The organism is Streptomyces sp. NPDC004838 (genome assembly GCF_053600955.1).
In genome coordinates this window covers 1-54,332 of sequence record NZ_JBSGAW010000044.1, presented here as the reverse complement: position 1 = coordinate 54,332, position 54,332 = coordinate 1, and the positions used below count along the sequence as shown (strand labels likewise).

At 71.9% G+C, this 54,332-nt stretch carries 45 protein-coding genes and 1 pseudogene; 24 read left to right on the top strand and 22 right to left on the bottom strand.

What is annotated here, in order from left to right; genetic code table 11:
* Positions 1–629: 629 nt before the first annotated feature.
* The 3 genes and pseudogenes from ACWEFL_RS33800 to ACWEFL_RS33790 all read right to left on the bottom strand — a co-directional run.
* Positions 630–818, bottom strand: a pseudogene (locus ACWEFL_RS33800) (IclR family transcriptional regulator domain-containing protein); the annotation flags it as partial.
* Between the two features lie 107 nt (positions 819–925).
* Positions 926–1,732: an NUDIX hydrolase gene (locus tag ACWEFL_RS33795; protein WP_451720385.1), complete on the bottom strand. Its 807-nt coding sequence runs from the start codon at positions 1,730–1,732 to the stop codon at positions 926–928.
* A 30-nt stretch (positions 1,733–1,762) separates the two neighbouring features.
* Positions 1,763–3,298, bottom strand: coding sequence for a hypothetical protein (locus tag ACWEFL_RS33790; protein ID WP_451720383.1), 1,536 nt, complete (start codon positions 3,296–3,298; stop codon positions 1,763–1,765).
* A 751-nt stretch (positions 3,299–4,049) separates the two neighbouring features.
* Here ACWEFL_RS33790 and ACWEFL_RS33785 point away from each other — a divergent pair.
* The 4 genes from ACWEFL_RS33785 to ACWEFL_RS33770 all read left to right on the top strand — a co-directional run bounded on the left by ACWEFL_RS33785 (position 4,050) and on the right by ACWEFL_RS33770 (position 7,222).
* Positions 4,050–4,595, top strand: coding sequence for a hypothetical protein (locus tag ACWEFL_RS33785; protein WP_451720380.1), 546 nt, complete (start codon positions 4,050–4,052; stop codon positions 4,593–4,595).
* On the top strand, positions 4,579–5,247 hold the full coding sequence (locus ACWEFL_RS33780; RefSeq protein ID WP_451720378.1) for a dienelactone hydrolase family protein: 669 nt from the start codon (positions 4,579–4,581) through the stop codon (positions 5,245–5,247). Before ACWEFL_RS33785 ends, ACWEFL_RS33780 begins: the two co-directional genes overlap by 17 nt.
* 232 nt (positions 5,248–5,479) lie before the next feature.
* Positions 5,480–5,872, top strand: coding sequence for a MerR family DNA-binding transcriptional regulator (locus ACWEFL_RS33775; protein WP_451720375.1), 393 nt, complete (start codon positions 5,480–5,482; stop codon positions 5,870–5,872).
* A 192-nt stretch (positions 5,873–6,064) separates the two neighbouring features.
* Positions 6,065–7,222: an MFS transporter gene (locus ACWEFL_RS33770; protein ID WP_451720372.1), complete on the top strand. Its 1,158-nt coding sequence runs from the start codon at positions 6,065–6,067 to the stop codon at positions 7,220–7,222.
* A 435-nt stretch (positions 7,223–7,657) separates the two neighbouring features.
* On the opposite strand, the gene ACWEFL_RS33765 is transcribed toward ACWEFL_RS33770, so the two are convergent.
* Both ACWEFL_RS33765 and ACWEFL_RS33760 read right to left on the bottom strand, forming a co-directional pair.
* Complete coding sequence (locus ACWEFL_RS33765) at positions 7,658–7,846, bottom strand: hypothetical protein (RefSeq protein WP_451720370.1); 189 nt, start codon at positions 7,844–7,846, stop codon at positions 7,658–7,660.
* 174 nt (positions 7,847–8,020) lie between these two features.
* A complete protein-coding gene (locus ACWEFL_RS33760; protein ID WP_451720368.1) occupies positions 8,021–8,959 on the bottom strand; it encodes an alpha/beta fold hydrolase in 939 nt (312 codons plus the stop codon).
* A gap of 124 nt (positions 8,960–9,083) precedes the next feature.
* Between ACWEFL_RS33760 and ACWEFL_RS33755 the strand changes: the two genes are divergently transcribed.
* Both ACWEFL_RS33755 and ACWEFL_RS33750 read left to right on the top strand, forming a co-directional pair.
* Positions 9,084–9,716 (top strand): TetR/AcrR family transcriptional regulator, encoded by a 633-nt coding sequence (locus tag ACWEFL_RS33755; protein ID WP_451720365.1) that lies wholly within the window; start codon positions 9,084–9,086, stop codon positions 9,714–9,716.
* A gap of 313 nt (positions 9,717–10,029) precedes the next feature.
* Entirely contained in the window at positions 10,030–11,511 is a 1,482-nt protein-coding gene (locus ACWEFL_RS33750; RefSeq protein ID WP_451720362.1) for an amidohydrolase family protein, read from the top strand.
* 271 nt (positions 11,512–11,782) lie between these two features.
* Here ACWEFL_RS33750 and ACWEFL_RS33745 read toward each other — a convergent pair whose 3' ends face one another.
* On the bottom strand, positions 11,783–12,010 hold the full coding sequence (locus tag ACWEFL_RS33745; protein WP_451720359.1) for an MbtH family protein: 228 nt from the start codon (positions 12,008–12,010) through the stop codon (positions 11,783–11,785).
* On the opposite strand from ACWEFL_RS33745, the gene ACWEFL_RS33740 reads away from it, so the two are divergent.
* Complete coding sequence (locus tag ACWEFL_RS33740) at positions 11,936–12,562, top strand: adenylyl-sulfate kinase (protein ID WP_451720356.1); 627 nt, start codon at positions 11,936–11,938, stop codon at positions 12,560–12,562. The two genes, ACWEFL_RS33745 and ACWEFL_RS33740, sit on opposite strands and share 75 nt — an antisense overlap.
* Here ACWEFL_RS33740 and ACWEFL_RS33735 read toward each other — a convergent pair.
* A complete protein-coding gene (locus tag ACWEFL_RS33735; protein ID WP_451720353.1) occupies positions 12,504–12,635 on the bottom strand; it encodes a hypothetical protein in 132 nt (43 codons plus the stop codon). The genes ACWEFL_RS33740 and ACWEFL_RS33735 overlap by 59 nt on opposite strands.
* Before the next feature lie 75 nt (positions 12,636–12,710).
* On the opposite strand from ACWEFL_RS33735, the gene ACWEFL_RS33730 reads away from it, so the two are divergent.
* Positions 12,711–13,121 (top strand): DUF6027 family protein, encoded by a 411-nt coding sequence (locus tag ACWEFL_RS33730; RefSeq protein ID WP_451720351.1) that lies wholly within the window; start codon positions 12,711–12,713, stop codon positions 13,119–13,121.
* Between the two features lie 19 nt (positions 13,122–13,140).
* On the opposite strand, the gene ACWEFL_RS33725 is transcribed toward ACWEFL_RS33730, so the two are convergent.
* The 7 genes from ACWEFL_RS33725 to ACWEFL_RS33695 are packed head-to-tail and all read right to left on the bottom strand — an operon-like array spanning position 13,141 to position 21,169.
* Positions 13,141–14,094 (bottom strand): dimethylarginine dimethylaminohydrolase family protein, encoded by a 954-nt coding sequence (locus tag ACWEFL_RS33725; protein ID WP_451720348.1) that lies wholly within the window; start codon positions 14,092–14,094, stop codon positions 13,141–13,143.
* Positions 14,069–15,322 carry a sulfotransferase family protein gene (locus ACWEFL_RS33720; RefSeq protein ID WP_451720345.1) on the bottom strand — a complete coding sequence of 418 codons (1,254 nt, stop codon included), beginning with the start codon at positions 15,320–15,322 and terminating at the stop codon, positions 14,069–14,071. Before ACWEFL_RS33720 ends, ACWEFL_RS33725 begins: the two co-directional genes overlap by 26 nt.
* Entirely contained in the window at positions 15,315–17,246 is a 1,932-nt protein-coding gene (locus tag ACWEFL_RS33715) for a methyltransferase domain-containing protein (protein WP_451720342.1), read from the bottom strand. Before ACWEFL_RS33715 ends, ACWEFL_RS33720 begins: the two co-directional genes overlap by 8 nt.
* A complete protein-coding gene (locus ACWEFL_RS33710) occupies positions 17,243–17,728 on the bottom strand; it encodes a rubrerythrin family protein (RefSeq protein WP_451720339.1) in 486 nt (161 codons plus the stop codon). Before ACWEFL_RS33710 ends, ACWEFL_RS33715 begins: the two co-directional genes overlap by 4 nt.
* 1 nt (position 17,729) lies before the next feature.
* Positions 17,730–18,473, bottom strand: coding sequence for a class I SAM-dependent methyltransferase (locus ACWEFL_RS33705; protein ID WP_451720337.1), 744 nt, complete (start codon positions 18,471–18,473; stop codon positions 17,730–17,732).
* Positions 18,470–19,501: a sulfotransferase family protein gene (locus ACWEFL_RS33700; RefSeq protein WP_451720334.1), complete on the bottom strand. Its 1,032-nt coding sequence runs from the start codon at positions 19,499–19,501 to the stop codon at positions 18,470–18,472. The genes ACWEFL_RS33705 and ACWEFL_RS33700 overlap by 4 nt, the downstream gene beginning before the upstream one ends.
* A 3-nt stretch (positions 19,502–19,504) precedes the next feature.
* Complete coding sequence (locus ACWEFL_RS33695) at positions 19,505–21,169, bottom strand: B12-binding domain-containing radical SAM protein (protein ID WP_451720331.1); 1,665 nt, start codon at positions 21,167–21,169, stop codon at positions 19,505–19,507.
* 186 nt (positions 21,170–21,355) lie between these two features.
* On the opposite strand from ACWEFL_RS33695, the gene ACWEFL_RS33690 reads away from it, so the two are divergent.
* Entirely contained in the window at positions 21,356–22,510 is a 1,155-nt protein-coding gene (locus ACWEFL_RS33690; protein WP_451720328.1) for a sulfatase, read from the top strand.
* Entirely contained in the window at positions 22,507–23,862 is a 1,356-nt protein-coding gene (locus ACWEFL_RS33685; RefSeq protein WP_451720325.1) for an MFS transporter, read from the top strand. The genes ACWEFL_RS33690 and ACWEFL_RS33685 overlap by 4 nt, the downstream gene beginning before the upstream one ends.
* Here ACWEFL_RS33685 and ACWEFL_RS33680 read toward each other — a convergent pair.
* Positions 23,770–24,822 (bottom strand): transcriptional regulator, encoded by a 1,053-nt coding sequence (locus tag ACWEFL_RS33680; protein ID WP_451720323.1) that lies wholly within the window; start codon positions 24,820–24,822, stop codon positions 23,770–23,772. The two genes, ACWEFL_RS33685 and ACWEFL_RS33680, sit on opposite strands and share 93 nt — an antisense overlap.
* A 344-nt stretch (positions 24,823–25,166) precedes the next feature.
* On the opposite strand from ACWEFL_RS33680, the gene ACWEFL_RS33675 reads away from it, so the two are divergent.
* From ACWEFL_RS33675 to ACWEFL_RS33650, 6 genes are read left to right on the top strand one after another with little or no spacing between them, the layout of a single operon-like run.
* On the top strand, positions 25,167–26,846 hold the full coding sequence (locus ACWEFL_RS33675) for a non-ribosomal peptide synthetase (protein WP_451720387.1): 1,680 nt from the start codon (positions 25,167–25,169) through the stop codon (positions 26,844–26,846).
* On the top strand, positions 26,843–28,111 hold the full coding sequence (locus tag ACWEFL_RS33670; RefSeq protein WP_451720320.1) for an FAD-dependent oxidoreductase: 1,269 nt from the start codon (positions 26,843–26,845) through the stop codon (positions 28,109–28,111). The genes ACWEFL_RS33675 and ACWEFL_RS33670 overlap by 4 nt, the downstream gene beginning before the upstream one ends.
* Positions 28,105–28,677 (top strand): DUF6875 domain-containing protein, encoded by a 573-nt coding sequence (locus tag ACWEFL_RS33665; RefSeq protein WP_451720318.1) that lies wholly within the window; start codon positions 28,105–28,107, stop codon positions 28,675–28,677. Before ACWEFL_RS33670 ends, ACWEFL_RS33665 begins: the two co-directional genes overlap by 7 nt.
* Complete coding sequence (locus tag ACWEFL_RS33660) at positions 28,674–36,011, top strand: amino acid adenylation domain-containing protein (protein WP_451720315.1); 7,338 nt, start codon at positions 28,674–28,676, stop codon at positions 36,009–36,011. Before ACWEFL_RS33665 ends, ACWEFL_RS33660 begins: the two co-directional genes overlap by 4 nt.
* 2 nt (positions 36,012–36,013) lie before the next feature.
* Complete coding sequence (locus ACWEFL_RS33655; protein ID WP_451720313.1) at positions 36,014–36,997, top strand: methyltransferase; 984 nt, start codon at positions 36,014–36,016, stop codon at positions 36,995–36,997.
* Positions 36,994–38,157, top strand: a complete 1,164-nt coding sequence (locus tag ACWEFL_RS33650; protein ID WP_451720310.1) for a cytochrome P450 family protein — start codon at positions 36,994–36,996, stop codon at positions 38,155–38,157. Before ACWEFL_RS33655 ends, ACWEFL_RS33650 begins: the two co-directional genes overlap by 4 nt.
* A 213-nt stretch (positions 38,158–38,370) precedes the next feature.
* On the opposite strand, the gene ACWEFL_RS33645 is transcribed toward ACWEFL_RS33650, so the two are convergent.
* From ACWEFL_RS33645 to ACWEFL_RS33635, 3 genes are all read right to left on the bottom strand, one after another.
* Positions 38,371–38,784 (bottom strand): hypothetical protein, encoded by a 414-nt coding sequence (locus tag ACWEFL_RS33645; protein WP_451720307.1) that lies wholly within the window; start codon positions 38,782–38,784, stop codon positions 38,371–38,373.
* Between the two features lie 12 nt (positions 38,785–38,796).
* The gene (locus tag ACWEFL_RS33640; protein ID WP_451720305.1) at positions 38,797–39,252 is read right to left on the bottom strand and encodes a hypothetical protein; all 456 of its coding nucleotides are present in this window, start codon (positions 39,250–39,252) and stop codon (positions 38,797–38,799) included.
* 505 nt (positions 39,253–39,757) lie between these two features.
* Positions 39,758–41,134: an aminotransferase-like domain-containing protein gene (locus ACWEFL_RS33635; protein WP_451720302.1), complete on the bottom strand. Its 1,377-nt coding sequence runs from the start codon at positions 41,132–41,134 to the stop codon at positions 39,758–39,760.
* Positions 41,135–41,263: 129 nt separating this feature from the next.
* On the opposite strand from ACWEFL_RS33635, the gene ACWEFL_RS33630 reads away from it, so the two are divergent.
* Positions 41,264–41,716: an N-acetyltransferase family protein gene (locus ACWEFL_RS33630; RefSeq protein WP_451720300.1), complete on the top strand. Its 453-nt coding sequence runs from the start codon at positions 41,264–41,266 to the stop codon at positions 41,714–41,716.
* A 287-nt stretch (positions 41,717–42,003) separates the two neighbouring features.
* Here ACWEFL_RS33630 and ACWEFL_RS33625 read toward each other — a convergent pair whose 3' ends face one another.
* The 3 genes from ACWEFL_RS33625 to ACWEFL_RS33615 form a co-directional block, all read right to left on the bottom strand.
* Positions 42,004–43,365 carry a serine hydrolase domain-containing protein gene (locus ACWEFL_RS33625; RefSeq protein ID WP_451720298.1) on the bottom strand — a complete coding sequence of 454 codons (1,362 nt, stop codon included), beginning with the start codon at positions 43,363–43,365 and terminating at the stop codon, positions 42,004–42,006.
* A gap of 311 nt (positions 43,366–43,676) precedes the next feature.
* Positions 43,677–46,118: an FtsX-like permease family protein gene (locus ACWEFL_RS33620; protein WP_451720295.1), complete on the bottom strand. Its 2,442-nt coding sequence runs from the start codon at positions 46,116–46,118 to the stop codon at positions 43,677–43,679.
* Entirely contained in the window at positions 46,115–46,840 is a 726-nt protein-coding gene (locus ACWEFL_RS33615; protein WP_451720292.1) for an ABC transporter ATP-binding protein, read from the bottom strand. Before ACWEFL_RS33615 ends, ACWEFL_RS33620 begins: the two co-directional genes overlap by 4 nt.
* Before the next feature lie 181 nt (positions 46,841–47,021).
* Here ACWEFL_RS33615 and ACWEFL_RS33610 point away from each other — a divergent pair, with 181 nt between their 5' ends.
* The 4 genes from ACWEFL_RS33610 to ACWEFL_RS33595 all read left to right on the top strand — a co-directional run bounded on the left by ACWEFL_RS33610 (position 47,022) and on the right by ACWEFL_RS33595 (position 50,494).
* The gene (locus ACWEFL_RS33610; protein WP_451720286.1) at positions 47,022–48,236 is read left to right on the top strand and encodes a sensor histidine kinase; all 1,215 of its coding nucleotides are present in this window, start codon (positions 47,022–47,024) and stop codon (positions 48,234–48,236) included.
* A complete protein-coding gene (locus ACWEFL_RS33605; RefSeq protein ID WP_451720284.1) occupies positions 48,224–48,859 on the top strand; it encodes a LuxR C-terminal-related transcriptional regulator in 636 nt (211 codons plus the stop codon). Before ACWEFL_RS33610 ends, ACWEFL_RS33605 begins: the two co-directional genes overlap by 13 nt.
* 195 nt (positions 48,860–49,054) lie before the next feature.
* Positions 49,055–49,228, top strand: a complete 174-nt coding sequence (locus tag ACWEFL_RS33600) for a hypothetical protein (RefSeq protein ID WP_451720282.1) — start codon at positions 49,055–49,057, stop codon at positions 49,226–49,228.
* Positions 49,229–49,402: 174 nt separating this feature from the next.
* The gene (locus tag ACWEFL_RS33595) at positions 49,403–50,494 is read left to right on the top strand and encodes an IS630 family transposase (RefSeq protein ID WP_451720279.1); all 1,092 of its coding nucleotides are present in this window, start codon (positions 49,403–49,405) and stop codon (positions 50,492–50,494) included.
* Here the strand turns inward: ACWEFL_RS33595 and ACWEFL_RS33590 are convergent.
* Positions 50,491–51,441: an RNA polymerase sigma-70 factor gene (locus ACWEFL_RS33590; protein ID WP_451720277.1), complete on the bottom strand. Its 951-nt coding sequence runs from the start codon at positions 51,439–51,441 to the stop codon at positions 50,491–50,493. The genes ACWEFL_RS33595 and ACWEFL_RS33590 overlap by 4 nt on opposite strands.
* Positions 51,442–51,622: 181 nt before the next feature.
* Here ACWEFL_RS33590 and ACWEFL_RS33585 point away from each other — a divergent pair, with 181 nt between their 5' ends.
* The 3 genes from ACWEFL_RS33585 to ACWEFL_RS33575 all read left to right on the top strand — a co-directional run bounded on the left by ACWEFL_RS33585 (position 51,623) and on the right by ACWEFL_RS33575 (position 53,557).
* Positions 51,623–52,102, top strand: coding sequence for a carboxymuconolactone decarboxylase family protein (locus ACWEFL_RS33585; RefSeq protein WP_451720274.1), 480 nt, complete (start codon positions 51,623–51,625; stop codon positions 52,100–52,102).
* A 385-nt stretch (positions 52,103–52,487) separates the two neighbouring features.
* Complete coding sequence (locus ACWEFL_RS33580) at positions 52,488–52,808, top strand: hypothetical protein (protein WP_451720271.1); 321 nt, start codon at positions 52,488–52,490, stop codon at positions 52,806–52,808.
* Positions 52,809–52,849: 41 nt separating this feature from the next.
* Positions 52,850–53,557 (top strand): GNAT family N-acetyltransferase, encoded by a 708-nt coding sequence (locus ACWEFL_RS33575; protein ID WP_451720268.1) that lies wholly within the window; start codon positions 52,850–52,852, stop codon positions 53,555–53,557.
* Positions 53,558–54,332: the final 775 nt, after the last annotated feature.

The following is a 54,332-nucleotide window of genomic DNA, read 5'->3' as shown; positions in this document are numbered from 1 at the left end:
ACGCGGTTGACCAGTTGTCCGAGCTCGTTGCGGGCCTGCACGAGCGGGTATGTCTCGTCCATGCTCAAACAGTACACACCTGCGGGTCCGTACGGCACGACTTCCACCCAGGATGCTGAAACCGAGGCGAATCACCCCGCGCCACGAATGCAGCACCGCGCGGTCACGCGGCGCCGGCCGCGTGGGGAGCTGGCCACGGAAGGCAAACGGCGCACGGCTGGCCGAGGCAGTCGGTCCACCTTCGCAGCCCCGCCCCTGACCGGGCTCGACCCGCGTCATCAGTACGTCGGAGAACGGCTTCCTCGTCGCGGGCCGACACAGCTCAGCCGGCCCTGGCCAACGCTCCGGAAAGCCAGGCGCTGCTCCTGCCGCCGCCACGCAGACACGGCCCGCCAGCCCCTTGACCAGCACAGACCAAACCACCTGAACCACGCAACGATAGAGAAATCCCACGCCGATCAATACATTCCAAGACGATCACTGAATCTGCGCTCCAGAACCCCTCCGGCTTCCGCACCTCTGCGGAAAACCCAGCTCAGAGACGCACCACACCACAGCAAAAAATCCTGAAACGATCACCAGATGCCCAGGCCAGCGCATCACTCATCCAGTGATCACTAACGGATATGTCACAGGGCGCGCGACAGGCCCAGTGCCGCGGTGCGCACCGCGGGGGCAAGCCGGGTCCGGTGGTACCGGTCCACGGGGACGGCGACTGACAGTGCGGCGATCGCGGTCCCGCTGCCGGCGGAGACGGAGGCGGCGACGCGGCTCACACCGGGTACGGCCTCCTGCTCCTCGTACGCCATAGCCGACACCAGGTCCAGGAGCACTTCCACGCCCCGGAAGCGCTGGAAGTAGACGGCGATGCCTTCGTTACGTGTGGCAGACGGGAGCGCCGGACCGTCGGCCGTACGCCTCGCGGTCAGCCGTCCGTCCGGGTGAGCACCCCGGCCAGCCGCGCCCGCGTGAACGCGGCGATGGTGAACCCGTCGGTGATCTCTCCCGACGCGATCATCCGTTCCACCTCGCCCCAGGGCCGGGCGACCGCGCGGCGGATGCCCTCGACGACGTCCAGCGCTCCGACACCGGCGATTCGGGCCGCGTACATCTCGACACCGCCGCTGATCAGACCCGTGTCGGCGTGGACCGTCCCGAGGGGGATCAACTCGATGTCCAGCGCGCCGAGTTCCTCCCACAGCTCGCGCCGCGCGCTGTCCGCGCCGGAGCCGTCCCCCGGCGCCCCCATGCCCCGGGGCGCCTCCCAGTGCCAGCGGCGGGTGGCGTGCCGGTAGTGCTCGATCAGGACGATCCGCTGTTCTCCGGAACCGCAGCCCCCGGGGCCGGCATCGGATTCGCGCCCGGTCCCGGCCCTGGTCTCCGTCCCGGCTCCGGTTTCCGTCCCGGTCCCGGTTTCCGTCCCTGCCTCGCCGTCCGCCGTACCCCGAGCACCCCCGGCAACGATCGGCAGGATCACCGCACCCGCGCCGGCGCCCTTGTGCACCAGGCGTATGTACAGCCCCAGCTCCCCGCCCGGAAAGCGCACCGCGTCCCTGAGAAGGGTGACGAACCGGTCCTCGTACACCACCCCGACCGGTTCGTCCGTGCCCACGGCACGGCGCGCCGCCTCGATCTCGCCGGGCTCGAAGAGGATGTCGATCCCGTCCGCGCCGACGGTCTCGTTGCCGAACAACTCGGGTCGCTCGGCTCGTAGTCGCTCGTAGTCCGTCATGTCTCCCCCACTGGAGTCCGGCCGCGGGGCTCAGTACTCCGGGATCCGGTCGTTCTCCTGAATGGTCGCCGAACTGGTCGCGGTCGCCGTGCCGCCCGTCTCCGCGTATCCGGGCAGCGCTCTGACCATCGACAGGAACTGATCCCACTCCCGTGCGGAGTCGAAACGGACCGTGGCCATCTCCCGCGCGAACTTCTGTTCGCGCTTCCCCTCGCGCCGGTTGCGCAGCACCAGTTGCACGGAGCCGCCGTACTTGCTCGCCGCAGCGCCGAGCGCGCCCGTCAGCGACCAGATCTCGTCGCCGGTCATCGCGGTGAAGACCGCGCCGCCGACGGTGACCACCGTCTCGACGACGGGCATCCACTTGTTGGCGTCCACCTCGCCCCCGCGCGGCCGGGAGCCGGTGATCCGGATCAGCTCGGAGTTGAGCCGCACATAGCGGTCGAAGACCAGGCCCACCCGCTCGTGGAAGGAGACGGGGTCGGCGATCAGCTCGTCGAACGCCGCCATGTAGGAGTGCCAGGGGTCGCTCTGGCGCAGGTTCCAGATGTCCTCCAGGCTCAGGGAGTCGACGGCTGCGAGGGTGAGCCGGTCCTGGACCGCGGAGAACGCCTGCCGCCGCAGGAACAGCAGCAGTTCCTCGGGATCCGTGATGATCCGGCCCGCCGAGGCCGTACGGATATCGCGCCACTCCTGGAGGGCGACGCGTCGCAGGCTGCCGTTCGGGGTCAGCGGATACATGCCGAGGGCATCGGCGAGATTGACGCTGTAGATGAGATCGAGAAGCTGCTTGATCTCACCCGAGAACGGTTTATCCCGGTCGTACCGCCCGTCGGACACCGGCGTACCGGGAACGGTGACAAATTGCTCGTAGAGTCCGGCCCGGACGACGTTCTCATTCCGTGTCCGCTTCTCATTGCTGAACTGGACGACTTCACCGATCCGGGCCGCGAAAGCATCCAGCCTGTTCTCCGGAACCCCCACCTGGGAGCCCAGCAGCGGAATGTCCTTCGCGGTCAGCGCCTGCACTCTGGCGGCGAAGGGATTGAAGAGCGCGTTTCTTGTGTCGGTGCGGTTGTCGTCGTCGTTCCACGACATGCGTAAGCAGGTCAGCCGCTCGGTGGAGCGCATCCGGCCGACCGTCTCCTGCCATGCGGTGAACGCCTCCTGATCGAAGTCGATCCACTCCGGCGGGTGCTCGGTGGGCTCCTTCTCGTTGAGCAGAAAGGGTACGAGCGTGCCGTCCGCCAGCAGTTTCTGGTGGGCCCGGCGGGCCGCACCGCCCTCGACGAGATCCCGGCTGACGGCCCGGTTGTTGTAGAAGAAGACCCGGTTGGCCACGAGCTGCCGGGTGTTGATGAGACTACGGAAGTACTCGGCGCGGACTTCGCCGCTGCGCTCCTCTTCCACGTCCTGGAGGGACTTTCCCTGCTCGATCATCGTCCGGGTCATTTCCGTGCTGACCCACTGATTGTCAAGGGACTGGGCGATCACCGCACCCTTTTTGAGTCCCGAAGGCCGGATCCGCTTTATCGCCTCGTCGTTCTCACCGGTCTCGGACGGCATGCTTCTCCCTCAAGTGCTTTCAGCCCGGGCGTCTACGGAGTGGCAAGGCTAGCCGCAACAGGGTTGCGTCCGGGCGGGATTACCGGGGATGGGTACGGCGACGGGAAAGGAGTGACGCAAGGGAATTCGGTGACTGCCGGGGTGGCGGGTGATCGGGGAGAACGGACCCCCGGCAGGGGTGCGCGGCCCGGCGGGAGCGCCCGGCGGACGCGGGCGCGCGGTCCACCGGGCGTACGGCCACGCCATCGGCACCGGCGCACGGCCGCGGCCCCGGATGCGCGCCGGAGCGGCCCGGCCGACCGCGACTGCACGCCCTCGCCACGGCGCACCGCACCGGCCTCCGGGGCGTCGCGGGGGCTGGACCGCCTCACCGCGCGCCACCGGCACCCCGCCCGCCTCGGGCACCGGGCCACGCCACACATCCCCGCCCGTCCCCGCCCGTCTGCGTCGGGCGGGGCGACCTGGACGGGGCCGGCGGTGTTGACGCGCGTGCGCGGGATGCGGAGCAGACCGTCCGGTGGGTGCACGTCGTCGGTGTCCTCGAGAACGTGAGCGAGCGCGGCTGAACCCGTACGGCGGCGAGCCGGCCGGGCCGGCGCGCCGCCGTCACCCGAGCGGCCCCGTCCAGCGGCGGCGGGCATGCGGGACGGGGGCCCCGCGCCTAACGTCGACAACGCACACCAGTGGCGGTGTCCTGGACGGCTCTCACGCCGTTCGAGGATGCCGGTTCGGCGTGGGAGGCCGGTCAGCCATGAGACTCACCGAAGCACGCCGCCGAGGCCGGGACCGGGACCGCCCTCTGCTCGTCACCAGATGGCGTGAGACGGCGGACCGGCATCTGACGCCGCTGCAACGGTCGTTGCTGATCACGTGGATCTCCTTCGGGGTCACCTTCGGCACCGTCCGCGTCATCACGCACGGCATCCGGGGCGGGTGGCTGCCGTGGGGCAACATCTCCGCCGGTGGCGAACACCTGCACCACTACAACATCGGCATCGCCACCCTCGCGGGCGTGGGCCTGATCGCCGTACGCGGTGACGAGCGCGCGGTGGGACACCCCGGCGTCGCGGCCGCGTACGGCTGCGGCACCGCGCTCATCTGCGACGAGTTCGCACTCCTGCTGGACCTGCAGGACGTCTACTGGGCCAAGCAGGGCCGGATCAGCGTCGACGTCTCCCTCGGAGTTCTCTCCACGCTGGGGGCCTATCTGACGGCGAAGCCGTTCTGGCACGAGATCGGCCGTGTCACCCGCCACCACATCGTGGCCGCGGCCACGCGCCATGGCGCCACCGCCTGATTCACCCACCCGCCTCATTCCCGCACGCCCAACCGGACCCGAGGGGATGGGGCTCAGCGATGTCGAGCGCCGGCGGGCCGGGGCTCTGGCCGAGCTGGGGTACGTGGCGCTGGCCTTCGACCTCCACGGCGGACGCTATGTGGAAGACCCAGAGGAAATGTTGGCCCGTTGCATGCCGCTGCTCGCCGATCCCGACCGCATGCGAGGAATCGGTCACGCCGCGCTCAACGTGTTGCGTGCCGAGCCACGGGCCGATCCCGACCGTATCGCCGCCGTCGGCTACGGCACCGGGGGCGCGGTCGCACTGGAACTCGGTCGCGATGGCGTCGGCCTGCGCGCGATTGGGACAGTCAACGCACTGACCACGGGCCGACCGGGCGAGGCGGCACGCATTCGCTGCCCGGTATGGGCCGGGGTCGGGTCGGAAGACCCGATCATGCCGCCCGGGCAACGGGAGGCGTTCACCGCGGAGATGCAGGCCGCGGGCGTCGACTGGCGCCTCGTGGTCTACGGCGGCGCCTTGCACGCCTTCCACCACCCGCCGGTCGACCACACCGTGCCTCCCGGCGTCGGCTACCACCCACGGCACGCACAGCGAGCCTGGCGTGACATCGTCGCCCTGCTCGCCGAGTGCCTGCCCGTCACGGATTGATCCGATCGGCTCCTGACACTCACTCCTGCCCGCCGTCGTCGTCTTCGTCCGGCTCTGGGGCGTCCGGGTCGCGCAGCGGGCGCAGGGTCTGTCCAATCAACCGGCTGATCTTGGTTGTCGAGGTGTCAGTGGGTGGTGGGGGTGAGGCGTCCTTCGAAGGCGATCCGGAAGGCGCTCAGCTATGTGCTGCGGAGTTGGCTCCGGGCCGGAGGGCGTCGGTAGAGTCGGAGTGGTGGATAGCAACGAGACTGTAGGAATCGGCAGGCTGGCCGAGCGTATCGGTGTGACTCCTCGTGCTCTGCGCCACTATGAACAGCAGGGGCTCATCGTTCCGATCCGCAAGCCGAATGGCTATCGGGCCTATGACCGTCGCATGGCGATTCGCGCGGCCAATATCAAGTCGCTGCTCGACCTCGGGCTGAGCAGCGATGACATCCGTCCTCAGATCGAAGAGGGCTGCCTTGACGAGCCGTTGGCTGACAGACCCCATTGTCAGGCGGAACTGACACCGATCCAGGCGCGGCTGGACACCTTGAACGAACTCATCGCCCGTCTTGAGCGCACGCGTGATCGTCTGCACGCGCATTCGACAGAGGTTGCCGCCTCCCTGGGAAACGAGGCGTAACCCGCAGCGGGCCACCCGTCGGCTGACAAGGGCACGGTCGAGGGGAGCTGCGGCTTGACCTTGACGCTAGCGGCAGGTTTCTACCGTCGCGGGATCAGTGCATCTCGTTCGACGGAGGCCCGCTCGTCTATGTCCGCCCCTCACTCCACATCTGCCGCCGGCCCGTCGATGGCGTGGCTGCCCGGTCTGCTGATGGCGGCATTCGTCATCGGCACCGATGACTTCATCATCGCTGGCATCCTGCCCGAGCTGGCCACCGCGTTCGAGGTCAGCGAGGCCGTCGCCGGGCAACTGGTCACGGTGTTCTCGCTGGTCTATGCGGTGGCCGCTCCGGTCATGGCGCTACTGACCGCACGGCTGTCCAGGCGAGCGCTGATCGTCGGCGGGCTCGCGGTGTTCGCCGTGGTCAACATCGCCACGGTGTTCGCCCCGAACTATGCGGCACTGATGGGCCTGCGGATCGCGGCCGCCGTCGTGGGTGCGGCGATCACCCCGGCGGCGTTCGCCATGGCGGGATCGCTCGCGCCGTCTGATCGCACCGGCCGCGCGGTCGGTGTGGTAGCCGCCGGGCTCACGGTCTCCCTGGTGATCGGCGTGCCGCTGGGTTCCTGGATCGGCGGGGTCTTCGGCTGGCAGGCGACATTCCTCCTGGTGGCGGCACTGACGCTGCTGGCGGTGCTTGTCACGGCGCTCACTGTGCCGCGGATTCCTGCCGGGCCGTCGGTCGGCGTGCGCGACCGGCTCGTGCTGCTGCGCCGTCCGGCGGTGCTCAGTTGCGTCGTCGGCACCGTCATCGGTGCGACAGCGGGCTTCATGCCCTACACCTTCATCGCCCCCGTCCTCACCGATGTCACCGGTGCTGACCGGTGGCTGGTGCCGGTGGCTATCGGCGTGATCGGGATCGCCGGAGCAGTCGGCACCGTGATCGGCGGACGTCTCAACGACCGCTGGGGCGCTGATCGCACGATCCTGATCTTCCTGTCGGTCATCGCTGGTGCGACCATTCTGCTGGCGCTCCTCGGCCCGGCGTTCGGTGGTCAGGCTCCGTTCTGGGTCGTCGCTGTGCTCCTGGCTGTGTGGGGTACTGCGGTCTGGGGGTACAACCCGCCGATGAACACCCGTGCCCTGCGCGTGGCCAGAGCGGCGGGTACTGAGGCAGTCGCTCTGAATACCAGCGGCCTGTACGTCGGAATCGCCGCCGCAGGAGGCATGGGAGGCGTCGCGCTCTCCCTCGGCGGTGGGCCCGCGTTGCTCGCGGCGGCGGCTGTGGTGATCGTGCTGGGGCTAGGGTTCATGGCGCTGGCAGTTCGTCATTACCCCAGCGGGGCGACCGAAGAGCAGGCAACATGACAGCCCCGGCCACCTGTCCTGCGGGAGATGCCGAGAGCGCAAGCGCAGCGAGAACCCCAAGCCGATCGCCGCGGAACCTTGCCCTCTCCAGGTACATCGGGGAATGAGCGTTACGGTCGGGAACCCTATGGGGAGAGAACCTGCATCGAGGCCGTTGAACGCGCGAACCAAGGTCTACAGGCGCATGGTCGCGCCTGTAGTCCATAGTTGCGTGAGGCTGGTGCGCTCCCATGCCTGCCAGCAGGTCCGAGAGGAGGGCGCAGGCCACGATGACAGCTTCTCGCTTGTCGGCGACGATGGCGGCGAGATCGGCTTCGGTCTGCACGGGAGTCGCTGGGATCGGCATCACGGGTCCGTGCTGGAAGGCGCTCTCCGACACGACCAGCCGCACGGGATCGTCGCTGCCGTCGAAGTCGTGGAGCGCGGCGGCAAGCATCACGGGCAGCTTCCGGCTGGGGGTGCACCGACGAGGACCAGCTCCGCCAGATCGCCGCCGAAGCCCTGGGCGAGGCATACTTCCGCGACAACGGCCGCCGCGCCCACACCCTCGAAATCGAACTCACCGGCCTCCTCGACCTCCAGTTCGAACTGGAGGCACCGCGGACCCCCACCTGACGGCCGCACACGGCGTCGAGGACGCGGACCGGTGTTGCGGGAGCGGTTGCCGCCCCGAAGGGCGGACGAAGACGAGCGGCCCGGGCGGACGGGTCGCGTACCAGGCGGTTGAAGAGCCGGATCCGGTGATGACGAGGAGGTCGGTCCGCAAGCCTTGACGTCGGCGCCGGTGTCCCTCCAGTCCTACGCGTCGGTTGTGGCAGGGGTCGGGAAATCGACGTCTTCCATGAAGCCGAGCATCCGGGCGTTGACGACCTCGGGGTGGTCGATCTGCGGTCCGTGGCCCGTTGCGGCGATGATCTCGGCGCGGGCTCCGGTGACGAGGCGCGGTACGCGTTCCAGCTGCCGTCTCGGGTGTACGAGCAGGCTGTGCTTGCCCATGATGAGGTAGAGCGGAGTCCGGATGGATCGCAGCGCGTCCTCGGAAAGCGGCAGGGGTGCGGGGCGGCGGATCCGGAACGCACGTGCGCCGAGCCGGATCCACTTCCGCATCTCGGGGACGGCGATGACCGGCTGGTCCAGCCAGGCGGCGAGACGCGGACGCAGCGCCTTGGGGGCGAAGGTCGCGAACAGGCTGATGAACACCCAGGCAAAGAAGCGCAGCCCCACCTTCTCCAGGCCGCCGGGGTCGAGGGCGGTGACGGAGGCGAGCCGTTCAGGGCGCCGATGGGCCTGGTTGAGCACGAGCCAGCCGCCGTACGAGGAGCCGACGAGGTGGACCCGGTCGAGGCCGAGGGCGTCGAGGGCCTCGTCCATCCACTGGGCGGCCCGCTCGGGCTGCCACATCGGCTCGCGGTGGACGCTGCGGCCTGCATCGCCGGGGGTGTCGAGAGCGTAGACGGGGCGGTCGAGGCTGAGCCCGGGGGTGTTGGGGTACCACATGGCGGAGGAGTAGCCGGCGCCGTGGATCAGGACGATCGGGGTGCGGGATTCGGCTTCGGGGTTCCTGGGGCCGTACCGGTAGACGTGCGTGGTGCCGAAGCCGGTCTCGACGTCCGTCTCGGAGCGGATGGGTGCACCCATCGCGTAGAGCACGTCGCCGGCGGCGAAGTAGCGGTCGCGGAGCTCGTCGTTGACGTAGCGGCCGACGTCGCGGCGCACACGGGTCGTGTTCTCGGGCACGGGGCACCTCCGGGAAGATTCTTCGTGATACGACCGTACCATGATGCTGATACGGCGGTACCATAAAGAGGGTCCGGGGAGCCTGGACCACGAACCCACCACCGACGGGCGGAGACACCGGCGCATGCCGAAACGCGTGGACCACGAGGAACGGCGCACCCAGATCGCCGAGGCGCTCATCCGGGTCGCCGGACGGCGCGGGCTGCACGCCGTCGGCATGCGCGACGTGGCCGCCGAGGCCGGCGTGTCACTCCGGCTCGTGCAGTACTACTTCGAGACCAAGGAGAAGCTCCTCTTCTACGGGCTCCAGTACCTGACCGGCCGCTTCACCGCACGCGTCGGCGCCCGCCTGGCGGCCGCGGGTCCGGACCCGGACCCGCGCGCCGCCATCGAGGCGCTGCTGCTGGCCTCCCTCCCGACCGACGAGGAGAGCCGCACCTTCCACCTCGTCTACAGCTCCTACTCGATCCTGTCCGTGACCGACGAGGCGCTGGCCGCCCAGCCGTTCACCGACGACCCCGACGCCGCGGAGAACGCCCTGACCGGCCTCCTCGAACAGGCCCGGGCGGCAGACCTGGCCGATCCCGGTATCGACGCCCGCACAGAGGCGATCAGCCTGCTCGCGATGGCGGCGGCCATGGGCACCAGCATCCTGGTGGGTCAGCGGAATCCGGAGTCGGCCATCGCGGTACTCCACCACCACCTGGACCGGATTCTCGCGACCTCCGCGACGTCGACACCCGGGGACCGCATCTGACGCTCCGTGGTACGCGCGCGGTCCCCCGCCGCCGAGGCCGCCGGGCGACGCGGCGAACTCCGCCGCGTCACCCGCCCAGTGCGGGTGGTATGCAAGAGTCGTCAGTGGTCTGAATCTGAGCGAGCAGGCGCGTGAAGGTGCGGAGCCGCCCTGTCGGCAGGTGACGTACGCCCGCCGGCACCGGACCCGCTGCGCACACCGAGGAGGCGCTGCCCTGTACTACGGCAGGGCGGGAACCAGGGACCCATCGGCGGGCAGAGCCGGTGAGGCACACGCCGGTCCCGGAGAACGGGTCAGAAGGAGGCACGGAGGCATGGAGTCACGCCCGTCGGGATGGTCACGCCGCAGGGTGCTGGCCGGTCTTGGACTCGTCGTCGGCGCTGCGGCCTCCGGCACGGCCGCGTGCGACGGCGGGCGGCCGGCGGAGGGCGCCGACCCGCAGCCGACCGGGACTCCTCCCGGCCGCACGGTGATCCGCAAGACACTTGGGCTGACCATGGACCCCGGCCTCGGCGATGTCGAGGACGCCGACATCCTGATCGACAACGGGACCATCGAACGGGTCGGCACATCCCTGAAGGCCGGCTCAGCCACGGAGATCGACGGCCGGGGCATGATCACCATGCCCGGCTTCGTCGACACCCACAACCACCTGTGGCTCACCCAGATGCGCGGCCTGTTCGCGAACACCCGGGACACCGCCTACTTCTCGCTGAGCAAGCGACTCGGCCGCCACTACCGTGCCGAGGACATCAAGACCGGCACCCTTCTGGGAGCCGCAGAACTCCTCTGGGCCGGAGTCACCACGACCGTCGACTTCTGCGACAACGTCCGCCGGCCCGACTACGCCGAGCAGGCACTGCGAGCCCACCAGGCCGCAGGACTGCGCGCCCGCTACCTCTACGGCCCCAACGATGACCTGCCCGCCGGAAAGACCGTCGATCTCAAGCACCTCGAACAGCTGGCCGACGACTGGGAAGCCGCCTGGTCGGCAGGGGGCCTGCTGACCCTGGGACTCGGCTGGCGCGGCCCAGGAGGGGGATCCCGCGAGGAAGAGGCAGTCGCCCGAGAGGAGATGCAGACCGCCCGGCGTCTCCGGCTGCCTGTCTCCACGCACGCCAGCGGGCCCAACGGCCGCAAGCAACTCGACGGACTCATCGAGGGCAGATACCTCGGCACCGATGTCCAGGTCATTCACGCCACCGATGCCACCTCAGAGCAGCTCGACGCCCTCAACCGAGCCGGCGCCGCTCTGGCCCTGACCCCGGTCACCGAGCAGCGGGTCGGATACGGGATCACGCGCCTCGCGGACTATGCACGGGTTCGCAGGCTGGGGCTCGGAATCGACGGCAACGCCTTGGCCGGCAGCGGAGACATGTTCGGTGCCATGCGCCTGCTGGCCCTGACGGAGTCGGGCTCGGCCCGGGAGGAAACCGCGGTCGACCCCAGACGAGTGCTGGAACTGGCGACCATCGAGGCCGCCCACGCCATCGGCCTGGGCTCCACCGTCGGCTCGCTCACGCCCGGCAAACAAGCCGACATCATCATGATCAATACCGACTCCCCAGGGATGGGCCGCTTTCTCCGCGTGCCCCCACCGCCTCTCGTGCTCTACTCCGCACAGCCGGCCGACGTGGACACCGTCTTGGTCGCGGGCCGACTGGTCAAACGCCACGGCCGGCTCCTCCACACAGACCTACTCGCGCTGCTCCGCCGAGCCGAGGAGTCCATGCAGGCCGTGGCGCGACGCGCCGGCCTGCAGCAGGACCTCACCTCTCCTCCCAAGTCGCCCTGAACTCTGAAGTTTCCCCGTGGACCCGGACACGTGACGGTTGTGCCGCGAGGGCGTGTTGATGCCGCTGCGAGTCCCGGCCGCGGTGAGGCAGCCGAAGACCTGGTGCCTTCTCAGACGGCGGCGGGGCGGGGGGAGAAGGTCTCGATGCCCCTGTGCCCAATCGGGTGAAGTCTGCGTGATGACCGGCCTCGACTCGTTAGGTGATCTTTCTCGAATGACGAAGCGGTCCGCCACCGCCGCCACTGTGAAGACCGTGTCTGCGTCCGGTAGCTCACCCGGTCGAGTCGTGCATGGCGCGGCGCAGGGAGGCCGGACGCAGGTCGGTCCAGTTCTCCTCGACGTAAGCCAGGCACGCCGCCCGGCCGTCCGGGCCGTGCGCCACTTGCCACCCGGCGGGCACCGGAGCGAACTCCGGCCACAGCGAGTGCTGGTCCTCGTCGTTGCGCAGCACCCAGAACACTCCGTTCTCGTCGTCGAACGGGTTGGTCGTCTCAGCCATGGCGCCTCCCAGTCGCCGCACCCTACAACGCGCCGCCGGGTGGTCAACACTCCCGCCCTCCAGCACGGTGCCCCCCGGCGAAAGGGGGTCCGGGCGCCCGGCCTTCCGCGTGGCGGGAGGACCGTCTGGTTCACCGGCCTGCCCAGCTCGGGCGAGTCCGCGGCAGCCGCGGCGCCGGCACCGCGGCTGCCCGGGCCGGCGCGGGTGCTGGACGGGGACGGCCGGGACCGGCTACCTGGAAGTGCGGGTGGACCGCCGCTGGAGGTGTGCGTGCGGCGCGACGTGAAGGGACTGCACGCCACGGCGAACGCCGGCCGGATCACCGGGATGACCGGGTCGACCGGGGTGGACGGCCCGTACGGGCTGCCCGAGGCACCCCGGCTGCGGCCGCGTGCCGACCGCCACCGCCCTCGGCGGGTGCGTGGCCGGTCTGCTCGGCCTCCTTCGCGGGGACGCCCCGGCCCGCCCGTGCGGGAGGGCCGGGGCGGTTCGGTCAGATGCGGTAGCCGAGGCTGCGCAGCTGCTGACGGATCGCCTCGTCGTCGGCCGTAACGGTGCCGCTGGTCGCGGTGCCCGAGTCGGCCGGAACGAGCGCGACTTGCTCCTCACGAAGGTTCTCGTTCACTGGTTCTCCTTTCCTCACTTCGGTGTTCATCCTTGCCCGGTCGGACAAGCTCGGTGCCGCCCTTAGGGTGGCGGTATGGACGGCGACATGGATGACCTGGCCTACGACGCGACCGGTACGCCGGCGGTTCGGCTGCGCCGGTGGGAACGGTGCTGGCCACCGGACGACCCGCATGCCAACTTCAAGGCCGAGGTGGTCGACTACGGGCTCCTCGATCCGCTGGAGACCGTGCGCGGCATGTCCCGGAACCTGGACATCCCGGTCGGCGCGATCGTCCGGTATGTGCTGGCGAAGTGGGCCACCGGGGGCAGCGGCGGCCTGCTCGAACTCGGGCCGGTGATGGTGCCGCGCCTGTGGGAGCCGATCGCGGCCGCGGAGGAGGCCGGTTCCGACGAGCAGCGGCTCGCGGCGTACCACCAGCTCCGGCAGATGATCTCCTGGCTGAAGGTGCCGCTGGACGACCCCACGGTGTACCCGCCTCAGTAGTCGGCGAAGTGAGCGGCTCTCAGTGCTCACGGCGCACCACCCCGGTCACGCAGCCGATCCCGCCGGCCGCCCGCAGGTACTCGCCGATGTCGATCTCGTCGACGGCCGCACCCGCCCGCTCCAGCGTCCGCCGGATTCCCGGGCAGCCCGCGGGCATCAGCACCCGGCCCGGCGCGAGCACCAGCAGGTTCATCCCGCGCCGCACGAGCAGTTCCTCGTCCGGGGGCAGCGCGATCACCCGGTAGCCGTACTCGGCGAGGAGCGCCGCCAACTCCGGTGGGCTCGCCGCCCGGTGGATGACGGCGGTGGACGGGTCGAGGAACACCACGGTCCCCAGCAGGTGCTGTACGCCCGGTGCCAGCGGCACCGTCACCACCCGCGCCCCCAGTCCCGCGACCGCCGAGGCGACCTCGGCCGCGCCGGCCGCGTTCGTGCGGAACCCGGTACCGACGATCACCGTCGACGGGTCGATCCACAGCGCGTCGGCGCCCTCGAACACGGCGGTGCCGGACACCGTGCGCAGGATGGGGAACCCGGCCTCGGCCAGCGCGAGCGCGGCATGCCGTTCCTCGCCGGCCCGCTGCGCCGACGCCATCCGCGCCAGGACCGCCCCGGCCGGGGTCATCCAGAACAGGTCTCGCGCGAACACCACGTTCGGCGTCGCCGCGGGGGACGTCAGGTGTACCTCGACCCCGTTGTCCCGCAGGCGGTCCGCCAGCGCGTCGCACTGCGCCCGCATCGCCGGGAGATCCACCGGCCCGAGCATGAGCGAGGCCCCCGGCCGTCGTACCGCGGCGATGCTGTCCGGCGGGCGGACCAGCAGCACCGACCGCAGCGCGGCCGTCTCCGACCGGTACCCGCACGGCGTCCACACATCTCCGGCCGCGACTTCGTCCACATGCGACGCCGCCCGGGGGACCCACCCCGGGCCGCCGTGGGTGCTCAGTTCAGATCCAGTGGTCGTCACGGGCATAGCCAAGCCTCTCCGCCATCGCGAGCACGTCGGCGCTCAGCGCGGACCGGATTTCCCGCTCCCGCGCCCGCCACCGGCCGGGGCGTGGTGCGGCGGTGGCCACAGTGGCGGCGATGCCGTCGGCCGCGGCCCGCTTCAGCGGCCCGTCGAACGGGATCCCCAGCCAGTCCGCGATCCGCTCGACGGCGTCCGCGCGGGCGTGCGGACCGCTGATCAGGTTCTCGAATCGGACCGTGTGATCCGCCCCGCGTGCGAGCACCGCACGGTGACTCGACAACCACTGGTGGGCGCAGACCCGGGGCAGGGCGGCGGCGGTGTACGCGGGCCAGCGGGGTGGCAGGTCGAACTTCCACCAGTGCCGGTCGGCCGGCCGCATGTCGGCGTATCCGGCGATGCGCAGCGGTTCGTCCAGCCGGTACGCGTGGAATCCGTGGTGCAGCCACCCGTCGACCAGGCCGTTGATCGACGCGGCCGGGTTCCTGGTCAGGTGCAGCACCCGCAGGCGCGCGTTGGGGAACGCGGCCCGCAGGAAGCCGAGCCGGTAGGCGTTGCCCGGTGTCTTGATCACCAGTGGCTTCGTGGCGAGATCGTGTTCGTCCGCGGGGCGCCACGGGCGGGGCAGGACGAAGGGCGGCTCTTCGAGCAGCACGTCACCGGGCGGCCCGGCCGGTCGTGGTCCCGGTGACTGCCCGGGAAGGTCGTAGTACCACGGGTTCACGCCGGCCCTGCCGATCAGCGCCCGCGCGAACCGGGGGAGATCGCGGTCCAGTACCGCCTCGGCGGTCCGCACCAGGTCGACGGGATCGAGGTCCAGCCCCGGCCACTGCACGACCAGCCGCCACGCCGCGTCCGCCGCCAGGTTCTCCACGCCGGTGCCGGGAGAGCCCGCGTCCAGTGCCAGTTCCGCCTCGAACAACGCCCGGGAGTGTGGCTGAAGCCCGTGCCAGTGCGCCGCGTCCAGCACGTCGGATCCGGTGCCGCTGTGCGGGTGGTCGAGGCCGACCAGCCGCAGCAACGGGTTCAGTTCACCGCGCAGGTGCAGCAGGTGCGGCGAGGACCGCAGCAGTTCGGCGAGCATGCTCGACCCGCCCCGCGAACTCGACGCGACGACGACGAGATCGCGCACTTTCGCGCAAAAGTGCGGCACCGGCGTGCCCCGTAGCGGCCGCAGCGCCTCCAGCCCGCGCACGACCTCGGCGACCGGGCGATCCGCGGTGCGGCTAGGCATGGTCGGGTTTCCGCACCGAGTACACGCACCACCGCCACCGGTCGCGCACCGAGCCGTCCGGCAGCACCTCGAACGGGTGTACGGCGCGTACCTCGCGTGGCGCGTCGTAGTAGAGGCGGTAGATCTCCTGCCGGTTCGCCGGTGTCGTCTCGTGGGTGTCGATCCACCGGTCGATCGACTCCCACAGGAAGTACTCCTCCATCCGCACGTCGGTGAACCCGCCGCCGGTGAGCAACGCCCGGAAGTCCTCCTCGCGGAACATCTGGTACAGCAGTGGCTGCTTCTTCTTGAACACGCGGAACATCCAGAACGCGTCCACGTCCGCGTACGGCACGATCTGCCCGACGATGAACTGTCCGCCCGGCCGGAGCACCCGGAAGATCTCCGACACCGGCCGCTCCGGCTGGGGCAGCAGGTGCAGCACCTCCCGGGTGACCACGAGGTCGAAACTGGCGTCGGGGAACGGCAGGTCGTAGACGGTGCCCTGGTGCACGACGTCCAGCCGGGTGGCGGCGAGCGCGGCCATCTCCGGGGTGAGGTCCAGCCCGACCATCTCGCCGACCCGGCCGCGGAACGCGCCGCCGACGACGCCGCTGCCGCAGCACACGTCCAGCATCCGCGCGTCCGGCGGCACCGCGCACAGCTCCGCGTGCTTGCCGAGCAGGTCCTCGTCGGTGAGCCAGGCGCACGAGTCGTGCCAGTCCTTCGAGCGGATCCCGAACTGTCGCTGGTAGACCGCGTAGTCGACCTCGACGGCCCGGGTCCGGGAGCGGGCCGTCCGCCCGGCCAGCCGCGCGGCGAGCCGGGCCCGGCTCGCGTCGATGGCCCGCATCGCGATGCGGCGGGCGAGTTCCGGGTCGGCCGCCAGCGCCCGCCGCGCCTGCTCGGTGACGACGTCGAACACGCGGGCGCCCGCGTCGTCGTTGCGCAGGGTGCGTTTGGTCTGGCCGTCGAACCGCGCGTCCGGGATCCGGATCGCGATCACCGCGGTCAGCCCCTCCAGGATGTCGACCACGGTCATCTTGTCCGCGGACGGGCCGAGGTGGTCGGCCACCACCCCGGCCAGCGCGCCGCGCAGGGCGTCCACATGCGACCCGCCCAGGTCGGTGCGGATGGTGTTGACGTAGCTGAAGATCTGCTCCGCGTACCCCTCGGTCCACTGGACGGCGGCGTCGATCACGCACCCGTCCCCGGCCCAGGTGATGGTGGCCGGCTCGGCGTGCACCTTCTCGGCGTCGCGGGCGCGGTACGCGAGCAGGCCCCGCACCCCGGTCGTCTCGCACAGCGACTCGTGCCGCCCGGTGCGGTGGTCGGTGAGATCGACCCGCAGGCCCGGGTGCAGGTACGCGATGTCGAGCAGCCGGGCGTGCAGCAGGTCCGCGTCGAGCGCGCAGGAGGTGAAGATCTCCGGGTCCGGGCGGAACCACACCCGGGTGCCGCGGCGGCCGCTGTCCCCGACCCGCTTGAGCGGGGTCTCGACCGAGCCTTTGGCGAACGACTCGCTGTGGTGCGCGCCGTCGCGCCACACGTCCAGCCGCAACCACTCCGACAACGCGTTCACGCAGGCCAGGCCGACGCCGTGCAGCCCGGCCGAGGTCGCGTACGAGGAGTGGTCGAACTTGCCCCCCGAGTGCAGTGTGGTGAGCACGAGCTCACACGCCGGGATCCCGGCCTCCGGGTGCGGGTCGGTGGGGATGCCCCGGCCGTCGTCGGTGACCGAGCAGGAGCCGTCGCCGTGCAGTTCCACCGAGATCGCGCCGCAGTGCCCGGCGGCGGCCTCGTCCACGGCGTTGTCGACCAGTTCGAGCACCAGGTGGTGGGCGCCGTCCGAGCCGGTCGACCCGACGTACATCGACGGGTTGCGGCGCACCGCCTCCAGCCCGGAGTAGACGGTGATCGCCTCGGCGGTGTAGTCGGTGGTCATGGCGCTCCGTTCCCGGCGAACCGCGGCTCGGTCAGCCCGGTGAGGGCCTGCTCCAGCCGGTCCACGTGCGTCTTCTTCAACGTGCGCAGTGTCTCCAGCCAGCTCGCCAGATCGGCGACGCCGTCCGTGTGGGCCCGCGCCGCCAGGCCGGGGTAGCGTTCGGTGGCCTCCCCGAGGTCGCCGCTGATCGCCGCGGCGAGGTTGCGGCGGGTGTCGCCGAGCGCGCGGCCGAGCGCGCGGCCGGTGCCCGGATCGTCGCCGCCCAGCAGGTCGCGCAGGACGTCCAGGTGCCCGTGGGCGGCGCAGGCCACGCTCTCGGCAAGCTCGCCGAAGACCCGGGCCGCCTCGGTGTGCCCCTCGATCTCGGCGACCTGGGCGAAGTAGGTGTACCGCGCCGCGGTGGCCGCCTCGGCGAGGAACGCGGCCCGCACGCCGTCGGCGAGGGACTGGTCCGGTGCCCCGTCTTCCCTGTCTCGTTCCATGTCAGACCTTCGTTCCCGAGGCGACGACGAACAGCATGTGGTCGGTGATCCGCCCGTCCGCCTCGGCCACCGAGTGCCGTGCGCGGAACGCGGGTGACGCCCTCCCGTAGCGGTCCCGGATGGCCTCCCGCGCGTCTTCGCCGATCGCGCCGTTGTCCGACCACACGTCCACGTCCTCCACCGACACGTACCGCTGCGACCGCACCGGGTCGCAGCCCGCGCCGGCGAGCAGGGCCTCGACATCGCCGGGCCGGAAGAAGTGCCGCCGGGCCGGGTTGCGCAGCCGCAGGATCTCGAAGTACTCGTCGCGGTCGTCGTCCCCGTAGGCGCACAGGTGGGTCAGCACGACCCGCCCGCCCGGCCGGGTCACCCGCACCATCTCCCGCACCGCGTCCGGCAGCGTCATGAACTGGATCCCCTGACGGCACACCACGATGTCGAACGTGCCGTCACCGAACGGCAGCTCCTCCGCCGGGGCGATCACCAGTTCGTCGAGCGTGCCGCGCGCCTGCGCGGCCATCTCCGGCGTGATGTCCACGCCGACCAGCCGCCGCACCCGCCCGGCGAACAGCCTGGACACCAGTCCGGTGCCGCACGCCACGTCCAGGACCGCGTCGCCCGGCTGGGGCGCGGCCGTGGACAGCATCAGCTCGCCGAGCGCGTCGTCGGTGCACCACGAACTGGACCGGTCGTAGGTGCTCGCGCGGTCGGCGAAGTGCGTGCGGACGCTTCCCGTCTCGTTCATCTGCTCTCTCCTGCCAGAACCAGGGCGCGGCCCGGCGTCGCGCGGCGGCGCAGCCGGCGGACGGTGGCGTCGCGCCGCCAGCGCCGGAAGTGGTTGCGGTCGGTGCACAGCGATCGCGCCTCCACCGCCAGCCGCACCGCGAACCCGCGCAGCGCGACGCCGAGCGGACCGGGAGCCGGTTCGTCCAGCGAGGCTCCGTCGAACGGGTAGCGAAGTGTCTCCATCGTCCGCGCGGTCGCGCTCTCCACCTGCCGCCGCTCCCGGTCGGACAGCCCCCGCCGGTGGGCGCCGATCCGGGCCGTGGTGATCGGGTCGCCCGCCGTGCGCCAGGACGCCGACAGCGACGCGGTCACCCGGGCGTTGCCACTGAGGTGGTGCGCCAGCATCGCGGGCTCGACCGTCTCACCGATGAAGTCGCAGATCGCCCGGATCTCCCCCTCGGGCGCGGACACCAGGTCCTCGTACCGCACCAGGTGCACCACGGCCGGCCCCCACCGCTCCAGGGCCGCGCGGGCGAGCTCCTGTTCGGCCGTCCACCGCAGCGCCATCCGGTACGGGTGGCAGTAGCCGAACACGGCCCGCTTCGCCGACGCGGCCACATCGCGGGGATCGCGCACCAGCCACAGGAACCGCGCGTCCGGGAGTTCGGCGAGCACCTCGTCGACGTGCTCGACCATGAACGTGCTCTTGCACCCCCACCGGGCGGCGCCCTCCGCGACGCGGTACTGGTCGTAGATCGCCGACACCACCGCGAACAGCGACGGCGCCTTTCCCCTCACGGCAGTCTCGGTCACCGCGGCCCGGTCGATCACGTGCGGCCACGGGTGGATGTGGTTGCGCAGCAACCGCATCGCGTCGCCCACCATCGCGTCGACGTCACCGTGGTACGGGATGCCGGACAGGTACCGCATGAAGTGCGGCGGGTGCGGGACCGCGATCCGCGAGTGCGCGTCGAGCACCAGCCGCAGCAGGTTCGACCCGGAGCGCTCGGTCCCGATGATCAGGATCGGGCCGTCCTGGGGGGACACAGGTCAGGCCCCGACCGTGAGCTTCTTCGCGCCGCAGTCCATCAGAGTGCTCCCGGCCGCGGCCACCTCCGGGTCGGCCACCTTGTCCAATGTGTACTGTTCGGAACCGGGAACCAGTGGCGCGGCGGCGGAACTCCACTCCGTGCGCCAGCCGGTCCCGGCGTACGACGTCGACCGCTCGGTGCCGTCGGCCGGCTGCGGGTGGAAGTACTGGAAGTGCTCCGGCCAGTGCCGGAAGTCCATCACCGGGCCGGGCTGATAGGCGTCGTACACACGCTTGTACGCGTCCCGGCAGACCTGCTCGGGCAGCCCGCTCACGTTCAGGAACTCGTCCTCGTGCAGCGCCTGTTCGACCGACAGCCAGTTGAGGTGGTCGATCTCGGTGCGGATCACCTTGTTCCGCACCGCGTCCTGGTACACCGTCGTACCGGGCATGGCCGACAGGTACTTCACCCGGGTCACATGGTTGTACTGCTCGGCGAACTGCACCATGTGCGACAGGGATTCCTCGGTCTCGTTCGGCAGACCGACGATGAGCAGCGAGCCGAACCGCACGCCGCCGTCGAACGTGGTGCGCATCGCGCGGACGGTCAGGTTCTCGCTGCTGCCCTTGCGGGCCTCGCGCAACACCTCGGTCCCCAGCGACTCGACGCCGTACAGGATGATGTCCGCACCCGCCTCCCGCATCGCGTCGATGCGCGGTTTGTCCATGTCGGCGCACCGGGTCAGACAGGTCCACCGCAGATCGTGCTGGGAGATCACGTCGCACATCTCGATGGTCTGGCCGCGGTGCGAGCTGAACGTGAGGTCGACGAAGAAGCAGAACTCCACGCCGTACTGGGTTTTCAGCCAGTCGAGGTCGCGGTCCATCTTCTCCGGCGACTTCGCCCGCACCTGCGGGGTGGTGCGGTAGCAGAACGAGCAGTCCATCTTGCAGCCGCGGCTGTAAGAGGAGATCACCTGCGGCTGCATGCCGAGCGGCGACCGCGACTGAGGCCACAGGTCGAGCCGCATCCTGGGCAGCGCGTCGAGGTCCATCATCTGGCCGCGCGGCGGCGTGCGGCGCGCCTTTCCCTTCTCGTCCCGGTAGCAGATGCCCTTGACGGTCGGGAGATCTCGCTGCCACGAGCCGCGGGCGTAGCTCTCCATCAGCTCCAGGATGGTGATCTCGCCCTCGCTGATCACCGCGATGTCGCAGTCGGTGTCCGTCATGAATATCGACGGAACGGAGGTGACCAGCGAGCCGCCGCAGATGATCGGTATGTCCGGGTGCGACTCGCGGACCATCGCCATCAGCGCGCGGCAGAACGGGAAGTTGTCCTCGAACGTGCACACACCGAGCACGTCGGTGCCTTCGATGATCTGCTCGTACGCCGCCTGCAGCGGGTTCGGGGTGTAGCGGACGTCGACGATGCGCACCGGGTACCCGGCGTTGTGCAGCACGGTCGAGATGTACGTCGCGCCCTCGTAGGGTGAGGTGAGGAAGAACTCCCAACCGCGCGGCATGGTGAACGGCGAGGGTCCGACGACGAGGGTGAATCTCGGAAGCGCGGGATCGGTCGGCACCGGTTCGGCGTCCTGGTTGCGCATCTGCTCCATGTAGCGCTGGTCGACGGTGCCGTTCGCGTCGGCATACAGCTCCAGGGCCAGGGATAACTTGCGCGCCATGTGAACTCTCCCTCGCGTCACGGTCGCGGACGCTCCGCCAGGTAACTGTAGGGGCGGGATGTGCTGTTCGGCACGGGTGTTCATGCCGCGCTGTTCGTCGATGTCGTACGCGGGGAGCCCGTTGCTAGCCTTCGGTGCCGCTGGCGTCCGGCCCGGCGGCTCGACAGCGGATACAGAGGAATCCCGGTGACCACACAGCCGAACATCCTGTTCATCTCCCTGGACACCGTGCGCGCCGACGTGGCCTATTCGGGGAAGTACCCCGGTGTGGAGCGGCTGCGCGCGAGCGGGGTCAGCTTCACGCAGGCGATCTCGTCGTGCCCCCTGACGCCGGTCAGCCACGCCACGGTGTTCACCGGGCTCCAGCCGCCCCGCCACGGGGTCAGGCACCTGTTCCGCGAAGCGCTGGACAAGCGGGTGCCGACGCTGGCGGAGTGCCTGTCGGAGGCCGGGTACACGACCGGCGCGGTGGTGTCCTGCCCCGGCCTGAACAAGTGGTACGGGATCGACCGCGGGTTCGACTTCTACGACGACGAGATCCCGCTGCTGCCGGACGGCCGGGACCCGCTGTCGGTCGGCGACGTGAAGCTGCGCGGGCTGGCGCTCAAGCGCGCGCCGCTGGTGGTCGAACGCGCCGCTCACTGGCTCGAGTCGCTGGACGGCACCGGCCCGTTCTTCCTGTTCGCGCACTTCTTCGACGCGCACTGGCCGTACGAGCCGCCGGAGGACGTCGGCGTCGAGGTGGCGAACCCGTACGAAGGCGAGGTCGCCTACACCGACCACTACGTCCAGCTCCTGCTGCGCCGCATCGCCGAGATGGGCCACGACATCGAGTCGATGCTGGTGGTGTGCTTCTCCGATCACGGCGAGGACCTGGCCGGGTGGTACCCCAACGACCACGCCGGCGACCTCGGCCACCCGTACGAGGAGGGCCACGGCTGCCTGCTGTTCGACGCGACCCAGCACGTGCCGCTGATCATCAGCGGCCCCGGCGTGCCGGCGGGGACGAGCGTGGACAGCCAGGTGCGGCTCGTCGACATCATGCCGACGGTGCTCGACCGACTCGGGCTGGAGCCGCGGTCGTCGGACGGTGCCTCGCTGACCGAGTTCTTCGCAAACGGCACCGGTCCGTCCCGCGAGGCGTACTCGGAGACCTACTTCCCGCAGGAGCGGGCCGCCGCCTCGGACGAGTACCCGGACCTGAAGGCGCTGCACGCGGTGCGGGCGGACGGGCGGAAGGTGATCTGGGAGGCGGACGGGCGGCAGGTGTGGGCCTACGACCTCGCCGCCGATCCCCACGAGCTCGGCGGCCGGGTTCTCGTGTCCGATGAGGACGCGTGACACCAGGGGTGACCTCGGCGCCCCGCTCGGTCCGCCGGGTGCTGGTCGCGAGCACGATCGGCACCGCCATCGAGTGGTACGACTTCTACCTGTACGCGACGGCGTCCGCGCTGGTGTTCGGCCCGCTGTTCTTCCCCGGGTCGTCGGCTGCCGGCGGTGTGCTCGCGTCGTTCGCCACCTACGCGGCCGGGTTCGTCGCACGCCCGCTGGGCGGCCTGCTGTTCGGCCACTTCGGCGACCGGGTGGGCCGCAAGTCGATGATGGTGTGGACGTTGCTCGTCATGGGCATCGCCACGTTCGGCATCGGCCTGCTGCCCACCTATGACAAGGCCGGTGTCCTCGCGCCGGTCCTGTTGGTGACGTTGCGCGTCGCGCAGGGCATCGGCATCGGCGGCGAATGGGGAAGCGCGGTGCTGCTCAGCACCGAACACGGCCCGCCCGGGCGCCGGGGCTTCTTCAGCAGCTGGCCCGCGATGGGCTTCGCGGTGGCGCTGTTCGGCAGCAACCTGACCTTCGTGCTGATCTCCAAGCTGCCCGAGGAGGACTTCCTGACCTGGGGGTGGCGGCTGCCGTTCCTGGCATCGAGCGTCCTGGTCGGCATCGGTGTCTGGGTCCGGCTGGGAGTCGAGGAGACACCGGAGTTCATACGTGGCCGGGCGGAGAACCGCGCCGCCCGGGTGCCGGTGATCACGGTGCTGCGGCGGTGGCCGCGCCGCGTGGTGATCGGCATTCTCGCGTCGCTCGGCACCGGGTCGGTGATCGCCATGTTCACCGTGTTCCTGGTGGCGCACGCGGCGAAGGCCGGGCCGGAGGTGCGGTCGGCCGTGCTGACCGGGCTGATCATCGCGGCCCTGGGAGAGTGCGTGACACTGCCGGTGTTCGGCGCGCTGTCCGATCGGTTCGGCCGCCGGCGGGTCATGATCTTCGGCTACGTGGTCGCGGCGGTGGCGATGATCCCGGCGGGCGCCTGGCTGTCCTCGGGTGACCCGACGCTGATCGCCCTGGTGTTCATCCCCGCGCTGACCATCGCGCACGGCGCGATCTACGGCGGCCTGGCGGCATTCCTGGTGGACCTGTTCCCGACCATGGTGCGGTTCTCCGCGATCGCCGTGACCTACCAGGTCGGCGTCACGATCTCCAGCTTCTGGCCGCTGGTCGCGGTCGCGATCACCGGCGGCTCGTCGGCGCTGCTCCCGGTGGTCGCGCTGTTCGCGGTGGTCGAGATGGCGGCGGCGATCGCCGTGGCGTGCGCGCCGGACTCACGCGCTGACGCGGACCTGGCCGCGGACCCGGCAGGCGAGCGCCGACCAGTCAGCCGCGCAGTCCATGGCGAGGCCGGCGACGACCGGTGACCAGCGCTGGGGGACGGCCGCGGCGAGGCGGTCCCACTGCGCGGCGTCGAGGGTGTTGGCGTCGAGCAGCCGCAGGAGCGCGCGGCCGATCTCGGAGAACCGCAACGACGGATCGGTGCGCAGCGAGAGCAGGAACCGGCCTCGTTCGGCGCGAGGCGTGCCGCTGGTGCCGTTGCCACCGCCGGTGTTGTTGCCCGGTGCGCCGTTTTCCATGTTTTCCGCGCTTTCCGGGTTTTCTGTGCTTTCCGGGTTTTCTGTGTTTTCCGTGTTCTCCGCGCGGTGTCCGGCGGAAAGGCGATGCCGCGACGGAATAGGGTTCTCGCCGCGGCGCATTCTTTCCCGGACATCCCGGGCGGTGCCGACCGATATTCCGGCGATTCGGGCGATCTCCCGCAGCGAAAGACCTGGATTGTTCGAAATCGCCCGACTCGCAATCGTGCGTCCGTGGGAGGCGTCGAGTGGCCGCACTTTCCCGTCGCGGCCGAGGCGGGTGTTCAACTGAGTCATTTCCCCGGTTGAACGCTGCCGGATCGCGGCCACCGTCTTGGTGGACAACCCGGCCGTCGACGCGATCAGGCGGTCCGACAAGTGCGGATGCGACGAGAGGATCCGGGAGGCGGCGGCGGTGCGGTCGGCCAGCGTCAGCGGCAGCCCCTGGGCCACGTTGGCGCTCACGGCCAGCACGAACGCGTCCTCCTCGGTGCCGTCGACGAACCGCACACCGATGGCGGCGTCCCCGCGCAGCTTGGCCGCGCGCAGGCGGTGCACGCCGTCGATCACCTGCATGGTCGGGCGGTGCACGAGGATCGGCGGGAGGTCGTCCGGGCACTGCGCGAGCACGCTGACATGGTCGGGACTGGAGCCGGCGATCCGCACGAGACGCGTTTCGGTCACCTGGTCGACCGGCACGAGCGTCGGCGGCGTGTCCCCTGATCGCGTACCCAGCGATGTCCCGCTCACCCGAACTCCTCCAGATGGGCCAACCCATTTCCGAGCACGACTTGGTCACGCTCGGCAGCGCGTAACTGATCAGGTCTCGGGAAGCGGCTACAAGATACTGGCCAGGTCATGGCACCGAACAGACCGGCGGGACAGAATTTCCATTAACAAGTTCTCATCATTGCCATTGCGGTCGGCGCATCGGGCGAGCGCCGAAGTAAGCACCTCGCCGACCTCGTTGACACCGATCCGCGTCATGAGACAGAGTTCCCCTCGTTCCTCTAAATAGATTTCCGTGGGTCACGGAGTGTGAAACCGCAGTGGACGCGCGAATGAATACGGCGAATCCCTTACCGGCCGAGACGATGGTGGGGATGTTCCGGCGCCAGGTCGCCCGGGCCCCGGAGTCGATCGCGGTTGTCGCCGCTGACGGCACGCTCTCCTACGGTGAGCTCGACGCCCGCGCTTCCGCGGTGGCGGGCGGGCTGCGCGACCGTGGGATCGGGCCGGACGACATCGTCGCCGTCGCGATCCCGCGCGGCGCGGACATGGCGGTGGCCGTCGTCGCCGTGCTCGCCGCGGGAGCCGCGTACCTGCCGGTCGACCCCGCCCAACCGCCGGACCGGGTGGCCGCCTTGCTCGCCGACGCCCGTCCCGCCCTGGTGCTGGCGCCGGAGGAGCTGCGGGCGCTGGAGGCCGCGGCGGTGTCCGCCGTCCCGGTGGCGGATCCCGATCCGGCGTGCGCCGCCTACGTCATCTACACCTCCGGCTCGACCGGAAAGCCCAAGGGCGTGGTCGTTCCCCACGCGGGGATCGCTCATCTCGTCGCGGCGCAACGGGAACGCTTCGGCGCCCGACCGGGTGCCCGGGTGCTGCAGTACGCGTCGGTCGGCTTCGACGTGGCCGTCGCCGACCTGTGCATGGCGCTGCTCACCGGGGCTACGCTCGTTCTCGCGCCGCCCGAGGGCCTTCCGCCCGGCGAACCGTTCGCCCGGTTCATCGCCGAGCACGGCGTCACCCACGTGTGCATGCCGCCGAGCGCGCTCGCCACCCAGCCGGACATGGCGCTGCCCTCGGTCTCCTGCCTGATCGTCGCGGGGGAGGCGCTGGGCCCGGACCTCGTCGCCCGCTGGTCCGCCGGCCGCCGGATGATCAATGCCTACGGCCCGACCGAGACGACCGCGTGCGCCACCATGAGCGCGCCGCTCACCGGCGGCCCGGTGGTGCCGATCGGGGCGGCGATCCCCGGCACCGAACTACGGGTGCTGGACCAGACGTGCGCCCCGGCCGCCGAGGGCGAACTGTACATCGGCGGCGCCGGGGTCGCGCGCGGCTATCTGGGCTGCCCCGGGCCGACCGCGCAGCGGTTCGTCGCCGACCCGTGGGGTCCGCCCGGGTCGCGCATGTTCCGCACCGGCGACCTGGTCCGCGTGCTGCCGAACGGTGACCTGCTGTTCCTCGGCCGGGCCGACGATCAGGTGAAGATCCGCGGCCACCGGGTCGAACCGGCCGAGGTGGAGGCCGCGCTCGGCGCTCACCCGGCGGTGGCGCGGGCGGCGGTCGTCGCCCGCTCCGGACCGCTCGGCCCCTACCTGGTGGGCTACGTGGTGCCGCGCGGGGCGAGCGTGCCGGACCTGCGCGCGCACCTCGCCGAGCGGCTGCCGGCCCACCTCGTCCCGGACACGATCGAGGTGGTCGGGCACTTCCCGTTGACCCCCAACGGAAAACTGGACCGGGCCGCGTTCGCCGAGCCCGCGCCGCGGGCGTCGGGCGCGCTCGCCGACGACCTCCCCCGGTTGTTCGCCGAGGTGCTGTCGGTGGATTCGGTCGCGCCGGACGACGACTTCTTCGCCCTCGGCGGCACCTCGCTCATGGCCACCGCGCTGGTCAGCCGGATCCGGGTCGAACTGGCCGTGGACGCGTCCGTGGCCACCGTGTTCGACGCCTCCACACCCGCCGATCTCGCCAAAGCCCTGTCCGCGATGGACCCGGTGGCCTCAGTAGCCTCAGCGGCCTCGGTGAACTCGGCCAGGGGCCGGACATGAACGTCGTGATCGTCGGGGCGGGTATGGCCGGAACCATGCTGGCGATCCGGCTGGCCCGCCGCGGCCACCAGGTGGACGTGGTGGAGCGGCGCGGCGACCCGCGCGGCACGAACGGCCCGGACGCCGCGTCGATCAGCGTCGGGCTGTCCGAACGCGGGCGGGCGGCGTTACGCGACATCGGCCTCCTCGATGAGGCCCTGGCCAAAGCGGTTCCCATGCGCGGGCGGATCGTCCACCACAGCGGCCGGGTCACCTACCAGCCCTACGGCGCGGACGACACCGAGGTGCTGCACTCGGTCCGCCGCCACGACCTCAACATCGCCCTGCTCGACGCCGCCGAATCGGTTCCCCGGGTGCGGCTGTGGTTCGGGCACCGCGTCACCGGCCTGGCCGGTACCGAGGTGCGGACCCCGGCCCGGACGTTCTCGGCGGATCTCGTCGTGGGCGCGGACGGCGCGTACTCGACCGTGCGCACGCACCTGCACCGCCGGGTGCGCGCCGAGTTCCACCAGACGCACCTGGACTGGGGCTACCGGGAGTTCACCATCCCGGCCGTCGACCGGCCGGAGGCGTTGCACGTGTGGCCGAGCGGGCGGGGACTGGTGGTGGCGCACCCCAACCCGGACGGATCGCTGACCGGCACCGTGTTCCTGCCGTTCGACGGCGACACCGGGTTCTCGGGGCTGCGCGACCCGGCACGGGCCGGGGCGTTCCTGGCCGAGGAGTTCGGCGACCTGACCGATCTGGTGCCGGACCTGGTCACGCAGTTCCTCGCGCACGAGCCGGGCAGCCTGGTGTCGGTGCGCACCGCGCCGTGGCAGCACGACCGTGTCGTCCTCGTCGGCGACGCCGCGCACGCCGTGTTCCCGTTCTACGGCCAGGGGATGAACGCCGCGTTCGAGGACTGCGCGGTGCTCGACGCGTGTCTCGCCGAGCATGCCCCGGGCGACGCGCTCGCCGCGTTCGAGGCCCGCCGCCGCCCGCACACCGACGTGCTCGCCGAGTTGTCCGCGCGCAACTTCGTCGAGCTGCGCGACCGGGTGCGGTCACCGGTGTTCCTGGCCCGCAAGCGGATCGACTTCGCGCTCGGCCGCCTGTTGCCGGGGTGGCGGACGCTGTACGCGATGATCAGCCACAGCAGCCTCCCGTACGGCGACGCGCTCGCCCGGGCCCGCCGCCAGGACCGCCTCCTCGGTGGACTCGCCGGGCTCGGCACAGTCATGTTGCTCGCTGCGGCGCGGCGGAAGCGGAGCGGGAGATGCTGAGCCACCCGGCGGGTGACGTCGCGCTGTTCGAGCCGGATCACCCGGACCTGCCGGCCGCCGCCGAGGCGGTGCTGGCGTGGGCGCGGTCCTACCTGTGCCGACCGCACCCCGATCTGGGGCGGGGCGGCGACGTGTGCCCGTACACGGCCATCTCGCTGGAACGGGGCGGGTTCTTCCTCGCCGTACACCCCGGACGGCCGGACCTGCGGGCGGTGATGACCGCCTACCGCGACTGGTTCCCCGACCTGCCGCCGCGTGAGGGGCCGCAGGCCAGATACCGGACGGTCCTGGTGGTGCTGCCGGACGTCACGCCCGGGGAGATCGACCGCACGCAGCGGGAGCTGAAGCCCGGGTTCGTGGAACGCGGCCTGATGATCGGCGAGTTCCACCCGGGACCGCCGTCCGCGCCCGGTCTGTGGAACGCGGACTTCCGGCCGATGCGCAGCCCGCTGCCGTTGCTGGCGGTGCGGCACATGGTGGCCGCCGACGCGCCGTTCCTGCGGGCGGACCCGGAGCATCTGGCGGCGTACCGGCGCCGGTTCGGAGACCGGGGAGCGTACCGATGACGGTCCTGCTCCCGCCCGGGGCCCGGCGGCTGTGGTTCCTGGAGGCGTTCGCCGACGGCGCACCCCTGCACAACAACCCGGCGGTGTTCCGGTTGGCCGGCCCCGTGTCGGTGGACGCGCTCCAGCGCGCGGCGGATCTGGTGGTGGCCCGGCACCCGGCGCTGCGCACCACGTTCGACGAGGTCGACGGCGAGCCGGTCGGACGGGTGGGTCCGGTGGGCGCCGCGGATGTCGTGGTGCGGACGGTGCCAGCCGCAGACGCGGCCGCTGCGGCGTTCGCGGCGCAGGCCGCACGGGAGCCGTTCGACCTGCGCACCGGGCCGTTGTTCCGGATCCGTCTGGGCCGGATCACGCCGACCGACCACATACTGGTGATCAACACGCATCACGCGGTCGTCGACGGTACGTCACTGTCGGTGCTGTGCGGGGAGATCAGCGCCCTGTACGCCGACCCGGCCCGGCCGCTGCCGGATCCCGGGGCGCCGCCGGACATCGTCGACCACGACCCGTCGGGCCGGGTGTCCGATCTGGTCGGTGTGCCGGACCTGCTCACCCTGCCCACCGACCGGCCCCGCCCGAGGATGCGCGCCTTCCGGGGGGAGTTGCGCCGCCACGCCGTCCCCGAGGGTCTCACCGCGCGGGTCGACGCGCTCGCCCGCGCCACGCGCGCCACCCGGTTCGTCGTGCTGCAGGCCGCGTACGCCGCCACGCTGGGCACGACGGCGGGTCAGGACGACGTCGTGGTCGCCACCCTGGTGTCCGGGCGGCCGGGGCCGGAGTTCGCCGGCGTCGTCGGAATGTTCGTGAACCCGGTGCCGTTGCGGGTGGGGATCGGCGGCGATCCGACGTTCCGCGAGCTGGTGGCCAGGGTCCGCCGCGCGGTCGCGGCGGGGCTGGGCGGCGCGGCGGTCCCGTTCGACCGGATCGTCGAGGCGGTCGGCGCCTCCCGCGACCCGAGCCACGCGCCGCTGTGCCAGGCGCACCTCGTGATGCAGGACCCGCCCGAGGTGGTGCTCCCCGGCGTGCGGGCCGACCGGATGCTGCCGGACACGGGCACGGCCGACGTCGACCTCACCGTGATGGTGGAGTCCGGCGGCGCGGAGATGGCGGTGGTCACCGAGCACGACACGGACCTGTTCGACGGTGCGACGGTCGACGGTGTCGCCGGGCGGCTGCTGGCCTTGCTGGACCGTGCGTGCGCCGACCCCGATCGCCGGTTGTCGGCGTTGACGGCCAAGCCTTCGGCGGTGGCCGGGCCGGTGGCCGGGCCGGCCGGTGCTCCGGCGCCGTCGACCGTGCTGGAGCTGATCCGGTTCGGCGCGGACGGCCTCGCGGTGGGTGAGTTGTCCTACGCCGAGCTGGAGCGCCGTTCGGCGGCGCTGGCCTCGGTGCTGCGGGCGAAGGGCGCCGGGCCGGAGGCGTGGGTCGCGGTGGACCTGCCGCGCGGCACGGACCTGGTGGTGGCCATCCTCGGGATCTGGCGGGCGGGCGCGGTGTACGTGCCGGTGGAACCGCTGTGGCCCGAGCCGAGGCGGCGGGCCGTCACCGAGGCCGCCCGCGTCGTGCTGACCGAGATCCCGGACCTGCCGGAGGAGTTCGAGCGCGTCGATCCCGCAATCGCGCCCGAGTCACTGGCGTACGTGCTCCACACGTCCGGGTCGACCGGCCGCCCGAAGGCGGTGGGCGTGCCGCACCGCGCGGTGGCCGGGATGCTGGCCCGGTCGACGGCGCTGGTGGGGCTGGGCGCCGGGGACGTGGTGGCGGCCATGATCTCCCCGGCGTTCGACATCTCGGTGTGGGAACTGGTGGGGCCGCTGACGGTGGGCGCCCGGGTGGCGCCGGTACCGCCGGAGATCGTTGTGGACGGTCCCGCGCTGGCGCGGCGTCTGATGGCCGAGGCGGTCACGGTCGTCCAGGTCACCCCGTCGGTGTGGGCGGTGCTGGCGGCGGCCGGGGGCGTGCCGCAGTGCGTGCGGGTCCGGGTGTCGATCGGGGAGGTGCTGACGCCGGAGCTGGCCGGGTCGCTGGGCGGGGCCGAGCTGTGGAACACGTACGGCCCGACCGAGACGACGATCTGGTCGACCGCCGAGCGGGTGCGCCAGGGCAGCCGGTTCGGCATCGGCGACCCGCTCGGCGGCGTGGCCGTGTATCTGCTGAACGCGGGACTGCGACCGGTTGACGACGACGTGGTCGGCGAGGTGTACCTGGGTGGTTTCCCGCTGGCGCGCGGCTATCTCGGCGCGCCCGGCCGGTCGGCGACGAGGTTCGTCGCCGACCCGTTCTCGCCGGTGCCCGGCGCGCGCATGTACGCGACGGGCGACCTGGCGCGGCGCCGGCCGGGTGGTGTCGTGGAGTTCGTCGGGCGGGTGGACGCGCAGCTCAAGGTGCGGGGTCACCGGGTGGAACCGGCCGAGGTGGAGGCGGCGCTGCGGGCGGACCCGGAGGTCGCCGACGCCCGCGTGGCCGGTGACGGTGACCGCCTGGTGGCCTACGTGATCCCGGCCGCCGGGATCACGCCCCGCTGGCCGAGGGTGCGGGAGCGGCTGAGCCGTGTCCTTCCCGCCTACCTGGTGCCGTCGGCGATGGTGTCCGTGGACGCGTTCCCGTTGACCAGTTCCGGAAAGCTGAACGTACGCGCTCTGCCCCCGCCGGCGGAGGATGTCGCCGCCCCTGATCCCCACCCGGGTCTGGAGACCGCGCTCGCGGAGATCTTCGCGAGCCTGCTGGCTCGCCCGGTGAACCGCGACGACGATTTCTTCCTGTCCGGCGGCCATTCCCTGGCGGCGGTGAAGGCCGTCGCCGAGATCCGGGCGTCGGTCGGCGCGGAGGTGACGATCAGAACCCTGTTCGCCAACCCCACCGTCGCCGCCCTGGCCGCCGCGATCGATGCGGGCCAGGGCGATCCCGATACGCCGGAGCTCCCGGACACTCCAGACATCTCGGGGGCGGTGCCCGCTCCACCGGGACGGCTGTCCGGCCCGCAGCACGGGCTGTGGATCATCCACCAGGCGGGCCGGGACGACGGCGCCTATGTCGTGCACGCCGCGTTGCGGCTGGAGGGTGCGCTCGACGAGGCGGACCTGCGCGCCAGGTTCGCCCGCACTCTGGCCACCCATCCCGTCCTGCGATCGGCGATCGTCGTCCAGGACGACACCCCGCGGCTGAGCGCGGCGCCTTACACGGACGAGTTGGCGGCGAGGGCCTGGCGCACCACCGACCTGAGCGCTCACGCGGACCCGTGGCCAGAGGCCGAACGCCTGGCCGCCCGGGACGCCGACCGCCCCTTCGACCTGACCCGGCGCCCGCTGGTGCGAGCCCACCTGATCAGAACCGCCCCCACGACCCATCTCCTGACGGTCACCGCTCACCACATCATCTGCGACGACACATCGATATCGATCCTGCTGACGGCCCTGACCACCGTGGATCCGGTCTCCCCGCCCCTGTCCGGTGCCACGGACGTCCAGGGGCCGAGGGCCGCGCCCGGCACGAAGACCAGCGCACCGGGGCTACCGGTCCCCGCGCCGGCTGCCGTGGGCCCGCGGCAGCGAACCACCGAATTCTGGGCTGAAACACTCCGCGACGCCCCGCCTGCCTCCGGGCCCTCGCCGGACCACCCGTACGGCACGGCCCGGGCCCCCGTGTCGGGCGGATCGCCGCACCCGGAATCCGGCCCGGGCCCGGCTCACCCCCGCCGCGCGGGCGCTGTCCCCGGTGCCACCCACCGGTTCACCGTCCCGGCCGGGCTCGCCCGCCGTTTCGCCACCTGGTGCCGGGACGAGCGGACCACCACCTTCGCCGGTCTCCTCGCCGTCTTCGCCATCGTCTCCTCCACCCGGGACGGCGGTGACGACCTCGTCGTCGGCGCCCCGGTCAGCACCCGCCCGGCCGGATGGGACGACGTGATCGGCATGTTCGTCACGACCCTCCCGCTCCGGCTCCGCACGAACCGTCGAGCCACCCCCCGCGACCTGCTCGCCGACGCCACCGGGGTGGTGGCCGACGCGATGGACCACGCCGACATCTCCCTGGCCGACATCCTCACCACGGTCCCCACCCCACGGCAGGACCACCCCCTGTTCCGGACGATGCTGGTCCTCAACCGCGAGACGGCCCCCGTCACCTTCCCCGGCCTGACCGCCACCCCGCTGCCGATCGACCGCGCCACCAGCCGTTTCGACCTCACCCTCCACATCAGGGAAAGGGAACGCGAGGGCGACTGGCCCGCCCTCATCGACTACCGCACCGACCGGTACGAGGCGGACACGATCACCAGGATCGCCGACCAGGTGCTGGCGGTCATGGAGGCCGTGGCCCGCCACCCCGGTCTCCCACTGGCTCACCTGGACCTGTTGTCCCCGGCCGACAGCGCCGTCCACACCGCCCTCGGCACCCGGTCCGGTCCGGCCTCCCCCGGTGGACCGGACACGCCGCCCACCGGCCCGGCCGTCCGCACGCGACCGGCCGCCACGACCGTCGTGGACCTGATCGCGGCCCGCACCGCCCAGACCCCTGACGCCACCGCCGTCCTCGACCTCGCCGCCACTCCCCTCACCTACCGCGACCTGGACCGCAGATCCTCAGCCGTCGCCCGCCACCTGCGCGAGGCCGGCATCCGGAGCGAGGACCCGGTCGCGATCACCATCCCGTCCAGCGCCGACGCGATCATCGCGATCCTCGGCGTGCTCAAGGCGGGCGGATGCTTCGTCCCCATCGACCCCGCCCAGCCGCCCTCCCGCCGACACGCCCTGATCACCGCCAGCGGTGCGAGGACCGTCCTGACCCGCGACGCCCTCCCCGCCACCGGCCACCACGAACCCACGCCCATCCACCCGTCCCAGCTCGCCTACGTCGTCCACACCTCCGGCTCCACCGGCGAACCCAAGGGCGTCGAAGTACAGCACGACACCCTCCTCAACCTCACCACCGCTTTCATCGCCGAACACGGCCTCACCGCCGCGCACCGCCTCCTCATGGTCCCGCCCCCGCACTTCGACGCCGCGTTCGGCGACATCTTCCCGGTCCTGGCGGCCGGGGCCACCCTGGTCATCCACCCCGACCCGGGCGGCCTCACCGGACCGGACCTCCTCGGGCTCTGCGTCGAGCACCGGCTGTCCGCGGTGGACACGGCGGCCCCCCTCTGGCAGCGCTGGGTGGCCGATCTCGCCGGGCAACGCCTCCCGCTGGAGATCATGATGGTCGGCGGCGACATCGTCCCGGCGGCGACCGTCCGCGCGTGGGCGAAGCACGGCATTCCCCTCCACAACCACTACGGCCCGACGGAAGCCACCGTCTGCGCGACCAGCCATCGCACCGTCGACGGCCGCGAGCACCCCACCCGACTGCCGATCGGCCGCCCGCTGCGACACGTCCGCGTCCACCTCCTCGACCGGGCCCTGCGCCGGGTGCCCGTCGGCGTGGTCGGCGAGATCTACATCGGAGGAATGGCGCCCGCCCGGGGGTACCGGGGAAACCCGGCCGCGACCGCCGCGGCGTTCTTCGCCGACCCGTACGGCGCCCACCCCGGCGCCCGCATGTACCGGACCGGCGACCTCGCGAGGCTGAACCCGCACGGCACGCTCGAGTTCGTCGGCCGGGCCGACGACCAGGTCAAGATCCGCGGCAACCGGGTGGAGCCGGGGGAGGTGGCGGCCGTGCTCGCCGCGCACCCGGCCGTCGCCGAGGCCGTGGTGGTGGCCAGGGGCGACCGCCTCATCGGCTACGTCGGCGCCCCGGCCTCGACCACACCCACCCGGAACGCACCCGATCCGGCCACCCCCGGCTCGCGGGCCGCCGTCCCGGACGTTCCCGGCCTGCGCGCCTTCTGCGCCGACCGCCTGCCCGCGCATCTCGTGCCGGACACCGTGGTCGTCCTCGACGCCCTTCCCACCACAAGCACCGGCAAGGTCGACAACTCCGCCCTCCCCGAACCCCCCACCAACCCCACCAGCCCCTCCGCCCCGGCGGATCCGCCTCGGACCGCCACCGAGCGAGCCGTCGCCGCCATCTGGGCCACCGTTCTCGACCAGTCCGGCGAGGACCTGGACCGCACCGCGGATTTCTTCGCCATCGGCGGGCACTCGCTCATCGCCGCCCACGTCCTCGCCGCCGTCCGCGACCGTCTCGGCGTCACGGTGCCGATGCGCACCCTGTTCACCGCCCCCACCGTGGCGGCGTTCGCGGCAGCCATCGATGACGGTGCCTCGGCGGACCTGCCCACGGTCGACCGGTTGCGCGCCGACGCCGTCCCCCCTCCCGAAATCCGTCTCCGCACCGTCCACCGCCCGCCCGGCGTCCCCTCGGCCGGCACGCCGCGCCGGATCCTGCTCACCGGCGCCACCGGCTTCCTCGGCCGCCACCTCCTCGGCCAGCTCCTGGCCCGGACCGACGCCCGGATCCACTGCCTCGTCCGCCAGGGCTCGATCGACCGGCTGCCGGTCACCGACCGCGTGATCCCGGTCCCCGGCGACCTGTCCGCACCCGGCCTCGGCCTGTCCGCAGAGGATCACGACACCCTCACGGCCGTGGACGCGATCTACCACAACGCCGCCGTGCCGCACTTCGCCGCGCCCTACAAGGCCCTCAAACCCGCCCACGTCGACGCCACCGCCGCGCTCCTGCGCCTGGCCGGCGACAGCGGCGCCCCGCTGCACCTGATCTCCACCCTCGGTGTCTTCCTCGGTGACGCCTACGACGGCCGCGTCGTCACCGAGACCGACGCTCCCACCGACCCGAGCGGCCTCACCAGCGGCTACGACCTCAGCAAATGGGTGGCCGACGCCATGGCCGCCGCCGCCCGCGGCCACGGCCTGCCCGTCTCGATCCACCGCATCGCGGCCATCGTCGGCGACACCGCCACCGGCGCCGCCGACCCGCGCTCCGCGTTCAGCCGCTGGCTCACCGGATGCATCGCCGCGGGCGCCGTCCCGGACACCGCCGAGGTGCTGGACATGGTGCCCGTGGACACGGTGGCCGCGGCGATCGTCGCGCTCTCACAGGCCCCGAACCACCTCTGCCGGGACCACCACTACCACGGCGACGGCGGCCTCACCCGTGCCGCCCTCGCCGCCGCCCTCACCTCGGCCGGTCACCCGACCGAGGTGGTGCCGTACCACCGATGGCGGGAGCGGATGCTCGCCGACCCGGCCGGGCCTTTCGCCCCGCTCGCCTTCTCCCTGCCCGAACACCCCCGCCCGCACCCGCGGTTCGACTGCTCCCGCACCTGGGCCGCCGCGGCCGAGGCGGGGGTGGGGTTCCCCCCGGCCAACGAGCGAATGCTGCGCAGGCACCTGGACTTCCTCACCGGTGCCGGCGCGCTTTCCGGAAGTGGATGATCATGCCCTTGCCCGAAGAATCCCTCGGTGTCCCGGCTCCGGTACTGGACCGGCTCGGCGCGGCCGGGTACCGGGCCATGATCGCCGGTGTCCGGCTCGGGGTGTTCACCGCGCTGGAAGCCGGCCCGCTGTCCGTCGAGGAGCTGGCCACCACGATCGGCGGTGACCCGGCCGGGGTACGCGGCCTGGTGAACGTCCTGGTGACCTTCGGCTACCTGCGGCGTGACGGCGACTCCGACGGGGTCACGACCGCCGCGACGCCCGGCCCGGTGGACGTCGAACTGTTCTGGCACGAGGTCCTGTTCGAGCACTGGGCCGACCTCGAGGACACCATCCGTACCGGCACGCCCCGCCGCGGCTTCTACACCTGGCTGCGCGAGCGCCCCGCCACCGCGGCCCTCTGGCGCCGGATGCTCGCCGGCGCCGCCGCGGACCTGGCCGATGACATCGCCGCCGCGCTGCCTCCCGCGGCGACCGTCCTGGACATCGGGGGCGGCCACGGCGACCACACCGTCGAACTGTGCCGCCGCCGCCCGGACGTGCGGGTCACCGTCTTCGACCTGCCCGAGACGATCACAACCCTCCGCGAAGACGCCCCGCCGGACCGGGTGACGGCGCGGGCAGGCGACTACCTCACCGACGACCTGGGTTCCGGGCACGACCTGGTGCTGCTGTTCAACGTCCTGCACGGCCACCGCCCCGAGGAATGCCGCGAGCTGTTCCGGCGCGCGGCGAAATCGCTGTCCCCCACGGGAAGCATCGCCGTCCTCGACCACGACCGGGAACCACCGGCCGGGCTGGGCCCGGCCGCGGCCGGGTTCCTCGGCATGTTCGACCTGACCCTGTGGCAGGGCCACGGCGGCGGCGTCCACCGCTACGCCGACCTCGCGGCCTGGCTGGGCGAGGCCGGGCTCACCGAGACACGGGTCGTGCCGCTCGCCGCGTCCCCGCTGGAGAAGCTGCTGATCGCCGGTCGGCCGTCGTGACCGCCGACCCGTACCCGGGCTACGCCTGGCTGCGCGAGCACGACCCGGTCTGCCCCGTCTCCGGCCCGCACATCCCGGGCCGGATGTGGCTGGTGACCCGGTACGACGACGTCCGCGCCTGCCTGGCGGACCGCCGCCTGGGCAGCCGCGCCCCGGTCAACCCCGACCCGCACCCGCCCGGTCTGTCCAATCTGGACGATCCCCGACACACCAGGCTGCGCCGGCTCGTCGCCGCGGCGTTCACCCCCGCCGCGGTGTCCCGCCTGCGCGATCGCACCGCCCGGACCTGCGCGCACGCCGTCGAGTCGTTCGCCGGGCGGGGGCACGCGGACCTCGTCGCCGAGTACACCCGGAAGGTCCCGGTCGCCGTCATGCACGACCTGCTCGGCATCCCGGAAGCCGAGCGCGCGCCCGCCGCCGACGTACTGGACATGTGGTACCGCGCGAAGTTCCAGCAGCCGCGTGACGAGGTGAAGCTGGCCGAGCTGCTGGGTTACGTCCGGAAGCTGGTGGCCTACAAACGATCGCACCCGGGGGACGACCTGCCGACGCGGTTGATCGAGTCGGGCGCGCTGACCGGGGACGAACTGGAGGTGATGGTCATGACGTTGATCGGCGCCGGTCACATCACCACGATCCAGTTCCTCGGTACCACCATCCTGCGCCTGCTCGGCCACCCCGGCCAGCGAGCCGCCCTGCTCGGCGGCGACATCGACTGGTCCCAGGCGATCAACGAACTGCTGCGCCTGGACTCGCCGTCGCACGTGGCGGAGTACCGGTACGCGGGCGAGGACATGACGATCGCGGACGCCCGCATGGGAGAGGGCGACGTCGTGCTGCTGTCGCTGGCGGCGGCGAACCGCGACCCGAACCGGTTCCCCGACCCCGGCGCCCTGGACCTCACCCGTGATGCCCGCCCGCACCTGGCGTTCGGCCACGGCGCGCACACCTGCCTGGGCAGCCATCTGGTGAAGCTGGAGACGGAGATCGCGATCACCACGTTGTTCGGCCGCCTGCCGGACCTGACCCTGGACATCCCCAGCGACGAGGTCGACTGGGGCTACGCCCCGACGTTCCGCGGCCCCCAGGCCCTCCCGGTCACCTTCACCCCCCATGAGCCGATGACCTCGTCCCCGCTGGGGGGACGCGACGGACCGTAGGGACATGACCAAGTAGCAGGTCTCTCAAGGTCTGTCCGGATGCGGTCTGTCCGGATGCGGCTGGACGGGTGGGATGAACCAGGCCGAGGGGTGGTTCGGCCTGTTGACGGACAAGCTCATCCGCCCCCGGGGTGCACACCTTGGGGGTCCTCGCTGTCCCAGGTCCGCCGGCATCGCACCGGAGTGCGTGCAGGCACGGGGATCCCGGGGCACTCACCTGTGGGCTGCGTGGCGGCCGGTTCCATTCGCTCTCCCGCCCAGCCAGGCGAGAAATGCGACGACGAAGATGCCTTCGAAAATCAAGGACAGAGCACCGTACGGCGGCTCCCAGCCGGTTTCGTGGTAGCCGCCCGGCAAGCCGACGGTGCGGGACGGCAGAAACCCGACGATCATGCCGAGACTGACCGCGGCTCCGGTCAGCCAGGCGAGCAGGGGACGCTTCGAGATCAGCAGGGCCGCCGCCACGACGAGCATGACGGCACTGCCGACGGCGAACAGGACGCCGGTGTAGAACTCCTCCTCAAGCTGATCAGCGACGAGAAGACCGTGCAGCACCGTGCTGCCGACGGCACAGCAGGCTCCCAGCCCTCTCAGGGATGCCTGGGCAGGATGGGCGGAGTTCATCATGACTCCAGCTGTTCACGTGCGCGGACCGGATGACAGGCGGGCGGGTGCCGGCAGGTGTGAACGGAAGCGGAGCGCCGGCTCACCGCTCGCAGGCCGTACCCCCCGGGGACCGTTCGGGGCTGTGTATCCGCCGAGCAGCTCGACGGCTCCGGTCAGGATGTCGGCCGGCATGCCGTAGCGCCGTTCGGGGATGGTCACCGCGATCGCCTCGGTCACCGGCTCGTACGCCTTGGGCCGACGGCCGACCTTGCGGATCCCCGTGGAGGCTTCAGAGCGGGCCTGGAGCAGACCGGCCGCCACCGGCTTGTCGAGAGGGAAGGCGGCCGGCTTGCGCGAGATACCGAGGCTGTTGGCCACATCCTCACGGGTAACCGGTAGCCGCGCCTGCCGTATGAACTCGAATATACGGAGCCGGGTGGCGTCGCCGAGTGCCGCCAGGGCGGACAGCGAGGCGTGGTCGAGTCCCACACGAACAGAATATCGACCACACAATTAGATGAAAACCTTCCTTAAGTCTCTTTCTTGCGATAGTTAGAAATAAAGGATAAAAGCGTTTATGGGTCGCGTGAGGGGCCTGGGCTGGTGCCAGCCTGGTCGACGTAACGGTGCCGGTCCGGCCCGTGTGCCCCCGCCGGCAGGGTGGTCCGTCGCGGCCTGGCGGCGGGACCCGGCGCGGGCGGGGGCGGAGGCCCGCCGGGCGGGCCGTGCAGGGCGGTTCACGTCCGTCGGTGCGGCCGCCGAGTCGGTCAAGGAACACCAAGCCCAGCAAGGTTGAACGCCAGGCTCAGCGCAGACGGCGCAATCCCGGCTCAAACAGCCTGGCCTGCCCACTCGAACCGCTCAACCGGCCTCTCGGCCTCTCGGCCGATCAGCAGCACACCGGACCGGCCGGCTCCCGGTGCACCGGCAAACCCCCCTCCGGGCGTCACATTTCTGCTGGGACGGCGCAGTCGTGAGTTCCCTCGGCATGGCGTCAAAGGTGTTGAGCGAGCCTGCGGATGCCTTCGGCGGTCTGGGGCCCTGTGGCGGCGCCGTAGGAGAAGCGGAGGTGCGGCGCGGGCGGCTCGTCGACGAAGAAGTGCCGCCCGTCGCCGACGAGGACCCCGGCCGCGTAGGCGGCGGCGCTGACCTCGGCGCTGTCCAGCCCCTGCGGCAGCCGGGCCCAGAGGTGGAGTCCCCCGGACGGGATCCGCGGGAGGCGCACGTCGGGCAGTGTGCTCCGGATCGCGTCCGCCATCGCGTCGCGCCTGCCGACGAGTTCGGCCCGCAACCGCCTCAGGTGCCGGGGCCAGGCGCTGGAGGAGAGAAGCTCGAGCGCGATCTCCTGCACGAGCGGCGAGACGCAGAGGTCATCGGCGGTGCGCGAGGCGCGCAGCCGCGCGCCGGCCGGTCCGCGCGCGAGGATCGCGCCGAGCCGGAGGCTGGGGGAAACGGGCTTGGAGAGCGTGAGGATCGACACCACGTGCCCGTGGGGATCCTCGGCGAAGAGCGGGGCCGGCGCGGAGCGGTCGAGCCAGAGGTGCCTGGCCCAGTCGTCCTCGACGATGAAGGCGCCGTGCGCGGAGGCGAGGGCGAGGACCTGCGCGCGGCGCCGCGCACTCAGCACCGCACCGGTCGGGTTCGCGTAGCTCGGCTGGAGATAGACCACACGTGCCTTCGTCCGTTCGAGCTCGTCGGCGAGACGGTCCGCGAGGATGCCGTCGCCGTCGGCGGGGACCGCGGAGAGCCGCAGGCCCGCGCTCTGCGCCGCGAGGATCGCGCCCGGATAGGTGGGGCTCTCGGTGATGACCGCGGCCCCGGGCTCGGCGAGCGTGCGCAGAGCGAAGACCAGCCCCTGCTGACCGCCTGAGACCACGAGCACGTCGCCCGGCTCGGCACGGTACTCCGCCGCGAGAATCCGCCGCAGTTCGGACGACCCCGCCGGCGGGGTCATCCCCCACCCCCGGCCGCTCCTCGCCGCCCGTGCCCCGATCCGGCGCAGCTCCTCCCCCGGCTGCAGCTCCGGGGAGAGGTACCCCCAGGAGAGCGGAAGATGCTCAGGCGTGCCGTAACTCCCCAGCCGCGAGGCCCGGTCGGCGTCGACCCTGACCCGCCCGAGCGCCTGGGACTGCCAGGAGAAGTCGGACTCGGGCATCCGCTCCCGCCCGGCCACGAACGTGCCTCGCCCCGGCTCGGCCCGCACGAGCCCCAGCACGGTCAGCGAGGACAGCGCGGACGAGATCGTCGCGGCGCTCGCCCGGAACTCCGCGGCAAGCTCCCGCACGCCCGGCAGCCTCTCCCCCGCGCGCATCCCCGTGATGCGCCGCCTCATCAGCTCGGCGATCTCACGCGACCTGTTATCGTTGTTCATGAAAATACATAGTATCGTTACTGCAATTCGAGCTGTTCCGTTACGCGCTCTCTTTCGTACTGCCGCCGCTCGCGCGCCTCCGTTCTCGTGCTGTATCCCGCCCGTGCACGAAGACAGAAAGAGAAGCACATGACATCGAACGCCCCGGCCATCCGCCCCCTCGCCGCAGCGGACGAAGCCCGCTGGCGCGTGCTGTTCCGCCAGTACCGCGCGTTCTACCGGCTGCAGGAGTCCGAGGAGGTCGTCTCCCGCGCCTGGGCCTGGCTGACGGATCCCGGGCACGCATGCGACGCCCTCGTCGCGGAGGTCGACGGAGCCGTTGTCGGATTCGCGCACCACCGCCCCGTCCCCTCCCCGTACACCGGGACGACGGGCATCTTCCTCGATGACCTGTTCACCGATCCCGCGGCCCGCGGGCGGGGCGTCGGACGGGCGCTCATCCAACGGCTGAGAGCACTCGCCGCCGCTGAGGGACGGTCCTTCGTGCAATGGGTCACCGCAGAAGACAACCATCAGGCCCAGGCCCTTTACGGCACTGTCGCCGCGCGCACGGACTGGGTCGTGTACGAGAGCGGCGTCTAGCTCAGGGTGCCGGGGTGGTGTGCGATGCCGCATCCGGAATCACACGCCACCCCGGTGAGAGCATCAGGGCCTTTCTCCCTGGGGCCACGGTGGCGCGAGGGGGGCGAACGGAAGCGGGTGCGTCGGGCGGGGTGAGCGGCGAGCCTGCTGCCGGTGCCGCCCGGCACAGCGCGGGCGGCAGCGGCAGCGGGCGGTGCCCGGACTCACGCAGGGGGCACGGCGATTCCGCGGGAGCCGGGGTGACCGGCGGCGGTGCCGACGCGGGCGCCTCGGCCGGGGCCGGTTGCTCAGGCGCGCGGGATCGCGCGGCTCGCGTGGAGGAAGCCGGCACGGTCGCCGTCTCCGAGGAAGTTGACGGTCGGGTGGTGGCCGCCCTCCAGCTCCGTCCCGATCAGTGTGTGCGCGTCGAGCGGCACCATGGTCGACGAGGCGAGCGGCTCGGTGCCGTGCAGTTCCGCACTCGGGCCGAGCGCCCACATCACGACCTTCAGGCCCTCCTCGGCCTCGGTCACCTCGGCCCGCTGGGTGACCGACTCGTACCGGCCGGTGAAGTAGCGCGGGTCCACCGCGGGCGGCACGGTCGGCGGTGTGTGCAGCGGGGGGACGGTGACCTGGGCCAGCTCCGCCAGCAGGTCGGTGAGCAGTTCGTGCAGGCCGAAGAACGCGCCCCCGTTGGTGAGGATCGCCACCGCGACGTCCTTGCCCGGAACCACCCGCAGCAGCGAGACCTGGCCTATCGTGCCGCCGTCGTGCCCGATGACCGGGCCGCCCTCCCAGTCGAAGATCTCCCAGCCCAGCCCCCAGTGTTCGCCCAGCCGTCCCGGTCCGGGCACATCGACCTGGGGCGTGCGCATCGCGGCGGCCGACGCCTGGCTCAGCAGCCGGGTCCCGTTCGGGGCCAGGCCGTTGTCGAGGTGGAGCCGGGCGAAGCGGAGCTGGTCACGGGCGGTCAGCGTCAGGGTGGCGCCCGCGGGGGCGTTGGAGCGCGGCATCTCCCAGAACGGCGCCTTGACCGGTTCACCGTCCGGCCCGGGGACATGGCCCATGGCCACCCGGTGCCGGATCGAGCGGCCCGGCATCGTGGTGGTGTGGGTCATGCCCAGCGGCGAGGCTATCCGCTCGTGCAGAGCGGCTTCCCAGGTCAGGCCGGTGAGCACCTCCACGATCCGGCCGAGGACGACGTAGCCGCTGTTGCAGTACGAGAACATCCCGCCGGCCGGGAAGAGCTGACGGGCCGGGCCGGGGAGCGCCGCCACGAAACGCTCGACGGCGTCGTCGCCCGGCCCGTGGTCGGTGAAGATGTCGCCCTCGAACCCTCCGGTGTGACAGAGGAGCTGACGTACCGTCACGGTCTTGGAGGCGTGCGGGTCGGTGACCCGGAATCCGGGCAGCAGCTCCGCGACCGGGGTGTCCAGGCCGAGCAGGCCCTCGTCGATGAGCTGCATGATCAGCGTGGCGGTCCAGACCTTGGTGACCGACCCGGTCTGGAACACCGAGTCGGTGGTCACCGGGTAGCCGAACTCCAGGTCGAGGACGCCGGCGGCGGCTTCGGTGATCTCGTCGCCGTGCTGGACGGCGATGCTGACACCGGGGATGCGGTGCCGCTCGGCGAGTTCGCGGAGGCGGCGCTGCAGGTCTTCGCTCTTCATGAGGTTGTCTCCAGGGGGCAGGGCTGCTCGCTCTCGCGCACAGCGGCGGTAGGGCAGCGGCAGGGGGAACGGGTGGGTGGAGTCCAGGGGTGGATGCGGGGGCAGGGTGTGAACACTAGGAAGCGCGGGCCGGGCCCGTGGTGGTCGCGGCGGACGAAGGAACGGGCCGCGTGTGGTGCGCTCGTCCGAAGACCGGGTCCGTCCGAAGACCGGGTCCGTCCGAAGACCGGGTCCGTTCGCGGACGGGCGGGCCGGGGACGGCGCGGTCCTGGGACGGGGCCCGGGTCCGCGGCGGGCGGGCGCTCACTCGCTCACTCGATGCGTGGGGAGTCGCGGCGGCGCAGCAGTCGTCGTGCCGGGAGCATGACGGCCGACGCGCCCGCCAGGAACACCACGCCCAGGATCGCCGCGCACACGGGCGCGGACACGGACAGCGCGGTCAGGCCGGTCACCGCGCCGGCGAAGGTCAGCAGGGTCAGGGCGGTGACCACGGCGCCGACGGCGGCTCCCGTGCCGAGCACCAGGCAGGTCTCCAGCCGGAGCATCGCCAGGACCTGGCCGCGGGTCGCGCCGATCAGCCGGAGCAGGGCGAGTTCACGGCGGCGCGACGCGGTGGCGACGGCGAGGGTGGTGACGACGCCGATCAGGGTGAACAGGGCGATGGCCGCGACCGCGAGCAGTCCGGGAAGGCCGTTGGTCCGTGCCTGCTCGGTGAGGGCCGCGCCGTACTGTGACGCGGTCGTGGCGTGGACCCCCGGGAAGCGTCCGGTCACCGGCCGCAGGTCCGTGTCCCCCTTCACCAGGAGATAGTCGTCGTGATGGCCGTCGGTGACATGTGCGGCGACCACCTCGTGGGGCAGCAGGACGTCCCCGAAACCCTGGCCGCGGTCGTAGACGGCGACCACGCGGGGACGGATCTCGGTGCCGTCGCCGAGCCGGAGGGACACCGTCGAGCCCACCTCGGCCGCGCCGCCGGTGTTCGCGCTGAGTGCGACCGTGTCACCGCCGCGCAGGTCGTCCAGCGACCCCGAGGTGACGGCCGGGTCCAGGTTCGACAGCGCGCCCTTGAGGCCCTGCGCGGGCAGGGACTGGAGCCGCCCGCCGACCGGCATCACCACGGTGGTCCGTTTGACGGCCGTCACGCCGCCCGTCCCCGGCGTGTCGCCGACCGCCCGGTACACGGCCCCGGGGACGCCCGGACCGTCCGCGGTCAGCACCTGGTCCGCGCGCAGACCGGCCGCCGCCTGGGCGCGGGTGGCCTCGACGAGCGTGGACTGCACGAACAACTGGCCGGCGCCGAAGGAGAGCGCGAGCGCGATCGGTGTGATCACCGATGCCAGCCGGACGGCCGAGGCGGTCGCCGTGTCCGTGGCGAGCCGTCCCGGGACCGGGAACAGCGCGCGCAGCGGCCCGGCCAGCGTGCGGATGCCGACCCGCGCGATCCAGGGTCCCAGCAGCGCCGCGGCCCAGATCAGAAAGAGCACGAGTCCGCCCATGGCGGCCGTCGCGATCTGTCCGCCGAACGCGAACGCCGTGGCCGCCGCGCCCAGGCCGACGGCCAGGAACACCAGGCCGGTGACCGTCCGCCAGCGCGGCATCCGGACCGGTTCGGCCGCCGTCTCGCCCAGCGCCTTGACCGGCCGGACCCGGGAGACGCGCCGAGCGGCCAGCCAGGCGGAGCCGACCGCGGTGAGCAGGGTCAGCAGCGCGGCGCCGGCGGCGGGCAGCGGTCCCAGTGCAAGCGCCAGGCCGGGGGGAAATACGCCCTGACCGGCCATGACCCGGTGCAGCACCGCCCCGAGCGCCAGCGACAGCGGGCCGCCGAGGAGCGCGGCGGGCGCGGCCGTCCTGAGCGTCTCGCGGACGATCACCCGGCGTACCTGCCGGGGCGTGGCCCCGATCGCCCGCAGGACCGCCAGCTCCCGGGTCCGGTCCCGTACGGACAGGTCCAGCAGCCCGGTCACGATCAGCAGGACGACCAGCAGGGCGACGCCGCCGACCGACGCGCACACGGCGATCAGGTCGAGCCTGGCCGCGGCCACGTCCGGGTCCTCGACGTCACCGCGATCCGCGCCGGTGGCGACGACGAGGCCGGGGGCCGCCGCGCGCAGCGCCGTCAGGGATGTCCGGGCGTCCCCGAGGATCACCAGGGCGTCGGCGTGGTCCGGGTGGCCGCTGAGCGCCCGCGCCGCCGGGCCGCTGAACCACGCGCTCCCGGCCGTGTCCCGGTCTTGTCCGGTGCGATCGGCCACCAGGCCGCTGACCCGGTACGGCCGCGGCCCCTGGCCGCCCGTCTGGAGGTGGACCGTGTCGCCGACCGCGCTGCCGGCGCCGGTGTGCAGCGCGACCTCGTGCGCCGACCGCGGGGCCCGGCCGGACCGCAGTTCGGCGGGCCCGAGTGCGGCGGACTCCCAGCCGTGCCCGGTGAGCACCGTCCCGGCGGCGGTGACGACGGGTACGGAGACGTCGGCGACGACCTGGTCGACTCCCGGCACCGCCCGCAGCCGCTCGGCCGCGGCGACCGGCACGCGAGCCCGTTCCACCAGGGGCCGGACCTCCGTCTGCTCGGACTCGCCGCGCTGGACGGTCTTCTCGGCGCGCTGGCTCTCCGCGACGACGGCCACGGCCCGGGTATAGCGGTCGGTCTCCCCGTGCGCCCGCAGGGCCGACTCCAGCAGGACCCCGAACGCGCCCGTCAGCACGGACGCGCAGAGCAGGGCCGCCGCCACGCCGGTGGCGATCCCGCGCCTCACAGTGTGTCCCAGCGGGCCAGCACGGTCTGGGCGGACGGCGCCGTCAGCTCGTCGGCGATCTTGCCGCCGCGCAGGAAGACGACGGTGTCGGCCCACTCCGCCGCAGCGGGGTCGTGGGTGACCAGGACGACCGTCCGCCCCATCTGGTCGACCGCCTCGCGCAGCAGCTTCAGCACCTGCCCGGCCGACCTCGGGTCGAGCGCGGCCGTCGGCTCGTCCGCGAAGACGATCTCCGGACGGGTGACGAGCGCCCGGGCCACGGCCACGCGCTGCTGCTGCCCTCCGGACAGCTGTGCCGGGAGGTGGCCGAGATGGTCCGCCATGCCGACGCGGTGGACGACCTCGGTCAGCCACCGCCGGTCGGCCTTGAGGCCGCCGAGGGTCAGCGGGAGCGTGATGTTGCGCTCGACGTCCATCGACGGCATCAGGTTGTAGCCCTGGAAGACGAACCCGATCCGTTCCCGGCGCAGCCGGGTCAGCCGGCTCTCGCTCAGCCCGCTCACATCCAGGTCGCCCAGCCGTACCGACCCGCTCGTGGGCCGGTCGAGGCCGGACGCACAGTGCAGGAAGGTGCTCTTGCCGGAGCCGGACGGGCCCATGACGGCGGTGAAACTCCCCTTGCGGAATCCCCAGCTCACCTTCTCCAGCGCGGTCACCTCGCCGTACGACTTGGAGACCTCCTCCAGGGACACGGCGAACGGTGTCGCCGGGCCCGTCGTCATCGGTCGCATGGTCCGTCCTCCGGCTGGCTGGATCGTGGGGCAGCGAGAACCGAACGTAATTCCGGCCGGCGGTCGCGCGGCAGCGGTCAGGCCCCCGCGGCGGTGGTGGAGCGCGCTCCACCACCGAAGGTGGAGCGGCCTCCTGGGACAAGGGAAAAACCGTGACGTACCGTCGTGAGCCATGGACCTGAAGGCACGGGCGCGGAGCAGCCTGCACTCCACGCGGTATCTGCTCGGCGGACTCGCCACCGCGCTGCCCGCGCTCGCCGGTTGCCTCCTGCTGCCCCTGGCCTGTGCCGTGACGGCCGTCGGGCCGGTGCGGCCCTGGGCGGTACGGCCCCTGCGGGCGCTGGCCGACGCCGAGCGGCGCCGCGCGGAGAGGGTGCTGGGCCGCCCGGTGCGCCGCCCCTGCCCGGCCGGCGGGAACGGCGCGTACGGGTGGTCCCCGGGGACCCGCCGGGACGTGCTGTGGATGCTGGTTCACGGCACGGCCGGCGTCGTCCTGCCGGTCCTGGTGTCGGCCGTCGTGTTCAGTCTGCTGCTGTCCCTGTCCATCCCGCTGTGGTGGTGGACCGTCCCCAGCGGCACTCTCACCCTCCTCGCCGCTCCGGTGACCAACTGGCTCCAGGCGATCGTGCTGTCGCTGGTGTGCGTCTGGCTCCTGGCCGCCGTGTTCTTCCGGCTCGCCCCCGCCGCCGTGCGGCTGGAGACCCGTGCGGCCGAGGCTCTGCTGGGCACCTGGACCGGTGCCGGCCGGCGGATCGAGGAGCTGACCGCCTCACGCGCCGGTGCGCTGCAGGCCCACGAGGCGGAACTCCGGCGGATCGAACGCGATCTGCACGACGGCACGCAGGCACAGCTCGTGGCGGTGGCGCTGCGGCTCGGCCTGGCCGACCGGCGGTTCGACAAAGACCCTCAGGGTGCCAGAGAACTGCTGCTCCAGGCCCGGACGACGGTGGACGAGGCACTCGTGCAGTTGCGCACCGTGATCCGTGCCATCCATCCGCCGATCCTCTCCGACCGGGGGCTGGGCGGCGCGATCCGCTCGCTCGCCGCGGGCGGCCCGGTCCCGGTCACCCTCGACCTCGCCGAGGCCGACCGCCGCCCGCCGGCGGCCGTCGAGGCCGCCGCGTACTTCGTGGTCGCCGAGGCGCTCACCAACATCGCCCGGCACAGCGACGCGAGCCGTGTGCGGGTGTCGCTGCGCTACGACGGCCCCCGCCTGCGTGTCGTGGTCCAGGACGACGGCCGCGGCGGGGCGGCCCCCGGCTCCGGCTCGGGCAGTGGGCTCGCCGGGGTGCGCCGGCGGGTCGCCGCGCTGGACGGCATGACGCGGATCGACAGTCCCGTCGGATCCGGAACGACGATCGAGGTGGTACTGCCGTGCGCATCGTGATCGCGGAGGACAACGTCCTGCTGCGTGAGGGCCTCATCCTGCTGCTGGAGGACGTCGGCCACGAGATCGCCGCGGTCGTCGGCAGCGGGCCCGAGGTCGTGCCCGCTCTGCTGGAGCACCGCCCCGACGCCGCCGTCCTGGACGTCCGGCTGCCGCCCGGCTTCCGGGACGAGGGCCTGCGGGCGGCCATCGAGGCCCGCGGACTCATCCCCGGCCTGCCCATCCTGGTGCTGTCGCAGTACGTCGAGGAGAGCTACGCGGCCGAACTGCTCGGACAGGGCGCCTCGGGCATCGGCTACCTGCTCAAAGACCGGGTCGGGCACATCGAGGAGTTCCAGCAGGCCCTGGAACGCGTCGCGGCCGGCGGCACCGCGCTGGACCCCGAGGTGGTCTCCCAGCTCATGAGCCGCCGCGACCCGCTGGACGCCCTGTCCCCGCGCGAACGCGAGGTCCTCGCCCTGATGGCCCAGGGGCTCGACAACCCCACCATCGCGACCACCCTGTTCATCACGGAACGCTCGGTCAGCAAGCACATCGGCAACATCCTCGCCAAGCTGAACCTCCCGCCCAGCGACAGCGGCCACCGCCGGGTCCTGGCCGTCCTCGCCTACCTCAAAGCCTGACCGGTCCCGCCGCGCCCGTCGCCCCCCGGGGGCGGCGGCGTCCGCCACCCCCGTCAGGTGTAGCGGGCTACACCTGACATCCGGGGGTCCGGCCCGATGCGCCGGACCAAGGACACAGGCGAAGGTGGACGACGTAAGCGATCACCACCTCGTCGGCCCCGTCCGGGTCGCCGGGGCCGGTCAGGAGGACCCCTCATGAAGCCCGCACTCTGGCTGCTGCTCATCGTCTCCACGGCCTCGGCCGTCTACGTCAGCACCTTCGCCGACTACACCGGAGCCACCAGGGCCCTGGCCGGAGTGGGGTCCGGTGTCGGCCTCGTCGGCTCGGCACTGGGGTTGTGGCTGACGGACGACAAAAAGCGGCCCTAGTACTCCAGCTGTGGATCGCGATCCTGCCGTCCGGGGCTCGTCCGGGAACAGGGGCTCTGCGGCTGCCCCCGGGGAGGTGCCGCCGGAACAACTCCCGTACCCCGTCCGGCGCCAGACGCCCGGCCACCGGCACCCAGCTAGTGACCTGAGTCGGAGATTCGTCGTTAGTTAGGCATGAGTCGTCCGGGTCCGAAGATTCCGCCGTTGTCGGTCACTGATGCCCAGCGGGCGGTGCTGGAGGGCTGGTTGCGTCGCCGCACGACGGCCCAGGCCTTGGCCCAGCGGTCGCGGATCGTGCTGGAGTGCGCCGAAGGGCACTCGATCATGGAGGTGTCGCGCCGGCTGCGGATCGCTCCGGACACCGTCCGCACCTGGCGGCGACGCTTCATCGAGCGGGGCCTGGACGGCTTGTGCGACGACCCGCGGCCCGGCGTCCCCCGGAAGATCACCGATGCGGATGTCGAGCGGGTGATCGTCAAGACGCTTGAGGAGAGGCCGAAGAACGCCACCCACTGGTCGACCAGGTCGATGGCCGCGGCGACAGGGATGTCGCAGTCGACGGTCTCGCGGATCTGGCGGGCGTTCGCCCTGGCCCCGCACCGGTCCCGGACGTTCAAGCTGTCCACCGACCCGCTGTTCATCGACAAGGTCCGCGACGTCGTCGGCCTCTACCTCGACCCGCCGGAGAAAGCCCTGGTGCTCTGCGTGGACGAGAAGTCGCAGATCCAGGCCCTGGACCGGTCCCAGCCCGTGCTGCCAATGATGCCCGGTGTCCCCGAACGCCGCAGCCACGACTACGTCCGGGCCGGCACCACGACCCTGTTCGCCGCCCTCGAGGTCGCCACCGGAAGGGTCATCGGCTCCCTCCACCGCCGCCACCGGGCCGTCGAGTTCAGGAAGTTCCTGACCAAGCTCGACAAGGAAGTCCCGGCCGATCTCCAGGTCCATCTGATCCTGGACAACTACGCGACCCACAAGACACCCGACATCAAGAAGTGGCTGCTGGCCCACCCACGCTTCCACCTGCACTTCACACCCACCAGCGCTTCCTGGCTCAACCTGGTCGAGCGGTGGTTCGCCGAACTCACCCAGAAGAAGCTCAAGCGCGGCGTCCACCGCTCCGTCCACGCCCTCGAACGCGACATCCGATCCTGGCTCACCGACTGGAACGAACACCCCAGCCCCTTCGTCTGGACCAAGACAGCCGACGAGATCCTCGACAAAGTCGCCGCATACTGCCAACGAATCTCCGACTCAGGTCACTAGCGGCGCAAGGTGGTCTCCCGCTCCAGACGCGACAGCTTCTCGGGATTCCGCACGGCGTAGAGCCCGGTGACGAGGCCGTCGTCGATGCGCATCGCCATGACGGTGTCGATCTCGCCGTCCAGCCGGACGATCAGCGCCGGGTCGCCGTTGACCTGTGCCGGCCGCAGGGACAGCGCGGCGGCGATCCCGCCCAGCACGCGGGCCACCTGGCCGGCCCCCACGACGGGCGCCAGTGCGGCCTGCACGACTCCGCCGCCGTCGGTCAGCAGGACGACGTCCGGCGCGAGGACGTCGAGCAGGCGCTGCAGGTCGCCCGTTTCGACTGCCCGCTGGAACGCCTCGACGGTGCGGCGGGTCTCGGCAGCGGAAGTGACCCCTCGCGGCCGGCGCGCGGCGACGTGGGCCCGTGCCCGGTGAGCGATCTGGCGGACCGCGGCCGGGCTCTTGCCGACGGCCTCGGCGATCTCGTCGTACCCGAGGTCGAACACCTCGCGCAGCACGAACACCGCCCGCCCGGTCGGGGCGAGCGTCTCCAGTACCAGCAGCATCGCCATCGAGACGCTGTCGGCCAGCTCGACGTCCTCGGCCACGTCGGGTGAGGTGAGCAGCGGCTCGGGCAGCCAGGGGCCGACGTAGGACTCCCTGCGCCGGCGGAGCGTGCGCAGATGGCTCAGCGCCTGCCGGGTGGTGATCCGGACCAGGTACGCACGCTGATCCCGCACGCTGCCGGGATCGACGCCCACCCACCGCAGCCAGGTCTCCTGGAGGACGTCCTCGGCGTCGGCGGCAGAGCCGAGCATCTCGTAGGCGACGGTGAACAGCAGGTTGCGGTGGGCGACGAACGCCTGGGTGACGCTGTCCACGCAGTCGCCACGAGCGACCGGCTCGGAAGGGCCGGAGGGGTCGGAGGGGTCCCTTGTCCAGTCGCTCGCCGTTCGGTCGTTCATCGCCGACTCCTGTCCGTTCGCTGCCGACTGCGCCGTACACCAGACGCCGGCCCCCACCGCTTTGTGACGCCCACGACCGGTGACGCACGCCACATCACCGCGCCGTCACAAGGACCGGGCCGCCGGCGTCTTGTGTCCGTCCAGTGCGACAGCACGCGACACCACGAGTGAGGACGACACCATGGAACCCCGTTTCAACCTGTTCGACAGCCCGACCGCCGCGAAGGTCGCCAAGCGGTTCTACAACACCTCGCTGGCCCTGGAAGGATCGACGCTGCCCAAGGCCCTGCGGGAACTGGTGGAACTGCGGGTCGGCCAGATCAACGGCTGCGGTTTCTGCGTCGACGTCCACACCAAGGAGGCCGCAGCCGCCGGTGAAACCGCCCTCCGGCTCAACCTGCTCGCCGCCTGGCGGCACAGCACAGTGTTCACCGAGGCCGAGCGGGCCGCGCTCGCGCTCGCCGAGGAAGGCACACGGCTCAGCGACCACGGCGTATCCGACGAGACCTGGGCCGAAGTACGCAAGCACTACGACGACGACCAGACCGGTGCGCTGGTCTGCCTCGTCTCCCTCATCAACGCGGCCACCCGGATGAACGTGATCGCGCACAACCCCGGGGGCTCGTACAAGCCCGGCACGTTCACCCCTACCTCGAACTGACCGCAAAGCAGAACACAGCCCGCCCCAGGACCGACCGATCCAGGCCCCGCCCACGCATCCCACAACCAGCAAGGAACCACACCACCCGCCCAGGCACCCGACCCGCACCCCCCACCCCCACAATGCGGGCACGCAGAAACCCACCCACACAACCCCCGAACCCATCACCGACCAAGCCGAGCGGCGAGGAGAACTCGCCTGTCCCCCGTGCCGCCGGCCTTCGTTCGGCTACGACAGAGCGAAGGCCGGCAGCACGGGGGTGGAGCGCGGCCCCCTGCGCCGACCGCGCTCCTCCGCCGTTCCTGCTGGACGGCGCGCGTGATGGCGCCTTGATCATTCCCGGGATCACGGGATACACCGTGAGGTGTCTGGCTACGGTCACATGATGGCGTTCACTTGGGTCGGAGGTTTCACGGACAACGTGTTCGTCACCTATGCGCGGGGGCTCGCGCTTGGTGGGCTACGGGAGCGCCTCATCTGCAGCGATCCAGCGAAGGCCCCGGTGGCCGTCGCGGTCGACTTCGCCGAGGAACTGCTCGATCTGCCGGCCACGGTGCAGTGCTCCAAGGGCGAACGCTGGGGTGAGGTACCGCCGCTGCCCGGCCGGATGGGACTCCGCGGAGAGCCAGGGCGCATCCCACCTGTCGAATACGAAGCCAACCACTACCGAGCAACCATGGAATACCAGGCCAAAGCCACCCGCTGACCCCTGAAGTCCCGCTTGTGCGGTGGCGTTAGCCTCTCACCATGACCTGGGACGAAGGACGCCTGCTGGCCCTGGAGATCGACGCGAACTACGGCCTCGCGACCGATCCGGACACCCCTCAAGCAGCCCTGAGAGATCCATCCCTGCTCGCGGTGTGGGCATGGTCCCCCCACGCACGTCTTCTGGCACTCGCTCCCGGACTCGCGCTCCCCAGCTCCATCGACGGCATGGAGCAGGAGTACAGCCCCGGCCGGCTGCCCGACGCGCTTCGCTGTCTGGTCGCATCCCTCGACGACCGGACGGTGTCCGTGGAAGGCGGCCCGTGTTTCGTCTTCCCGGACCGTCTCGCCGTCCCGGCCCCGGCCCCGCTGCCCGTCGTCCTCTCCGGCGCCGACGGCCGGCGCACCGCTCAGCACCTGATCCGGCCTGACAACTGGCAGCCCGACGAGTGGAACGAACTGATCAACGGGCGCATGGGTGAGTGGGCCATGGCCGTCCACGACCGGGAGCCGGTGTCGATCTGCTTCACCCCCGCGTCGAACGCCACCGCCGCGGAGGCAGGCGTCTGGACCCGCCCCGACTTCCGCGGCAAGCGCCTCGCACCGACCGTCGTAGCCGCCTGGTACCAGCGTGAGCACCGCGACAAGACCGTGCTCTTCTACAGCACCACCGCAGACAACCACGCCTCCCAGTCCGTCGCCCGCACCCTCGGCCTCACCCCCCTGGGCTGGATCTGGACCGCACGCTGAACAGCAAACCGAGGCACGTGACGTCGAGATGCCGGGATCACCGGACATACCCGCATGCGCGGAGGATGTCCGGGCGACGGGACGGCGCGGCGGTGCATCACACGAGTGTTCGTACGGGTTCCGGGATGCCGACGCCCCCGCCGCGGGCCGGGGCCAGGGCGCAGTGGGCGGGGTGAACGCGGAGCGCCTGCGCCCGGGGCGCCACCCGCCGCGGGGAACCGGGGTGACGGCGTATCCGGCCGTACGGAGCACTTCCGCGACAGCAGTGAGACCGGCCCGGCGGGGGCTGCGGCGCCGGAGGAGAGGCCGGTGCCCCGGGCCGGGCGGAGGAGCATCGCACGGGCGCGTGCAGGTTTGAGGGGACGGCCCCTGTGCGCACAGGCCCCAGGGCGGGTCGGCGGCGCCCCCAACCCCCGCACCTGCCCTGACACCCTGCGGCAGACCCGGCAGACCCGGCAGAACGACAGGGGGCCGCGGCGGCCCGCACCGGCCGGGCTGATGCGCCATCGGGCGCGGCGGCGGCCGGGGGGTTCCCGAAGGGTGTGGCGGCTGCCGTCCGCTGCCGGGCCGGATCGGAGCTGGCCGTCTTCCGGAACGGCGGCGCTCGCCCCGGCCCCGGGGCGTCGGCACGGGCGGTGGACGGGGCAAGCGGTGCCGCGCGAAGGGTGCGGCGGGGGAACGGGTCTGTCAATCGAATGGTGTAACGAGGTGGTTGGGGTTACTGGCGGGCTGCGGAGAGGCGGCCGTCGAAGGTGATGTCGAAGGCGTTCAAGGC

Excerpts from the sequence above, each read along its gene's own strand:
- ACWEFL_RS33795 (WP_451720385.1), bottom strand. The coding sequence starts at position 1,732 with ATGACGGACTACGAGCGACTACGAGCCGAGCGACCCGAGTTGTTCGGC.
- ACWEFL_RS33790 (WP_451720383.1), bottom strand. The coding sequence starts at position 3,298 with ATGCCGTCCGAGACCGGTGAGAACGACGAGGCGATAAAGCGGATCCGG.
- ACWEFL_RS33785 (WP_451720380.1), top strand. The coding sequence starts at position 4,050 with ATGAGACTCACCGAAGCACGCCGCCGAGGCCGGGACCGGGACCGCCCT.
- ACWEFL_RS33780 (WP_451720378.1), top strand. The coding sequence starts at position 4,579 with ATGGCGCCACCGCCTGATTCACCCACCCGCCTCATTCCCGCACGCCCA.
- ACWEFL_RS33770 (WP_451720372.1), top strand. The coding sequence starts at position 6,065 with ATGGCGGCATTCGTCATCGGCACCGATGACTTCATCATCGCTGGCATC.
- ACWEFL_RS33755 (WP_451720365.1), top strand. The coding sequence starts at position 9,084 with ATGCCGAAACGCGTGGACCACGAGGAACGGCGCACCCAGATCGCCGAG.
- ACWEFL_RS33750 (WP_451720362.1), top strand. The coding sequence starts at position 10,030 with ATGGAGTCACGCCCGTCGGGATGGTCACGCCGCAGGGTGCTGGCCGGT.
- ACWEFL_RS33745 (WP_451720359.1), bottom strand. The coding sequence starts at position 12,010 with ATGGCTGAGACGACCAACCCGTTCGACGACGAGAACGGAGTGTTCTGG.
- ACWEFL_RS33730 (WP_451720351.1), top strand. The coding sequence starts at position 12,711 with ATGGACGGCGACATGGATGACCTGGCCTACGACGCGACCGGTACGCCG.
- ACWEFL_RS33725 (WP_451720348.1), bottom strand. The coding sequence starts at position 14,094 with ATGCCCGTGACGACCACTGGATCTGAACTGAGCACCCACGGCGGCCCG.
- ACWEFL_RS33720 (WP_451720345.1), bottom strand. The coding sequence starts at position 15,322 with ATGCCTAGCCGCACCGCGGATCGCCCGGTCGCCGAGGTCGTGCGCGGG.
- ACWEFL_RS33715 (WP_451720342.1), bottom strand. The coding sequence starts at position 17,246 with ATGACCACCGACTACACCGCCGAGGCGATCACCGTCTACTCCGGGCTG.
- ACWEFL_RS33710 (WP_451720339.1), bottom strand. The coding sequence starts at position 17,728 with ATGGAACGAGACAGGGAAGACGGGGCACCGGACCAGTCCCTCGCCGAC.
- ACWEFL_RS33705 (WP_451720337.1), bottom strand. The coding sequence starts at position 18,473 with ATGAACGAGACGGGAAGCGTCCGCACGCACTTCGCCGACCGCGCGAGC.
- ACWEFL_RS33695 (WP_451720331.1), bottom strand. The coding sequence starts at position 21,169 with ATGGCGCGCAAGTTATCCCTGGCCCTGGAGCTGTATGCCGACGCGAAC.
- ACWEFL_RS33675 (WP_451720387.1), top strand. The coding sequence starts at position 25,167 with ATGGTGGGGATGTTCCGGCGCCAGGTCGCCCGGGCCCCGGAGTCGATC.
- ACWEFL_RS33670 (WP_451720320.1), top strand. The coding sequence starts at position 26,843 with ATGAACGTCGTGATCGTCGGGGCGGGTATGGCCGGAACCATGCTGGCG.
- ACWEFL_RS33665 (WP_451720318.1), top strand. The coding sequence starts at position 28,105 with ATGCTGAGCCACCCGGCGGGTGACGTCGCGCTGTTCGAGCCGGATCAC.
- ACWEFL_RS33660 (WP_451720315.1), top strand. The coding sequence starts at position 28,674 with ATGACGGTCCTGCTCCCGCCCGGGGCCCGGCGGCTGTGGTTCCTGGAG.
- ACWEFL_RS33655 (WP_451720313.1), top strand. The coding sequence starts at position 36,014 with ATGCCCTTGCCCGAAGAATCCCTCGGTGTCCCGGCTCCGGTACTGGAC.
- ACWEFL_RS33645 (WP_451720307.1), bottom strand. The coding sequence starts at position 38,784 with ATGATGAACTCCGCCCATCCTGCCCAGGCATCCCTGAGAGGGCTGGGA.
- ACWEFL_RS33635 (WP_451720302.1), bottom strand. The coding sequence starts at position 41,134 with ATGAACAACGATAACAGGTCGCGTGAGATCGCCGAGCTGATGAGGCGG.
- ACWEFL_RS33630 (WP_451720300.1), top strand. The coding sequence starts at position 41,264 with ATGACATCGAACGCCCCGGCCATCCGCCCCCTCGCCGCAGCGGACGAA.
- ACWEFL_RS33625 (WP_451720298.1), bottom strand. The coding sequence starts at position 43,365 with ATGAAGAGCGAAGACCTGCAGCGCCGCCTCCGCGAACTCGCCGAGCGG.
- ACWEFL_RS33615 (WP_451720292.1), bottom strand. The coding sequence starts at position 46,840 with ATGACGACGGGCCCGGCGACACCGTTCGCCGTGTCCCTGGAGGAGGTC.
- ACWEFL_RS33610 (WP_451720286.1), top strand. The coding sequence starts at position 47,022 with ATGGACCTGAAGGCACGGGCGCGGAGCAGCCTGCACTCCACGCGGTAT.
- ACWEFL_RS33600 (WP_451720282.1), top strand. The coding sequence starts at position 49,055 with ATGAAGCCCGCACTCTGGCTGCTGCTCATCGTCTCCACGGCCTCGGCC.
- ACWEFL_RS33595 (WP_451720279.1), top strand. The coding sequence starts at position 49,403 with ATGAGTCGTCCGGGTCCGAAGATTCCGCCGTTGTCGGTCACTGATGCC.
- ACWEFL_RS33590 (WP_451720277.1), bottom strand. The coding sequence starts at position 51,441 with ATGAACGACCGAACGGCGAGCGACTGGACAAGGGACCCCTCCGACCCC.
- ACWEFL_RS33585 (WP_451720274.1), top strand. The coding sequence starts at position 51,623 with ATGGAACCCCGTTTCAACCTGTTCGACAGCCCGACCGCCGCGAAGGTC.
- ACWEFL_RS33580 (WP_451720271.1), top strand. The coding sequence starts at position 52,488 with ATGGCGTTCACTTGGGTCGGAGGTTTCACGGACAACGTGTTCGTCACC.
- ACWEFL_RS33575 (WP_451720268.1), top strand. The coding sequence starts at position 52,850 with ATGACCTGGGACGAAGGACGCCTGCTGGCCCTGGAGATCGACGCGAAC.